We start from the raw sequence: 57,671 nt of genomic DNA on the forward strand, positions 1-57,671 counted from the left end.
ATCGCGGTTGACCGATGTCAGAGCGGTGTTGAAAGCATTGCGCAGGGCGTCGTCATCCGGCCGGAACGCGATATTGGTCGTGTCCGATCCCAGAACCCCGCCTGAGAAGCTTGGCCCGGTCATGACAAGCGCGTCTTTGGAGGCTGCCTTGATCATGGTCGCAAAGGTCGTGACATTGGCAATCGCAATGTCGATCCGCCCCGCAATCAGTTCCAGCCCCAACTGGTCCACGGACGGATATTCCATGACTTTCAGCCCCGGCAGATAGGCCTCGGCAAACCCTGCCGCCGTCGAGCCGATCTGGACCCCGATGACTTTCCCCACCAGCGCAGCCCTCAGTTCTGAAAGCGCGGCCTGCGCCTCGTGGGGGGCAGCCGTCAGGTCAAAGGGCTCGCCCGTATGCGCCAGATGGGTCAAAGACCCTCCGCCCGCCGTCAGAAAGCCGTTCGGAGCATGGGTGTAGGGATTGGAAAACGAGACGACCTGACGGCGCTCTTCCGTCACGCCCATGGAGGCAATGATGGCGTCGTACTGCCCGACGCGAAGTCCCGGAATAAGGCCGTTCCAGTCCTGCGTGACAACCTTGCATGTCGCATGCATCCGCTCGCACAGAACCTTCACGAGATCTATTTCATACCCGGCATAGAATCCATCAGGTTTCGCATACGCCCAAGGCGGATATGTCCCTTCCGTAGCAATCGTAATGCGTCGCGGATGATCCCCCGCCACAGCAGACGCCGCACATGCCACAAACAGGACCGGAAAAAGCAGACATGTCGCACGAACAGGCATTCATGAAACTCCCGCCAGGGCGTGTGAAAAGGGTCACTGACTGCTTTATGGTCTTGGGTTCGATATCGGAATATATTTCTTCTTGGCAGAAAGCGTAAGCTGAGCTTACGCTTTAGGGATGCAGACCCACCGTATTCCTTCTCTGAACTGGCTACGCGTCTTCGATGCCGCCGCACGCCACCAGAGCTTTGCCTCCGCCGGGCGCGAGCTGAACATGTCTGCCGCTGCCGTCAGCCAGCAGATTCTGGCGCTGGAAACCTATCTCAAAAAGCCCCTCTTCCTCCGCAGCGCCAACAAGGTCCGCCTGACGCTGGAAGGTAACGAGTTCCTGCCGACCATTCAGGTCTCCCTCAGGGCTATCGAGGCCAAATCCGCCTCCCTTTTCCCCAGAAGGGACGTGGAACGCGTCTCCCTCGTCGCCAGCCAGTTGATGGCCATGAGCTGGCTGCCACGGCGTCTGTCGGCTTTTGAAAAAAAGCATCCTTCGGTACGCGTAGATCTCATTACGGAAGACTCCCAGCGCAATGGCGAGCCAGATCTCGCAATCCGTTTTGATTATATCATGACAACCCGCGAGCACCCGGGGTGGCTGATGGGGATTACCCACGTGGTGGTCGGGCAGCCGCAGGATGTGGAGCGCATCACCAGCGCAGAGGCCATTATGGACTACAAGCTGTTGGATGTCCGTTCGCATGCGGTGGGCTGGAATACGCTGCTCTCCCGCTATCCCGGGATTTCCGATACGTCGTCGCTGATGGTGGAATCCGTGGACACAACGCCCCTGGCGCTCATGATGGTCAAGGAAGGGGCCGCTCTCGCCCTTGTTCCTTGGCCAGCCGCGCAGAACCTTGTCGAGGCGCTGGGACTGACAGTTTGCAACACGCTTGCCGCCGTACCGGGGCTTGGAAACTATTATATAGAACAGTTTTCAGGCCACGGGGTACGTCCCGTCATCCGGGCGTTGTTCAACGACCTGCGCAAATCCAGCCAACGATCGTAGCACTATTTCGGTAGGAATATGATTTGGAGGGTTTGGGAAACCCTTTGGTTTTGAGGCTGTCCCTGTGATTCTATTTCCCCTGCGTGGACTGGGGAGAGACGGCATGAAGCAGCTGGGTTTCTTTGATGTTGAAGAGCGCTTGGCTCGTCTGAGTGGGCCTGACGATCACCTCGAAGCCGTTTTTCCGGACTGTGGATTTCAAACGTCTTCCGCCCTGACCTAGACAAAGCTCTGGCCTCTGCGGATGGGAGCAAAGGCTGTCGTCCTCCATTTGATCCGGTTCTGATGTCCAAAATCCTCGTGATCCAGACGCTGAGAATTCGAGGACGTCGGAATCCCCTACTGGGTCGCCATCCACAAACCAACACGAGACAACGATTCTAATCTTGGGATCTATTAATTTATTTTACTGGGCGAAACGTTGTGACTCACAGGTTTAGCGATGGAGATGGGCTGTAAGTGACGTGTTTTTGTTGTCCTGAAATTCAGAGGGAACGGATTAAGTCGTTTTTCCCCACTGGCGCACGGAGTGCCGTGCGTGAATGACCGGCGTATTCAAAGCGTCTGATGATTGAAAACATGTTCGCAAAACTGAAAGACTGGCGAACATGTTGCGAGCCGCTGTGCTCATACATTCATATCTGCAATCCCCATCGCAGCAAGCTTCATCATTCTCTCTCAAAGAATGAGTCCTGAGCCTAAGCGGTTTCCAAAGACCCTCTTATCAACATTGGGCCTTTGGCGGGTTTCAGGCCAGAGCCCTGCACACTCTCACCAAGGAACCAGAGACTTCCCGAGCGCCTTCTGGGCGGCCGGCGTCATGCCCATGTCATTACGGTTCCACCAGCCTCCGCCGAGAGACTGGAACAGACCCACGCTGTCTGAGAAACGCGCGCCCTCGGCCTGAACATAGGCCAGACGCGCCTGAGCATCAGTCTGCTGCGCCTGAAGCAGCACGAGTTCGCTGACATCTCCCAGACGCAGCTGCCCGCGGGCAATTGTCATGCTCTGCGTCGTTGCCTTCAGAAGATCCTCGTCGGCCTTCAGGGCATCAGCGTCGAACGTGACGGCATGCAGACTGTCCGCCACGTCCTGAATGGCGGACAGGACGGTGGCTTTGTAGGTCTCGTTGGCCTGAAGCAGGTTGTCGCGCGCCTGACGCTCGGCATGCAGGAGCGAACCGCCCTGGAAGATCGGCTGCATGACGGTCGCGGCGATCGTCCAGTTTCCATAGCCGGGCTTGAAGAAATCACTCATCACGCCCACGGCCTGCGCCGGTGTGGCGCTGAGCTGCACGTTCGGCAGACGGTTGGCGATGGCCACACCGATCTGCGCGCTGGCAGACTGGATCTGGGCCTGAGCCGCGCGGATATCGGGGCGCTGGTTCAGCAGGTCCGCCGGCAGCGAGACCGGGAGCGTCTTTGGCAGGGTGAACTGTTCCAGACGAAACTCGGGCAGCGGCGTGTTGGGCGTCACACCCACCAGAACCGCCATCTGGTCCCGCGTCTGCGCCAGCTGCAGGCTCAAACTGGGCAATGTCGCCTCAAGCTGGGCCACGGAGGCCAGCTGCTGCGCCATGTCCTGCCGGGATGCATTGCCGATCCCCTGCTCGGCCGTCACCGTCTTCAGAACGGCGCGCTGGCTACGGATCAGCGCGTTGGTGGCGTCGATCTCGGCGCGGATCGTGGCTTCCTCGATCGTCGCATTCACCAGATCGGAAATCATGGTGAGGGCGGTGGCTTCGAGCTGGAATTTCTGCAGGTCCGCCTGCGCTCCAGCGGCCTCGATGGCGCGACGCGTTCCGCCCCACAGATCCGGCACATAGCCGATATTCAGCTGCGCGGTGTGAACGTTATAGAGCCACACATTCGAGTTCGGAACGGGAGAATAGACCTTGGACGTCTTGTTCCGCGTCGGGTTGAACGAAGCGGAGAGCGTCGGATACAGACCCGCACCCTCGATCCGCCGCTGTTCCCACGCGGATTTGAGGCCCTGCTGCATGGCGCGCAGGGACTGGTTGTTGGCCAGCGCCTGATCGACGAGCGCATTCAGGGACGGATTGCCGAACACCATCCACCACTGGCCCGGAATATCCACGCCCGGCTGGAACTGCTGGGGCACGGTCGCGCCCGCAACACCATGCCCGGCGGTCGCGGTCAGGGGCTGGCCCTCATAGGCCGCGTTTTTCGGCAGATCCGGGCGATGGAAATCCGGACCGACCGCACAGGCGGAAAGCGCCGTCAGACACAGCAGAAACGATGCATGGCGGGACATCATGGAGTGCCGCATCATGATCCGGCTCCCTCTGTGGCAGATTGCGGACGCTTCTTCGCATCCCGGCGTTCAACCCACATTTCAAGCTCGCTGAAATAGACCGGCAGGGCAAACAGTGTCAGCAGCGTGGCGATCCCCAGACCGCCTACCACGACCGTCGCCAGTCCGCGCTGCACGTCCGTGCCCACACCCGTGGCAAGAGCTGCCGGGAGCATACCAGCCGTGGCCACTGTCGCGGTCATGAGAACCGGACGGAAACGCTCGGCAGCCCCGGCGATGGTGGCATCCCGAACCCCCAGACCTTCCACGCGATGACGGTTGATACTGGCAATCATGATGATGCCGTTCTGCACGGCCACACCGAACAGCGCGATGAAGCCCACGGCGGTCGCGATATTGAGTGTCTCGCCGCGGACATGCAGCGCGATCAGGCCGCCCAGCGTCGCCAGCGGCACCACGCTGAGGATCAGGAGCGCCTGCCGGATCTTGCGGAATTCGGCAAACAGCAGAACCAGCATCACCGCGAACATCACGCCCAGCGCGATCATCAGACGCTTCTGGGCCCGCTCTTCCTGCTGGAAGGAGCCAGCCCATTCGAGCGTATATTTTTCCTTGTCGAAATGCAGCTGCTGGTCGATCCGGCCCTGCGCATCCGCCAGATACTGCGACAGCGGACGCTTGCCGTTGTCCACGCGAATGGTGACCTGACGATGGCTCATTTCGTGGGCAATGTTGCTCTCGCCCATATGCAGCCCGACATGCGCGACCTGAGACAGCGGAATATAGGCGCCTTCCGCATCCAGAAGCGGGATCTGCGACAGGGACTGCATGTCTTGCAGGTCCTTGCGGCGGATATGGAGCGTCGCGTTATAGAAGCGGTCCCCCACGTAAACGGTCGTGATGGGTGCATCGCCAATGGCGTTCGACACGACATCGGAAATATCCGAAATGCTGATGCCATAGCGCGCGGCGGCCAGACGGTCGGCCTCGACTTCGATCTGCGGGATGCGCGGTTCCTGGAAGATCGACGCTTCCGCCGTCCCCGGAACCTGATGGAGAATATCCACGATCTGCTGACCGATGCGGCGCAGTTCCTGAAAATCATTGCCATAGACGCGCAGGACGAGCGGACTGTGCGCTCCGCCGACCAGATCGCTCATATTGTCCTGGATCGGCTGGCTGATGCCAAAGTCGATCCCCGGAATCTGCGACAGACGCCGGCGCAGACGTTCGACGAACTGCGCTTTGGTCTCGCCGGACGGCCACTGGTCATACGGCTTGAGGCCAACCGGCATTTCAATATGCGACGGCGTCCAGGGATCGGTTCCGTCATCCGAGCGCCCGAGCTGCGTGATGGCATAAGACGTTTCGGGGAACTCGCGGACCGCATGGCGCAGTTCATTGGCGATGGACTCGCCTTTCTCCAGAGAGATGCCGGTCGGCATCTGCACCTGAAGCCAGAGCGAGCCTTCATCCAGATCCGGGAGGAACTCGCGCCCGATGGACGCCCCAAGGATCACGACTGCGACCATTGCCGCAACACCGGCGCCATAGGCGATCAGCGGGCGGTCGATGAAATGGCCGAGCCAGTAGGTATAGCGGGCATGCAGCCATTCCAGCGGGCGGTTGTGCCAGATGTGCTTGGGCTTGCGCAGCGCCAGATAGGTCAGGGCCGGAATGAGCGTCAGGGCGCAGAGCAGCGCGCCCAGCAGCGCGAAGCTGACGGTATAGGCCATCGGGCGGAAGAGCTTGCCCTCGCTGCCCTCGAACGCAAACAGCGGGCTGTAGGCCACGATGATGACGAGCGTGGACGAGAAGATCGCCCGCCCCGCACGCTGCGCAACCGGCAGGACCTCGACGGGATCGAGCGCCTCGGTCGGGCGTTCCTCGCGGATGCGGAGGATCGTCTCGGTGATAACGATGGCGCCGTCCACGATCACGCCGAAATCAATGGCGCCTAGCGAAAACAGGTTCGCCGACATCCCGAAACTGTGCATCAGCACGAATACCACTGACAGCGCGAGCGGGATCGTCACCGCCGTGACAATGGCGCTGCGCGGACTGCCCAGGAACAGCGTCAGGATGACACCCACGAGGACGATGCCCTCGATCATCGTTTCCGTGACCTTGTGGGTCGTGGACAGGACGAGATGGTCGCGGTCCATATACGGCACGATGCGGACATGGCTCGGGGCGAGCTGCTGCTGGAGCTTGGCCACCGTGGTGTGAAGGCCATCAAGCACGAGTGAGGGGTTTTCCCCGCTCAGCATCGTCACCACGCCTTCAATCGTATCGGGATTGCGGTCCTTGCCCAGAATACCCTGTCGGACCTGATGCCCGAACTGGACACGCCCCAGATCCTTGACGAAGACCGGCACACCGCCATGACTGGCAACGACGATGTTCCCCATGTCATCCAGATTATGGATCATGCCGATCCCGCGGATGATGTAGGACTGCTCACCACGGCTCACGCGGCCACCACCGGCATTGGCGTTGCTGTTGCGGATGGCGGTCAGTACGTCTTCGAGGCCAACATGGTAGCGCTGCAGGGAATCAGGATCGAGAACGAGCTGATACTCACGTGTCAGGCCGCCGAAATTGTCCACATTGACGACGCCTGGCACACGCTGGATCGCCGGAATGATCGTCCAGCGCTGGAGATCGGACAGCTCCAGCAGGTTCTTGTCGTCGGATTCCAGCGTATAGCGATAGATCTCGCCGCTCGGCCCTGAAATCGGCCCCAGCGACGGCATGGCGCCATTGCTGAGTGGATTGTTGGCAAGCTGCGTCTCGACGAGCTGACGCGCCGCATAGACATTCGTGCCCTCACGGAAAATCAGCGTAATCAGCGAGAGGCCGAACGTGCTGGTGGAGCGACTGTCCGTCACGCCGGGAACGCTGGCCAGCGTCCGCTCGAGCGGGATCGTGACCTGCTGCTCCATTTCCTCGGCGGCCAGACCTTCCTGCTGGGTCGTGATCGACACGCTGACCGAGCCCAGATCCGGATAGGCCTCGACCGGCAGGATCTTCCACGAAAGACCACCGAGAAGCGCCAGGATCAGGGCGGAAAAGAAAACGATATTCCGGTGATTGAAGCACCAGGAGATGAAACGCTCGATCATCAGCTCAGGGCCACCGGATCAGTCATCATTCAGGAGAATGGCACCGCTCGTCACGATGCGCTCCCCTGCGGAAATGCCCTTGAGCACACGGACGTTTTCACCTTCATCGTAGCTGATGGCGATATCGCGCCGCTGGAACGTATGCGGCGCGGTCTCGATGAAAACGGATACCTGATCGTTGTTCATCAAAAGGGCGGCCTTGGGAATGATGATCTCGCTGGGCTGCGGGATGTTGAGTGTCGCATTCACATACATGCCCGGACGCAGGGCACCATCGGTATTGGGGCAGGCGACATAGGCGTTCACCCGACGCGTATCAACATGAAGCGCGGGATCGAAACTGATGACCCGTCCGGAACAGGTCCGTCCCGGGAATTCGTCGAAAGTAACCGACAGCACGTTGCCATCCCCGATCTGCGCCAGATTTTCCTGCGGAATGGCGGCAGCAATCCAGACCTGCGACAGGTCCAGAACCGTCATCTGGATGGCGGTCGGATCGGTAATGTTTTCCCCCGGTGCCATAATTGTCGTGGAGACGACACCATCCACGGGGGACACAAGCGGGGCCTGACCCTTTGCGGAATAGCCGGGTCGCGCGCCCAGAACCTGAAGCCTGCGCTGCGTGCGCTCGGCTTCCGCCTGCGCCTGCGCCAGATCATTGCGGGCGGCTTCGATGTCCTTGACGGCATTCCCGCCGATCGCCTGAACCCCCTGCGCGCGGGCATAGGCACGACGCGCGAAATCGAGGGTGGCACGGGCACGGGTATCGTCGGCCCATGCCTGATCCAGATCTCCGGCGGCAATCGTAGCCAGCACCTGTCCGCGCTGGACCCGCTGACCCAGATGGACCAGAACATCCGTGATCCGGCCCGCTACGGGCGCATAGACATTCACCTGCCGGTCCGGTTCCGTCATGACCTGTGCCGGAAGCAGAATGCCGTGATCACGGGATACGCTTGCAACGGTCTGCATCGTCAGACGTTTCTCGAGCGGACTGCCTTCCCGGACGACCAGACCATCCTTCGACTGCGTCACCATAGGAGGTTCGGCCGCTGCAACGGGCGAATGCGGGGATCGAAATCGCAGGACGGCGACGAGAAGGATGGCCAGGCAGAGCAGGCCAATGGCCAACGCGCCGACGCGGGTAACGCGCATGCTGATAGAAAACCCCGTAACTCTGTCAGGACAGACGTCCCGTTTTGACTGAAACGTCTGGACAATGACCTGTCGGCCAGCGTTCGGACGTTTTCATATCCCATGGAAGGACGCCAGACGTCACATACGGAAACGAAAAGATTTTTGCACTGATCGAATGACCGGATTGCAAAAGTTTTATGTGATTGCCACAAAAATGCAAAAAAGCGGCCCTTCGAAGAAAGGCCGCTTTCCTGATACGCCGGTTTCTGACCTGAAAATCAGAAGCGGTATTCGATACCTGCGCCGACAACGGTCGGATCGAGGGAATCATGCGCCGTGATCTTCGTGGTCTCGGCATTGTTCTGCGCCCAGGCATGGACCCGCATGAACATCTGCTTGACGTCGAAGTTGAAGAACCAGTTGCCGACGACCTGATAGTCGAAACCGACATTGACGGACGGGCCGCCCGTCACGCCAACATTGAGCTTCTGCGTAAGCGGGCCGCCAGCGGGGGACACGTTGTGGAACCAGGCCAGCGTTGCACCGACACCCGCATACGGGTTGAAGCGCTTGTGCGGGCGGAAGTGCCAGGCGAACGTGACGGTCGGCGGCAGAACCCAGGCGCTGCCCACATCAACCTTGCCCAGACCCGGAACGCCTTCAGCAGCGATTTCATGACGCGTGCTGGCTGCGATCAGATCAACCGACACGTTGTCCGTGAAGAAGTATTCGAACGTCAGCTCCGGCATGACCTGACGCGTCGTCTTGACGCGGCCGCCGAGATGCGCGCCGTTCAGCCGCAGGCTGCTGTCACGGTCTTCCGGCATGACGCCGAGGGCGGACAGACGAACGATGAAGTCGCCCTTGCCCAGTCCGATGCGCGTGTTGGCGCAGGTCTGGAACAGGCCGCAATGACCGGAAGCAGGCGCATGGATGTTTACGGAAGGCACGGGAGCCGCCGTCATGGGCGCACTGACCATGACCTGGGGCGCAGCAGCCGGAGCAGTGACCTGTGCAAACGCGGGAGTTGCAACGGCGCCGACTGCGGCGGCCAGCGCGAAAGCGTTAAATTTCATCTGGAATTTCCATCACCATTCGTTGAGCCTCACAAAGCACTCCTCCCCGCCCATCACCTTGACCTGAATCAAGTCTGGTAAATTATGTGGTAGTGTGGCTGAAAGTCTTCAGGCTGCGGTCAGCACAACGGGAACAGGATTCATCATGTCTGCGTCACATATTCCAGAGGATGTTCATGATCGTTGCGCCCATTGCGTAGGGCGACGTCTGAGTGTGTGCAGCAGCATTGACGACTGTGATCTTGCCATTCTTGCCAACGAGTCTTCACGAATGACCGTTGCCGACGGTCGATCCTTTATAGAAGAGGGCGCACCGGCCAACGATTTCTTTGTCGTGACCGGCGGCAGGGTCAAGCTTTTCACCCTTCTTCCGGATGGGCGGCGCCAGATCACCGGCTTTGCGGAAGGCGGGGACTTTCTCGGACTCGCCGCCTCCACGAGTTACGCTTTTGGCGCCGAAGCGCTCGGCGGGGCCACGCTGTGCCGTTTTCCCCATGCCGGCATGCAGCGCCTGACCGAACGCTTTCCCAGCCTTGAACACCGCCTGCGCGAAGAAGCCTCCCGCGAGTTGGCCCTGATGCAGGCCCGCATGACCCTTCTGGGGCGCAAGACGGCCCGCGAACGCGTGGCCACATTCCTGATCGAACGCTGCCAGCATCTGGAAAAGCCCGACATCTCCCATCCCGTCGAACTCGACCTGCCGATGCCCCGGACTGATATCGCGGATTATCTCGGACTCACTATTGAAACGGTCAGCCGGATCCTCAGCGCCTTCAAAAAAGAAAAGCTCATCAGTATCCGAAGCATTACCCACATCACGTTACTGATGCCGGAACGGATATCGACGATCGCCGAAGGCATGGAATAGGACCCTTTTCAAAAAGCCACATTCCCGCCATCAGGACGCTCTATGTTTTACTGATCCGTTTACAGGAGATGTCATGATTTTCATCCGCTTCCCCCGCACAATGCTTGCTGTCGGACTGATTGCCGGGGCTGCGTCCCTTGCTCCGCAGGCTTATGCGGCGGACACAACCGCCTCCAGCGCCTGCCAGCAGACTGGGCAGAACGATGTCGTCGGACGTCTGGCGCAGCGGGAAAACTGCCTGAACAGCAAGGTCCAGAACTATCAGAAGCAGTCCCAGGATGCGCAGGCCGCGCGCGAAAAGCGCATTCAGGACCTGAAGGACAAATACACCAACGCCCCGACCAGCGAAAAAGCACGCCTTCAGAAGCAGATCACTAGCGAACAGTCCAAACTGACCAGCCTGCGCGATCAGGAAAACCAGCACCTGCAACAGCTCAAGAATGCTCCGCAGGAACAGCGCAACCGCCTCAATGCCCTGGGCAGCAAGACCCGCGGCGATGTTAGCAACTTCCTGAACGGCGGCCTCTGATCCGGCCGCTCCGGCCCCCCTCGCGGGGCCGGAATTTCAGTGCCTCAAAGCGCCCTGAAGGCCTGAAGGGCGCGATCCCGCCCGTCTTTCAGATCAACGATCGGGCGCGGGTACGTTCTGCCCAGCACAACACCTGCCTGCCGCAGCTCCGCTTCTTTCGCGGCCCAGGGCTCAAACAGCGCCTTTCCTGACAGACGACGCAGTTCAGGCACCCACTGGCGGATATAATCGCCATCCGGGTCGAACTTTTCAGCCTGTCGCGTGGGGTTGAAAATTCTGAAAAACGGCGTGGCTTCGATGCCCGTCCCCGCGACCCACTGCCAGTTCATGGCATTATTGGCAAAGTCCGCATCCACCAGCGTCTCGCGGAACCAGGCCTCCCCTTCCTTCCAGTCGATCAGCAGATGCTTCGTCAGGAAAGACCCCACAATCATGCGGGCCCTGTTGTGCATCCAGCCGGTCTGCCAGAGCTGGCGCATCCCTGCATCCACGATTGGCACCCCCGTCTGCCCGCGCTGCCACGCTTTCAGATCTGCGGCATTCTTGCGCCAGTGCATCCCGGAAAATTTCGGGCTGAGGTTTTCGAACGGCAGTTGCGGCAGGTGATACAGCGTGTAGCGGGCAAATTCCCGCCATCCGAGTTCTGACAGAAAAATCCGCGGGCCATCCGTATGCGCGCCATGCTTCTGCAGCGCTGCCCAGACCTGCCGGGGGGAGACCGCACCGGAAGCAAGATAGGGCGACAGACGCGATGTTCCCTCCTCCGCCACCCTGTCCCGCCCCCTCGGATATTCCGCAACGGCGTCTTTCAGAAAATCCTCAAGATGCTCCTGCCCTTCCGCCTCTCCGGGCTCCCATGTCGTGCGGAACCCTGACGCCCAGTCCGGCGCCTGGGGACAGAGCTCCGCTTCGTTCAGCCGCACATCCGGCAGGACGGACTCCGGAACATCCTGAAACGATGACATGTCGGGAATGCCCAACGGCTCCGGTACGGCGTGGGTCTGAAGCGCCTTCCAGAACGAACCGCAGACCTTGTAAAATCCGCCCTGCTTCGTGCGCACCAGGTCCGGATCGAGCAGGACCGTGCCCCAGTGCGTCCGAACCTCACAGCCCTGCTGTTCCAGAGCCTGCCGGATCCGGTCGTCCTGTGCCCGTTCGCGCTCATGCAGACGATGATGCCAGTACACTGACGCAGCATCCATGTTCCGCGCGAACTTCGGAATCAGGTCCTCGGCAGAGCCCGCGAGCGTCAGCAGCGTTCCGCCCCGGCTTTGCAGTTGTGCCCGCAGATCGGCCAGTGCTCCATGAAGCCACCATCGCAATGCCGCTCCAGCCGGGTGCAGGGCCGGGGTTTTGTCGTCGAGAACATAAAGACAGATCAGCGGCCGGCCAGATGCCACCGCCTCATGCAGCGCAGGATGGTCGGCCAGACGCAGATCGTCCCGAAACCACACGATGGCTGGTTGGGTTGAGGCCTGGCGGGCTGGGGTACGTGCAGTCCGGGAACTGGGCATGGATCCTCACAAAAAGGGGAGATTCCTCATAAAGCGTCCGACACTGCCGATCGTTCAGAAGGGATGAAACGCCTTTCAATCCTGACCGGAAGCAGGCTGAAAAAATTTCACCCGCAGTCATGAACCATTGTCATCAAATGTCGTTTAATGGCCGAAACGCTCTTTAAGAGGATTTTTTCTATGTCCACCAAGTCCATCGCACGCATTGCCCTGTCCCTGGCTCTTCTTTCGGGCTCGGCCGTCACGCTGTCCGCCTGCAACACCGTGCGCGGCGCTGGTCAGGACGTGAGCTCTGTTGGACACAATGTCTCCCGCGGCGCCAATGCAACGCAGGGCGCAATCGAGCGCCACACGAACGCTTCTCCGAACTGAGTTTCCCGAAAACCCGTTCCGGGCTTTTCAGAACCGCCGGTCCTCGACCGGCGGTTTTTTTGTATCGGCACATATCGGACTCCAGCTTCAGAAACGGGTCCCTGTGGATTTTTGCTTGTCATTCCGGTCCGGACGGTTCCATAGTTTGATCTGAACAAAGACGTTCTCAGGGCGGGGTGAAATTCCCCACCGGCGGTATTGGCGGATTTCTCCGCCTCAGCCCGCGAGCGCCTTCCGGATTTCGGTCAGGAAGGGACAAGCAGATCCGGTGAGACTCCGGAGCCGACGGTTAGAGTCCGGATGGAAGAGAACGCAGCACTTGTCCGGTCACGGGCAGGTCAGGGTGCATGCCATCCTGCCTGTTTTCCGTTCCGGCTGAGGGCGGCGTGCGCCTTGCGAGCGTCCCGACTGTAACGGGACCAGAAGACGCACCTTGGCTGAGCAGACCATCTTTTCCGACACAGTTTCGTTGACCGCGATCCGCGATGGCTTTCGTTCGGCCATCGCGCAGGCTGTCGAGACATTCGGCGCTACCGCTCCCAACCCGTCTGTGGGCTGTACGCTGCTGGATGCGGACGGCCGTATCCTGACGGTTGGTGTTCACCCCCGCGTTGGCCAGCCCCATGCCGAAGCCATGGCTCTGGCGCAGGCCCGGGCAGCGGGCGTGCTGGATCAGGCGCGCGTGGCGCTGGTGACGCTGGAGCCCTGCAACCACACCGGACGTACCCCGCCCTGCAGCGAAGCCCTGCGCAACAGCCCGGTCCGCGAAGTCTGGATCGGTGCGGCCGACCCGAACCCGCAGGCCGCTGGTGGTGCGTCACGGCTTCGCGAAATGCCGGGGGCAAAGCGCGTGGTCATGCTGGCGGATCGGCCGGAGATGGCCGATCTGGCACGGGACTGTTGTGCCCTTCTGGCGCCTTTCGCAAGCCGCGTTGTCCGGCACCGCCCGTGGATCAGCGTCAAGCAGGCGCTGGACGAACACGGCTCCATGGTGCCGCCGCCGGGGCAGAAAACCTTCACATCTCCGGACTCGCTCGTCCTCGCGCATCGCCTGCGCCGGGCAACGGATGCGATCATCACCGGGATTGGCACCGTTCTGGCGGACCGCCCGCGCTTCACCGTCCGACATGTTCCGGACCATGAGGACCGCAAACCCCGCCTGCTCGTCGTCTGCGACCGCCACGGCCGCCTTCCGACAGACTGGATCGCCGAAATGACGCAGGCCGGGTTCGACGTCATTTCCAGCCCCGATCTGCTCTCGGTCCCCGCCATGCTGGCGGAGCGGGGTGTGAACTGGGCGATGGTCGAAGCGGGACCTGCCCTGCTGGCCTCAGTGTCCGAAGCCGGGCTGTGGGATGACTGGCTCACTATTCATAAAACTGCGGACGCTGACCGCATCGACCTGAAATCGCGGGACGAGAGCCCGCTGCGACTGGTGAGGGAAAACGCATGTTCTCTGGAATCATAGAGCGTCTGGGCACAGTCCGCTCAGCATCCGTCCGCGACAAGGCCATGGACCTAACCGTGGAGACCGGCTTCCCCGATCTGGAACTCGGCGAAAGCGTGGCTGTGAACGGCGTGTGCCTGACGGTCGAAACTTTCGATTCAGCGGGCGTGGCAACGTTCCATCTCAGCGGCGAGACGCTCTCCCGCACACCACTGGATCAGCTCAAAGCCGGATCGCGCGTCAATCTGGAACGCGCCGTTGCCGCCAGCACGCGTCTTTCAGGCCATATCGTGCAGGGTCATGTGGATGGCGTGGCGACCCTCGCCAGTGTTGAAAAAGCGGGCGATTCCTATGCCCTCCGCGTGTTCGTCCCGCAGGTACTGCGCCAGTATGTCGTGGAAAAGGGCTCCATCACCTTCGACGGCATCAGCCTGACGGTGAACGATCTGCATGACGACATCACGCGCGGCAATCAGGTCGGTTTCGAAGTCGGCCTGACAATCATCCCGCACACCTGGGAACACACCAACCTCTCCACACTATCGGTCGGGGACCGGATGGATGTGGAGGTCGATGTGCTTTCCAAATATGTCGAGAACCTGCTGCGGTTCTCCCCCAGCCTTGGAAAGGTGGCCTCATGAAGCCGTCCCTGAAAGCAGCCATCGAGGCCATCCGCGCGGGCGGCATGGTCGTCATGGTCGATGACGAAAACCGGGAGAACGAAGGCGATCTGGTCATGGCGGCACAGTTCGCCACGCCGGAAGCCATCAACTTCATGGTCCGCGAGGCACGCGGGCTGATCTGCCTGCCGCTGGAAGCCGAACAGGCGGACCGTCTCGCCCTGCCACCCATGGTGGCGCGCAACCGCGACCCGCGCGGCACGGCCTTCACGGTTTCGATCGAAGCGGCAACAGGTGTGACGACCGGCATTTCCGCCGCCGACCGCGCCCGCACGATTGTCATCGCCGCCAATCCTGCGGCCAGGGCGGACGATCTCGTTTCGCCCGGACATATCTTCCCCCTCCGCGCCCATCCGGAAGGTGTGCTGGGCCGCAACGGTCATACGGAAGGCTCCATCGACATCGCGCGTCTGGCCGGGCTGGAGCCCGCTGGCGTGATCTGCGAAATCATGGCCGATGACGGCAGCATGATGCGCCTGCCGGAACTGCGGAAATATGCCGCCCGCCACAACATGCCCATCGTCAGCATCGCCGACCTTCAGGACTGGTGCCGCGAGCATGGACGTGGCGCCATTGCGGGCCACGATCTGATCTGCACGCCCGTTCCGGCTGCGGGCGAAATGGTGGCCGAATCCGCCCTCCCCAGCATTTTCGGCGGTCACGATCTGCGCATTCATGCCTTCCGCGCCGTCGATGGCGTGGAGCATGTCGCGCTGGTGAAGGGCGATCCGTCCAAGGGCGTGCCACTGGTGCGCCTGCATTCGGAATGTGTGACAGGCGATGCGCTCGGCTCCATGCGCTGCGACTGCGGCGCGCAACTCCGCGAGGCGCTGGAGCGGATTTCGGCATCCGAATCCGGCGTTCTGGTTTATCTGCGTGGCCATGAAGGTCGCGGGATCGGGCTGGCCAACAAAATCCGCGCCTATGAGCTTCAGGATCATGGGATGGACACTGTGGAGGCCAACGAGGCCCTCGGCCTGCCCGCTGATGCCCGCGAATGGGATGCGGCGGCCGACCTGCTGCGGCATCTGGGTGTGAGTTCGCTCCGCCTTCTGACGAACAATCCGGACAAGGAATCCAACCTCGTCCGCTTCGGCTTTGACGTGCAGTCCAGCGAACGGCTGGAAATCGAAGCCAACCCTTTCAACCGCGCCTATCTTGCGACCAAACGCACACGGATGGGCCATTTCCTTCAGGAACAGCCGGCATGAGCACACATATTCCCGTAGCCCCCGACCTGCAGCTTTCTCCGGCTCCGAAAGTGGCGATCGTTTCCAGCCGCTTCAACACGAGCATCACTGGCGGCCTGAAGAATGGCGCGCTAGAATGGCTCCAAGAGCGCGGCATCACGGACGTGGACGTCTATGATGCCCCTGGCGCTTTTGAACTGCCCCTTCTCGCACAGCGTCTGGCGAAATCCGGCCAATACGAGGGCGTGATCTGCCTGGGCTGCGTCATCAAGGGCGACACCGCGCATTTCGAGTTCATCTCGCTGGGCGCGACCATCGGCATCATGCAGGCCCAGCTTGCAACGGAAGTGCCGATCGCTTTCGGCATCCTCACGACCTACACCGAACAGCAGGCCGTGGACCGCTCCCGCGCAGATGCCGAAAACAAGGGCCGCGAAGCCGCTGCCGCCTGCGTCGAGACCCTGGCCTTCCTGCGCAACGTGCCAGCACGGTCCTGACCCTGCCGCAGAAGGGCCACCACTCGTCAGAAACGCCGGTATACAAGCTCCGGCTTTTCTGACGCTTCCGCCACGGCTTTTTCCACACGGTCGTGAAAAGGTGAGAGACTGCAGACGGGGTCAGTGTTGGCGGCATTACCCGTCAGCGCCAGCGCCTGACAGCGGCAGCCGCCCCAGTCCTGCTCCTTGCGCGCGCAGGACCGGCAGGGTTCCGGCATCCAGTCCGTCCCACGAAACATGTTGAACAGGGGCGAACAGTTCCAGATATCCGACAGGGTCCTGTCCTGAACATTCGGGAAAGCGACATCTGGAATGATTTCCGCCGCATGGCACGGCAGCACACGCCCTGAAGGCGTGACATTCACGAAACGCTGCCCCCAGCCTCCCATGCAGGGTTTTGGCCGGTCCGCGTGATAATCCGGCGTGACATAGTCGATGGAGAGGCCTCCCTTCGCGCGTTCTGTCTCAACGGCGCGCGTCGCGTCCTGGAGTTGTTCGCGACTGGGCAAAAGCGCGTCGCGGTTCTTCAGTCCCCAGCCATAATACTGGGTATGCGCGATCTCCACCCGTCCGGCCCCGAGTTCCCGTGCCAACGCAAACATCTCGGGAATGCGGGCGACATTTTCCCTGTGCACCACAAAGTTGAGCGTCATCGGAATGCCGGACGCCCGGATGAGCCGGGCCGCTGCGATCTTGCGGACCTGCGCGCCTTTGAGACCGCCAATGCGCTCGGCACCCGCTTCCGTCACGTCCTGAAAGGATAGCTGGATATGATCCAGCCCGGCCTTGTCCAGCGCTTCCAGCTTCGCTTCATCCAGCAGAACCCCGGAGGTGATCAGGTTGGAATACAGGTTGAACTTGCGTGCAAGGGCTACCAGCTCGACGAGATCGGGTCGGGCCATCGGCTCGCCACCGGAAAAATGAACCTGCAACACACCAAGTTCGGCAGCCTGCTCCAGCACGGAGCGCCAGCCGACGGTATCGAGTTCTGCGGCTTTTCGTTCAAGTTCAAGCGGATTGGAGCAATAGGGGCAGGAAAGCGGGCAACGATGCGTCAGTTCAGCCAGAAGGCTCATCGGCGGCGAAGGCAATGTCATGTGTGCAGGACGTTCTTTTCTGTCAGTTCAGAAAGAAGCGCGAGGACATCCTTCGCAATGACCTCACGCGGGGCGGAAAACTCGTTTGCAAGCTGCTGGATGATGTCGCCGACGCTGCGCTCCCCATCCAGAAGCCGCAGAATATGCGGCGCGGAGCCCTCAATCACAAACGCTTTCTCAGGCGCCTGCACGATCCACAGGTCTCTCACGCGATCGTGCTGGAGCCGATGGCCGCGCGCGAAGGAGAGGACCGTCTCCTCCGCGACACAGGACTGGTCCCTCATGGAACGAAAGCGCCCGGCGGAATGTGGCCGTCCACATAGGCATAATCGAGCGCATCCAGCATGGTCCACAGCACGGAGCATTTGAACTCCAGAGCCTCCAGAACCTCTTTCTGCTGTTCGGGCGTGCGGGCATTTTCGCGGACATAGGCCAACGCGAAATCGGAATCCCGGGGAGCCTGCGTCAAACGGGGCGTGAAATAGGCCAGCGTTTTTTCCGACACGAAATCATAATGCCGCAGCATCCCCGAGACGCGCTCGCTGATGATCGTGGGCGAAAACAGCTCCGTCAGCGACGACGCGATGGCGGCCAGAATGGAGCGGTCCCGCACGAAGTTCACATAGGCATCGACCGAAAAGCGCGTCGCCGGAAGCAGCCCGTCGAGGCTTTCCACATAGTCGCGATCCAGCCCAAGACCATCCGTCAGCATCAGCCAGCGCGCGACACCGCCCGTTCCAGGCTCCGTGCCGTCATGATCCTCGATCCGGCGGCGCCATTCCCGGCGCAGTTCGGCCGTGGGCAGACGTGCGAGAAGGGTCGCGTCCTTGGCCGGGATGCGGGCCTGATAATAATAGCGGTTCAGCGCCCAGGCCTGAACCTGCGCGCGGTCGAGCTTGCCGTCATGCAGTTTGCGGTGAAACGGATGCCGGTTGTGATACCGCTCGGCACCGATCTGGCGAAGCCTCTCTTCAAGCTGGTCAGGGGTGAGGAGCGTCATGGTGTGTCCAGTCTGAAAGTCATGCCGTCTTCCGCAACCGTCCAGCCGGCGCGTTCGACGCTTTTGCGTTCGGGGCTGTCTTCGAACAGAATCGGGTTGGAGTTGTTGATATGAATCAAGACCTTGCGAGGTTTTTCGCACATCGTGAAACATTCAACGGGGCCACCGGCGTCATTCACCGAAACATGCCCCATCCGCTGGCCACTCTTGGGACTCAGCCCGGCGCGGATCATTTCGTCGTCCCGCCACAGCGTCCCGTCGAAGAAAACGAGATCGGCCGCAGCCACCCGCTCCACGATCTCCGGCGTGATATGCGCACAGCCGGGAATGAAGAGCAGCGTTTTCAGACCGTCCGTTATGGACAGACCCAGCGTTTCGTCGGGTTTTGAGCCCGCGGCCTCCGCATAAAGCGGCGCCTTGCCCGGAACGGCAAAGGCCGTGAGCAGCAGGCCCGAGGGAATCCCGTCCTTGTTCATCAGGGACATGGGTTCGTTGAGAAGCAACGGGATGCGCGGCACAATCTCAGGGTCGAGCGCGCCGAACATCGGATTGTCCGCGAGTTGCCGAAGCGTCGAGTCGCTGCCCATCAGTCTGAAAGGTTCGCGCTCGCGCAGCGTCAGAAGCCCCGTGATGGCGTCGATTTCGCCGCAGGTCAGGACGACGCCCTGAATGGGCGTTCCGCGCAGGCTGCCCTGATGATGCAGGGCCGGGGTCTCGATGATCTGCTGGCGCAGATCGGGCGCGGCGTTGAGAATGAACCAGCGTTTTCCGTCGGCGCTGACGGCGATGGAGGCCTGGGTCCGGGCTTTCGCGCCCTGTCGCGTGCGGGCGGCCACACAGCCGGGTGCGGCGGAATTCCACTGCGGAAAACCGCCCCCTGCCGCCGCGCCAAGCACGATGACATCAATCATTTTTTCACAAACCGTCTGAATCGGGTGCCCTGCGGCACCCATGAATGAAAACGGCCGCTCCGAAGGGGAGCGGCCGTGCCATATTCCTCAAGGACGGGGCCTCGGGGAAGAGGCTTATTTCTTCTCGCCGCAGACATACGAGTTGATTTCTGCGCCCAGCGGGATTTCGGTAACTTTCGGTGTGTTCCAGGCCATGATTGGTCTCCTTGAGTCTGCGATAAACCGGTGAATGCGGCTGACGACACATTCACGGGCGCTCCTCATGATTTAGTGACCTGATGCCACTGGAGTTCAAGGGTTTTTTTGGGCAGAACACGCAACTGTGTCCTTTCGCGGATCGTCAGGGTCAACTGGTGGTCCGCGTGCCCCGTCTTTCGCTTCAGGCAGAAATCATGTCCGGCCGTCCCATCGCGTCCTCCGCCGACCCTGCCTGTAGCGACACTGCGTCTACGTCAGGAAAACCCCCTGAAAAACCTGGGAAAAAATCCGGCGAGAAACTGCTGCCGGACGGTGATTTTCCGGACCCCACGCTCGACCGCAACCTGCTGCGCGAACATCTGAACATCCGGGACATGTGCGTCCTGATCCTGACGATTCTTGCCGTGTTCTATTCGCTGTATTTCACGGCGCCCATCCTGCTTCCCTTCGTCTTCGCGCTCGTGCTGAACCTGCTCATGATCGCGCCCATGCGATTCCTGACCCAGCGTCTGCGCCTGCCCCGGCATCTGGCGGGACTGATGCTGATTGTCATGATGTTCGGAATCGTAGGCGGAATCGCCACGACGATTTCCGTCCCGGCCGCCGGCTGGATCACCCGTGCCCCACAGACGCTCCCCGCGTTACAGAGCAAGCTGGCCGTTCTCAGCGGGCCGATCGACATGATCCAGCACGATTACATGCGCCTGTCGGCCATGTTCAGCGGCCATTCGGGCAACACGCATACAGCGCATGGCGTCACCGGACCGATCAGCGGAGAGACGGCACTCTCGCGGCTCGGCTCCTCCGTTCTGGCCGGAACGCGGGAGCTTGCAGGCGGCTTCTTCTCGATGCTGCTGATGCTGTTCTTCCTCATGACGGAAGGCGACACGCTCCTGCGCCGCTGCGTCGAGATCATGCCGACCTACGCCAAGAAGCGCCGTCTCGTGGAAATGGCGACCCAGATCGAGCAGAACGTCTCGCTCTATCTCGTGACGATCACGATGATGAATCTGGGTGTCGGGCTGGTGAACATGATCCAGTGCTGGGCGACCGGCATGCCCAATCCGCTTCTATGGGGCGTTCTGGCCTTCCTGCTGAACTACATCCCCATCATCGGGCCGCTCACGGGTGTGGTCGTCTATTTCGTGGTCGGGCTGTTCAGTTTTCCGTCCCTGCTTTACGCGCTCCTGCCGCCGTCGATCTATCTGCTGATCCATGTGCTGGAAGGCGAGACCATCACGCCTATGCTGCTGGCCCGGCGCTTCACGCTCAATCCCGTATTCGTCATGGGATCACTGCTGTTCTGGGACTGGATGTGGGGCATTTCGGGCGCCTTCCTGTCCGTGCCGATGCTCGCGGTCTTCAAGATCGTCTGTGACCATATCGAAGTGCTGGCGCCGCTCGGCCATGTGCTGGGCGGCCCGACGAGGCGGACGATCAGTAGTGCCATCGTTGCGCAGCTTCAGTCCGAGCCGTGAGGATCGGGGCGTTGCCCCGCGCCCCACAAAGGGGCTCGCCCCCTTTGATCCCGTTTGTAAATTCATGGGTTCAAAGGGACTGCGTCCCTTTGCGGGTTTCAGGGCAGCGCCCTGAACAGGCTCCGAATATCTGGCCACCCCCGCCCCTTTCACGCTAGACGCTTCGGCAGAACATTCCTGTCCGGCCCATTCTTCCTAAGGAGACCCCATGACCCAACTGCCCCGCCGTGGCGTCTGTCTGGTGATCTCGGCCCCGTCTGGTGCGGGCAAGTCCACCATTGCCAACGCCCTGCGCGCTTCGGAACCCACACTGCGCCACTCCGTCTCGGTCACGACGCGCGGGCCGCGTCCGGGAGAAGTCGAAGGTGTGCATTACCATTTCCGGGATATCGCAGAATTTCGCCGCATGGCTGCGGATGGCGAGCTTCTGGAATGGGCGGAAGTGTTCGGCCGGGGCTATGGCACACCGCGCGCGCCGGTTGAGGAAGCGCTGGATGCCGGGCATGACATGGTGTTCGACATCGACTGGCAGGGACACCGCCTTCTGCGCGCCGCGCTACCGGACGATGTGGTGAGCCTCTTCGTCCTGCCGCCGTCTCTGGAAGAACTGGAACGCCGCCTGAACAAGCGCGCTTCGGACCATCCAGAAGAAATCGCCAAACGCATGCAGGCGGCACTGAACGAGATTTCCCACTGGTCCGAATTCGATCACACGATCATCAATTCCGACCTTGATACCGCCATCTCGCAGGCGCGCTCCGTCCTGACAGCCGCGCGGCTGGCCACGCGACGGCAGCGCAACCTGCTGGATATGGTCGCGAGCTTCAGCCGCTGACCTCACCGGTCGCAGCCGGGGGCCCCGCCTCCGGCTGGACGGTCTGCATCGCGGCGGCGAAGGCCGTTGCGGATGTCATGGCATCCGCCATGGTCGTCGGCATCAGGATGGTGGTGCCGCGGTTCTTGTTCATTTCAAAAATTCGGTTGATCTGAAGGATCTGGAGCGCGATCGGCGAGGCCTCGTACGTCTTGGCTGCCTGCGCCAGTTCGTGCGCCACTTCCCGCTCCGCCGAAGCCAGCGTGACGCGGGCCGCACGCTCGCGCTCGGCCTGCGCCTGACGGCTCATGGCGTCCTGAAGACTGTCGGGCAGTTGTACGTCACGAATCTCGACAGCCTGAACCGTAACGCCCCATTCGCGCGTCTTGCTTTCGATGAGGTCACGTAGTTCCCCGTCGATGCGGCGGCGGTCTTCCAGCAGCGTCGCCAGATCCGAACTGCCGACAACCTCGCGCAGCGTCGTGAGCGCAACCATCGAGACCGAACCCTCGTAGTTGTCCAGCTCCGTGATGGCCCGCAGCGGATCATGCACCATCCAGAACACGACCGCGTCCACATCCACCGGCGTCGTATCGCGCGTCAGGGTCTGACGCGTATGCACGGGCACCGTGCGGATGCGCTGGTCCACAACGGCGTCAATCTGATCGAGAAAAGGCACGATCAGGAACAGGCCCGGACCTCGCAGTCCCTGAATCTTTCCAGCCCGCAAAACCAGGACACGCTGCCAGGAATTGCACATCTTGAGCGACATATGCACGAGCAGGGCCATCACGACACCGCCGATGACCCAGCCGGGCTGCCGCGTCAGGACCGTCAACCCGGCCGAGAGCAGAATGACTGCCCCTGCGATCGAGGCGGATATCGTATTGAGCGGCAACTGACGCTTCATGGACGGCACCAGCGACATGGAAGGAAGGACGGGGAAATCCGGCATGGACATCAGCCTTTGGCAGAGCCGCTCTCGGGCTCGGAGGGGGTGAGAGGCAGACCGAGAAGATCGCGCATGGCAATGACGACCGCTTCGGGATCAAGACCCGCGGCCTGACTGCGGGCGATGGTGGAGGCCGCGAGCGCCCGGGCTTCCGCGGCTTTGAGCGCGCCGTCCGGGTGTGGCGGCGTGTCGCTGACGAAACTGCCCCGGGCCCGCAGCGTCCGGATCGCGCCCAGCCGCTCAAGCTCCGCATAGGCCCGCTGGACGGTGTTGAGATCCACCCTCAGGTGAACGGCGAGCGCGCGCATGGTCGGCAGTCGATCGTCGGGCTTCAGCAGCCCCGAACCGATAGCGGCCAGCACGCGCTCGCGGATCTGAACGCGCAGCGGCAGGGCGCTGGCATCCGAAAGCGGGGTGGGGAAGAGTAATGTTTCTATGTCAGCAGACATGCATACAAGAGTGATCTGCTTTCAAAACGTCCGTCAAGAAGATTCCGTGTCAAAGCACTCTCAGAGCTGTTTGAAACCGCGCAAGGCTTGGGAAGACTCCGGCTTCGTGATATGCGCTGCCCTTCCCAGTGACTGCGGACAGCCAAGGACCAGACGTCGCATGACAGCGCTCCAGACCGACCCCCCGATCATGACCCGGAACGGAACGGACACGACCGCGCATCATCATACGCCGCTGATCCTCGCCCTTCCGAAAGGCCGCATCCTCAAGGCGCTGGCTCCGGTCCTGACGCGCACGGGCATTGAGCCCGACCCGGACTGCCTGACCGAAAGCAGCCGCCGCCTGCGCTTTGGCACGTCAGATCCGAATCTGGATGTCGTGCGGGTCCGTTCCTTCGATGTCGCGACCTTCGTGGCCTATGGCGGCGCCGATATCGGCGTGTGCGGCGCGGATGTGCTGATGGAATTCGACTATCCGGACATCTACGCCCCGCTCGATCTGGGCATCGGGGGCTGCCGCATCGCAGTCGCGCGCCCCAAAACCATGACCGAAGATCCTGCAACCGGTCAGTCCCGTCTGCGTGTCGCCACGAAATACCCGACCATCGCCCGCCGCCATTTCGCCTCCCGTGCCATCAATGCCGAGATCGTGCATCTGAACGGTGCGATGGAACTCGCGCCGACGCTGGATCTGGCGAGCGTGATCGTCGATCTGGTTGATACCGGATCCACGCTGCGCGCCAATGGCCTGATGGAAACCGAGACCATCGCGCATGTCACGAGCCGCCTGATCGTCAACCGCGTCGCGCTCAAGACCCGGCCTGAAGAAATCAGCGCCCTGATCGAACGCTTCCGCACAGCCCTCGCCACGGAAGGTGCGGTCTGATGAAACGCCTCGATACATCCGCAGCCGGTTTTTCCGCAGACTTCGCCACGCTGCTCGCCGCCCGTGGAAGCGACGAACGCAGCGTGGCCGAACCGGTCCGTGCGATCCTCGCAGACGTCCGCAGCCGGGGCGACGACGCCCTGTGCGACTACACCGCCCGGTTCGATCGTCTGACCCTCCCCGCCGACAGGCTGCGCATCAGCGCGGAAGAAATCGCCTCCGAAGCCGCGCGCGTCCCGGCGGACCTGATGGATGCCCTGCGCACCGCCGGCCGCCGGATCGAGACATTTCATGCGGCCCAGATGCCCCAGGATCTGGACTTCACGGACGAAGACGGCATCCGCCTCGGCATGCGCTGGACGCCGCTGGATGCGGTCGGGCTTTATGTTCCGGGTGGCAAGGCAGCCTATCCGTCCTCCGTGCTGATGAACGCCCTGCCCGCCCGTGTGGCGGGCGTGAAGCGGCTGGCCATGTGCGTCCCGACCCCGGACGGCGTGCTGAACCCCGTGGTTCTCGCAGCCGCGCAGCTTTGCGGCGTGACGGAAATCTACCGCATCGGCGGCGCGCAGGCCGTGGGCGCCATGGCGTTCGGTACGGACCTCATCGCCCCGGTGGACCGCATCGTCGGGCCGGGCAATGCGTATGTCGCAGAAGCCAAGCGACAGGTCTTCGGACATGTCGGCATCGACAGCATCGCCGGGCCGTCCGAAGTCGTGATCGTCGCCGACGGGCAGAACGACCCGCGTCTTGTGGCCCTCGATCTGCTTGCCCAGGCCGAGCATGACGAACAGGCCCAGGCCATTCTTGTGACGACCGATGCCGCCTTTGCCGAACGCGCCGCCGAAGCCGTCCACATAGAGCTGGAAACGCTCCCGCGCACGGCCATCGCGTCCAAAAGCTGGGAAGACCACGGCGCGATCATCGTGGTCCGCTCGCTTGAGGAAGCCGCCGAGATCGTCAACGCACTGGCGCCCGAACATCTGGAAGTCATGCTCGACGCCCCACGCGATTTCTCGGCGATGGTCCGCCATGCAGGTGCGATCTTCATGGGCCGCAACTGCCCCGAAGCCGTGGGCGATTATGTCGGCGGTCCGAACCACGTTCTGCCGACCAGCCGCACAGCGCGGTTCGCCTCTGGCCTGTCGGTGTTCGACTTCATCAAGCGCACCACCACCATCGAAACCGATGCAGCCGGTCTGCGCCGGATCGGGCCGGCCGGTGTGGCACTGGCGACCGCCGAGGGGCTGGACGCCCACGCCCTCAGCCTGTCGGCCCGGCTGGAGAAAAACTGATGGCCCGCCTGTCGATCGGTGACCGTGTTTCGGACCTCAAGGGCACGCATGACGGCAGGCTGATCGATATCGACGGCACCACCGGCTATGTAGAGCAGGCCAATGGCGTGGAGGTCGAGTTCCCGCTGAGCCAGCTCAAACCCTATGAGGCTCCGAAAATAGCCGAAGAGCGCACGCTTTCCGGCCCCTTGCGGGACCGTCTTCTGAACCCGGCGCAGAAAGCGCTTCTGGCCTCCATCCCGGCAACGCTGCTTGCCGCGATTGCAAAAAGCTATGACGCAGGAAGTGACGGTCCGGGATCACGCACGCCGTTTGCCGCCCTCCCGGAGTCCAAACGGCTCGAGGCCATCCGGATTTATCTGCCGTCCCTGCCGCAGAGGCTTCTGGCGTCGCATATGAATCTGGTCGTCGCTATGCGCGATATTTCCAAACTGTCCTGACAGACTGGTCCTGCACGCCTTTGCGCCGCGTTGACGGCGGGAAGCATCATTCGTACAAGCCCGCCTTCTGAACCCGCGAAGCCCGATCAGGCGCAGCTTTACTCAGCGCCGGAGGCGCCGCTTCATCATGTCCCCGACTTCCGCTACGACTTCTGACGTGACCTTTGCCGATCTCGCCCTCGCGCCCGCGATCCTGCGCGCTCTGGACGACGCAGGCTACGTCAAGCCGACGCCCATTCAGGCCCACTCCATCCCGCTGCTGCTGGAAGGCCGCGATCTGCTCGGTCTGGCCCAGACCGGCACGGGCAAGACGGCCTCTTTCGCGCTCCCCCTGCTGCACCGGCTTGCCGCAACGCCCCGCCCTGCCCCCAAGGGCGGCGCACGCATTCTGGTCCTCGCTCCCACGCGCGAGCTGGTTTCCCAGATTGCGGACGGGTTCGAGAACTTCAGCCGCCACCAGCCGGTGCGCGTCACCACGATTTTCGGCGGCGTGAGCCAGTTCCATCAGGTCAAGGCGCTCGAAGAGGGCGTGGACATCATCGTCGCCGCGCCGGGCCGCCTGCTGGACCTGATCGAACAGGGCCTGTGCGACCTCTCGCAGCTTGAGGCGCTGGTGCTGGATGAAGCCGACCAGATGCTGGACATGGGCTTTGCCAAGCCGATCGAGCGCATCGTCGCAACACTCCCCACAGACCGGCACACGGTGCTGTTTTCCGCAACGATGCCGAAATCCATCGCAGCCCTCGTCGAGAGCCTCCTGCGTGACCCGGCAAAGGTCGAAATCGCCCCGCCCTCCACCACTGTGGACCGGATCGCGCAGTCGGTCATGTTCCTCGACGCATCCGACAAGAAGGCGGCCCTTCTGTCCCAGCTCCAGACGCCGGGTATCGGTCAGGCCGTCGTCTTCACGTTGCAGAAGAACATCGCCAACGAGGTCTGCACCTTTCTGACGGAGTCCGGAATCACGGCCGAGGCCCTGCACGGAAACCGGTCTCAGGGTCAGCGCGAACGGGCGCTGAATGCGTTCCGCGAAGGTGACGTTCAGGTTCTGGTAGCGACCGATATCGCAGCGCGCGGCATTGACGTCGATACGGTCACGCATGTCATCAACCATGATCTGCCGAGCCTGCCGGAGAGCTATGTGCACCGGATCGGCCGCACGGGCCGTGCGGGCCGCAGCGGGTTTGCCATTACGCTGTGCGATGCCGAACAGCGCGCCTGGCTGCACGCCGTGGAGCGTGAGATCGGCCGGACGCTGGACGTTCATGACAGCCATGAATGGCACTGCGAAAAGGCCCGGAACTCGACCATGCGCCCACCCGTCCTCGGCGGCGGTCCGGTCAAGCAGGTCAAGCCGCAGAAGACGCGCGAGCGCCGCGTCTGGACCGAAGAAGAAAAGATGGCGGCCCGGGCTGCAGCCCAGGCCGCCGGAAAAGCGTCCTGAAAACCACGCCCAACCGTCATAAAAACCGCAAGAATCCCGGGACAGGGGCCGGTCGCGCTTGACCTTTCGGCTGACAGTCCGCACATAGCGGGCTGGATTTTCTGGCTCCGCACCGGAGCCACTGCCGCGCGCAGATCATTACCCTGTCCCTGAAGCAAGGATTCACATGTCAAAAGAAGACCTGATCGAGTTTACCGGCACCGTCATGGAACTGCTCCCCAACGCCATGTTCCGCGTCACGCTCGACAACGAGCACACCATCCTCGCCCATACGAGCGGCAAGATGCGCAAGAACCGTATCCGCGTTCTGGCCGGTGACCGCGTCAACGTCGAAATGACGCCCTACGACCTCTCCAAGGGCCGGATCACGTTCCGCTTCAAGTAAGACAGTCCGCCGCATGACCGCCTCCCCGTCTTCCGCAGAAGGGTCATCCGGCCTTTTGGACCGTCCGAAGCTCGTTCTGGCCTCCGCCTCCCCGCGCCGCCTGAGCCTGCTGGAACAGATCGGCATCGTGCCCGACGCCGTTGTGAGCGCCGATATCGACGAAGAACCGCGCCCCGGCGAACTGCCGCGTCCGCTTGCGCAGCGCCTCGCCCGCCAAAAAGCGGAGCATGTGGCCGCGCAGCGCACGGATGCAGCGCTCATCCTCGGCGCGGATACCGTGGTGTCGGTCGGCCGACGCGTCCTGCCGAAAGCCGAGGACGAAAAGACAGCCCGCGCCTGTCTGAAGCTGCTCTCCGGCCGCCGCCACAAGGTCCTGACGGCCGTGGTCCTGCGCCCGAGCGCGGGCTGGCCCGAGGGTACGGCTTGTGAGCGGCTGGTGGAAACCTCCGTCATTTTCCATCGCCTGACGGACGCGCAGATCGACGCCCTGATCGCGCAGGGCGACTGGCAGGGCAAGGCGGGCGGTTATGCCATTCAGGGCGCTGCTGGCGCCCATATCCGCCAGATCGGCGGCAGCTACTCCGCCGTCGTGGGTCTACCCCTGTTCGAAACCGCGCAACTCCTGCGGGGACAACCGGTCGGTAAACCTTCAGGTGGCTGGATCGCATGACCGAAATCCGCGCAGCCTGTTCTCCGGGCGAAGTGCGGATTGCCGTCACGGATCATGACACGCTGCTGGACGTCGCCATCTGGCGCCCCGGCTGCCCGGATGGTCTGGAAGACTGGCACGTCGTCCGCGTCCAGAAAGCCGCCCCGGCTCTGGGTGGCGCATTCGTTCTGCTCGAAGATGGCCAGAGCGGTTTTCTCTCGACCCGCGAAGCCCTGATCGAAGGCGCCCTGACCGCAGCCCGCGTCAGCCGCTCGGCACAGAACGGCAAGGGTCTGCGCCTGCGCCGGGCCGACATGCCCGCCGGAGCGCCCTCCGCCCCCAAACTGCTCGAACGCGGCCCCACCCCGCTGGACGATCTGGCGGACCGCTATCCGGATGCGCCGGTCTTCGTGGACGATCCGGGCATTGCCGCAAAACTGCCTGTCCGCCTACGTCCACGCCTTCAGCGGTGCCAGCAGGCGTTCGATGCCGCGCTTGAGGCGGATTTTGACAGTCTCAGCAGCCCTGAAGCCAATCTGGGCCTGCTGACCGCCAGCTTTTTCCCGACCCCGGCCTTGGTTGCCATCGACCTCGACAGCACTGGCGCTCCGGACTTCAAGGGCAATGTCGCGGCTTTTCCGGCCCTTGCCCGGCAGATCCGCCTGCGGAACCTCTCGGGCACGATCCTCATCGACCCGGCCGGTGTAAAGACGCGCAAACGCCCTGCTCTGGTAGCGTTCCTGCGCGAAGCCCTGTCCGACGACCCGCTCAAGCCGGACGTTCTCGGCGCAACGCCGTCGGGCCTGCTGGAGCTGACGCGCCCGCGCCGCCGCCCGCCACTGTATGAACTCCTGTCCTCCCCACAGGGGCAGGGTCTGTCCATCCTGCGGACCATCCTGCGTGAAAACCGCCCCGGCCAGACGCTGACGGCCTCGATCAGCCTCATCAAGGCTCTGGAAAGTGACCCTGAGGCTCTTGCGGATTTTACGTCCCGGCGCGCCCGTGCGCTGGATCTCGTTCTTGATCCCAACGCCACTCCTGCAAGCTGGAGCCTGTCATGAGCGAGTCCACCTGTCCGATCTGCCACCGCCCCACAGATCCCCAGTTTCGCCCCTTCTGTTCCCGGCACTGCGCGGATGTCGATCTGGGCCGCTGGTTCAGCGGGACATACCGCGTTCCGTCCTTTCGTCAGGACAATGACGAAGAACAGGACGAATATCGCGACGGAGAGGGTTGATCCCACCGCAATCATAGGCTAAATCCCATCTCCGCAACGGGGTTCGCTCTGAAGCTCGGTGCCCAAGTAGCTCAGTTGGTAGAGCATGCGACTGAAAATCGCAGTGTCGGTGGTTCGATTCCGCCCTTGGGCACCATTTATTCCCAAAGAAAAAGCGTGAACCGAACACTCACAGCCTGAGTGAACTGCCTCTCGTCGATCTGGAACGCGATGCGTCAGCGCGAACGATGAATGCTTCAGAACCACCGAAAATGAATTCGGTCCTGGTCCGTCGCCTGGCGACAGATTCACTTCCGCCATATCCTCCGCCGCATAAGCGTCAGACGACCATATAAGGCAGCAGCATGTGCTGTTTTTCCAAAAATAAAACCATAATACTGCCTGGATTTCTTCAGTAAATTTTTACCAATCCACTTTTCCAAGAAATCGGTCCGCGATAAACTTTACCAGACAGTCCTCTGTATCTTTTCAAAGGCTTTTTTTCTCTATTAAAATGCAGGAACCAAATTTAGAGAGGTTTTTATGGCAAAAGTCCGCTGCATTACGATGCAAAAAAATGAAACCAAACTTTTAGAGCCATGGATAAAATACTACGGTTATTTTTTCGGATTTGAAAACCTCTATATCCTAGATAATGGATCAAATGAAAACGTAGTTTTTGAAGTATTGGAAAAATACAAAAAAGCGGGTGTCAACGTATATTACGAACACAACAAAAAAGAAGATTTTGATAAAAAAGGCGATATAATATCTGATATTATACATGGATGGGATTCAAATAATGAACCATATGATTACGTTATCCCCATAGACTGCGATGAATTTGTTGTTTTATGTGAAGAAAAAATAGAGGTAAGCAGGGAAAAGCTAAATTCATATCTTGATTCATTAAAAGGAATACAGGACGCATTTATCATAAAGAAACTATTTTTAAATATTCCTGATGACGCTGAATTTTTCACGCCATCTGTAGTTCCAAAAAGTATGTTTGCGAGAGATACCTTAGGCCATTTGGATCACGGGTTTCATCACCCAAAATCATCCAAAAGTGACGGAACCCATGTCACAAATTTGGGCTATATACACCTCCACAACAAACAGTTTTCAGAAGTTCTACAAGCTGCAAAAGAAAAGCTCATATATTATATTGACATAGAAGACAAAAATATCCTTAAAGACTATACTGGACCTGGACTGCATCTTGTTAAGTATTTCTTCATGACAGAAGATGAATATAAAAATATATTCCTTGATAAAGCCAGTGTTTTTGTTCCGGAATTTTCATATCTTTTAGATATATTAGGCGTTAATTTACAATCTGTTTTTGGAAAATATAATAATTGTAAAAAAACCTTACGAGATGAATGCAACGGCACTCTTGTTAGGTATCCCGACATAAATAAAAAATCTTATTATTTCATAGATTTTAATGAGAAAAAATATATATCTTGCCACGAGGATTTACAAAATATTGATATAGATCCGCTTATGCACTTTAGCGAATATGGTTATAAAGAATCAAGGCAGGTAGATAGGCTGTTTTCATGTTCTATAGAAAAATTTAACGAAATATATAAAGAAAAATTATTTCATAATTTATTAGAAAACCACCAAAGCACAGATGAGAAACTACATCATTCAAAAATTCATAATAATGACTAGCATCAGACCTCAGCTGCTTTGACGGGACAGATGACCGGAAAAACATTCGAACATCTGTCACGGCATGTGACGACAAAGGTTGGCCTCTCCATCTGCAGGACCGTTGCATGTTCGAGGTGGATACGGACATAGTGCGGCATGAAGCGCCTCGACCCCTTTCTCATGTCCCTGATCTGCGCGATTGCGCTGGCCTCCATCCTTCCCTGCCGCGGGCAGGTGGAGCATATCCTTCAGCATGTCGTGACGATCCTCATCACGTTCATGTTCTTCTTTCAGGGCGCGAAACTCGAGCGTCACGCCATTGTGGACAGCGTGAAGGACTGGAAACTTCAGGGCAGCGTTCTGCTCTGCACGTTTGCCTTGTTCCCTTTGCTTGGGGTCGGGCTGCATCTGCTGTTCCGGGCGGTCTTTCCCGATGCGCTGTTCGGCGAAGAACTGTGGTCGGGTGTACTGTTCCTGTGCTGCCTGCCGTCCACCGTACAGTCTTCCATTGCGCTGACGTCCATTGCGAAGGGGAATGTCACGGCGGCGATCTGTGCGGCGACGGTCTCCAACATTGCCGGCATCGCGATGACGCCGCTGCTGACCGGACTGGTGCTCGGGCATGTGGGGGCGGAGCATTCGCCACTGGGCTCCATTCTCGACGTAAGCAAGGAGCTTCTTTTACCCTTCGCGCTGGGACAGATTCTTCAGAAATGGGTCGGGCCGATTGTGCGCAAGCACAAGATCCTGATCTCGTTTACCGACCGCGGGTCTATCGTCGTCGTGGTCTATACCGCGTTCAGTTCCGCCGTTGTGGAGGGAATCTGGCATCGCGTTTCGGGCGCGCATCTTCTGGAAGTCGCATTGCTCGATACTGCCATGCTGGCGCTGGTTCTGGGTCTGTCGCATCTGATGGGCAAGGGGCTTGGGCAGACAACATCAAACAGCATCGCGCTTCAGTTCTGCGGATCGAAGAAGTCTCTGGCGTCTGGCGTGCCGATGGCGAGCGTCATTTTTCCGGCAGCGTCGGTCGGCATCATCGTACTGCCACTCATGATTTATCACCAGATCCAGCTTTTCACCTGCACGCTGCTGGCACGGCGTTATAGCACACGCTTTCTCGACACCAGCGACCAGGGCACGACAACCTCTCCGCAGCGTCGTACCGCCACACCGTAAACCTTGGAAAACAGAGCATCCGTCAGAACGTCGGACGGAGCCCCGATGCTGACAAGAGCGCCCTCCGACAGTACGGCGATCCGGGTACAGAAACGGGCGGCAAGCGCCAGATCATGCAGGATGACGGCCACGGCCTGACCCTGCGCCGCGTACCGGTTAAACAGTTCCATGACCGTCAGGGCCTGAGCAGGGTCGAGCGCTGCGACCGGTTCATCCGCCAGCAGGACGGGGGCCTCAACCGCAAGGGCCCGGGCGAGCAGAACGCGCGCACGTTCTCCCCCTGACAGATTGACGCAGGAGCGGTCCGCAAACGCACTCATCCCCACGACCTCCAGGGCCTGCTGAACGGCTGCGGCATCCTGTTCCGCCGTCGCCGTACGGCGATGGGGCAGACGGCCGAGCGCAATAACATCCCGCACGCTCATGCCGATGGCGGCCGGGGCGTCCTGCGGGAGATAGGCCAGATGCCGCCCGCGCTGTTCGGACGGCATGGAGAACAGGTCCTGCCCGTCCAGCAGGACACGGCCGGTCTCCGGGCGGAGCAGTCCGGCCATGACGCGCAGGAATGTGCTTTTGCCTGCACCATTGGGACCGATCAGGCCGAGGACTTCGCCGGGGCGGACGTCGAGCGTGATGTCATGCAGAAGCCTGTTCCCCTCAAGGGTCAGGCTGAGTGTGTCGGTCTGGAGGATCATGATCCGCACCTCATACCGGGCGTCCGCGCAGGCGCCAGACCTGCCAGAAAAAGACCGGCGTTCCGATCAGGGACGTGACTACGCCGAGTTGCAGTTCGGTGCCGCTGACTGGCAGGCGCACGAACAGGTCCGCCGCCAGCAGCAGTGCGGCCCCTCCCAGCGCAGACGGCAGGAGCAGGCGCGAGGGGCGCGCTCCGACAAGCGGGCGCAGCAGATGCGGCATGACGAGGCCGACGAACCCGATCCCGCCGGCGACGGCCACACCGCTTCCAACCGCCAGTGCCGTTCCGATCACGACGCGCCATTGCACGGCGCGCAGGGAAAAACCCATCGTATGGGCCACGTCCTCGCCAAGGGTCAGGGCATCCAGAGACCGTCCGGTCCCGAGCAGAAACGCCGACCCGACGAGCAGACCGGGCAAAGCGATCAGAACATCATGCAGGCTCGCACGGGACAGGGACCCCATGAGCCAGTGCATGATTTCATAGGACGCATAGGGGCTCGGCACGAGATTGAGCGTCAGGGCCAGAAGGGCGGCGCTCATGGAGCCCAGAGCCGCACCGGCCAGCACCAGAACGAGCGTCCCGCCGCGCGTGAGGGCCAGAAGCAGAAGCGTTGCGAGCCCGGCGCCGGACAGGGCCGCCAGGGGGAGCGCAGGCGCACACACGGCCGAGACGCCGGTATAGAAAACCAGCACGGCGCCAAGCGCCCCGCAGCCTGAAATGCCGAGCACACCCGGATCGGCGAGCGGATTGCGGACCAGCCCCTGAAGGGCCGCTCCCGACAGGCCAAGCGTGCCGCCAACCAGCAGGGCAAGAATGACACGCGGCAGGCGGATCTGGCCGATAATGGTTGCGGCAATCGTCTCGTGGCCCTGCAGCATGTCGGACAGGCCCTGAAGGACGCCGATCCCCGCTGGGCCCGCGGCCAGCGACAGGATGGCGAGGGCCAGAACCAGCATGGCGAGAATGGCGACGGTCAGGGCGTAACGGCTCATGGTAAAGGCTCCGCTGCGGTCAGGCGATCATGTGCAGCGATCAGCGCCTCCAGTACATCGAGCGTTTCAGGCGTGCCGCACATCGTCAGACGGCCGGGAAGCGCCAGACGATGCGCGCCCGTAAAGCGTCCCTGTAGTGCGGGATGGTGAACGACATTTTCGGCCAGAGACGCGCCTTCGGAAATCATACCGGTCACCAGAAGGTCTGGCGGATGGGCGATCAGGGTTTCCAGCGCGATGGTGCCGTCCGACCGTTCGGAGGGGGACAGGCGGAAGCCGGCGCGTTTGAGAAGATCGGAAATCAGACCGCCCTCTTCTCCCGCAAGGTTCGCACCAACAACCGTCGCCGTCAGGATTTTTTCCGGATTGGCGGGATGGAGGCTTTCGAGGCGGGCTTCAAACGCGCGGATCATGTCCGCGCCGCGTGCGTCTTCGCCGATGGCCTGGGCGACAGTGCGGATCTGAACGGGAATGTCCGCAAGGGAGGCAATCGACGGCAACTGGACGAACGGAACATGCAGGGCGTCCGTCACGATCGGGACGGTCGGGCGGTGCCATGTGCCGTCCAGAACGAGGTCGGGATGGGTCGCGACGAGGTTCTCGCCGTCAGGACGCTGCACGGGATAGGTCTGTGCCAGTTCGCAGCGGACGGATTCCGCGCAGTCCGTCGCCAGCGGGCTGAGGCCGAGGATATGGGACGGGTCTGCCAGTTCGAGCAGCAGTTCGTCCGTACACAGATTGAGAGAAACGATACGGGTCCGTACCGGACCGGCACAGGCCGATCCGGCGAGGGCGCCCGACAGCAGAAGGACTGCCGCCGGGGCTGAGAGGACGTGAAGGAATGCCTTAAAGGCCAAACGTCACACCGCCGTAGAAAGACCGGCCCGGCTGGAGATAGCCGACCGGGTTTTCATAATAGCGGTTCCCCAGATTGTCGCCACGCGCAAACAGCGTGACGAAGTTCGCCAGCTTGTATTCCGCAGCGATGTTCACCGTCACGTAATCATGGCCGATCGTGCTCATGGATGTGTAGCGGTCGAGATCATGCCAGCCGCTGACATAGAGCAGGCTCGGCGTGATGCTCAGGCGCTTGGTCGGCGTCCAGATGACGCTGGCCGTGGCCTTGTGGCGGGGACGGCGCACGAGGGCCGCACCGGTGCTGCGGTCTGTGGCATCCGTCCAGGTATAGGTGCCACGCAGATCAACGCTTTTGATGATGCGGTAATCGACAAACGCCTCAACACCATGCGTCTGGGCGCGCGCGACGTTGACATAGGTGTAGTTGTAGCCCGACAGCGCCGTGTTGATGAGGTTCCGGACATGGTTGCCGTAATAATCGGCCCCAAAGGTCAGCTTTCCGTTCAGGAGGCGCTCTTCAAACCCGGCATCGAAGCCCAGAAGGCGCTCGGCCCGCAGGTTCGGGTTCGCGAGGAAATAATAGGCCGGATAGCTGACGAAAAGCTGGTTCAGCGACGGGCCGTGGAAACCCGAGCCGCCGCTGGCCTTCAGCGTCAGGCCCGTTCCGGGGATTTTTACGGCCGGGGCCACGCGCCATGTCACGTAGTTGCCGTAACGCGAATTGTTGTCGTAGCGGATATTGGCCGAGCCAAAGAGGATGTCATGCCAGTGGCCTTCAAGCTGTCCCCAGGCGGCATGCGTCGTGGTCTGGGCGTCGATCGGCGTCAGGATGCGCTCGCGGATATAGTCATAGCCAACGAGGAAGGAGCCGTTATGGCCGAGATGGGTCAGGCCTTGCCAGTCCACTTTCAGGCGGTCGCCGCGGTTGGACGCGATGTCCGGATCGCCAGCCGTGATGTCGTGGCGGCGATAGGTGACGTAACCGACGCCCAGCGTCTGCTCGAACACGCCCTTGAAGGATTTCAGATGCGCCGTGCCGCGCAGAATGGCCTGTTTGAGGTCACTCTCATTCTGCTGGGCTGAGGGCAGCGCCGGATAGGAGCTGTAATCGTCGGCGACGTATTCGTAATCCGCCTGCGTCAGATGCGCCGTGAAACCGAGATCGAAATTGTCCGTCACGTCATAGCCGAGGCGCACATTGGCCGTGCGGTTGTCGTTGCGGTTGGACGCGACGTCATGGCCGTGAACCTGCGCACGGATGGCTTTCGGCACAGACTGATAATCGCCAACATGGTTGTGCGAGACTTCGATCATATAGTGGAAGCGATGAAGCGAGCCCGAGAACCCGGCCGTCTGGTTCTTGGTGGAATAGCTGCCGCCTTCAAGCCGCACGAAGCCGTGCAGCGGCCCCTGCCCCTGCTTGGTCGTCATGTCGATGACGCCGCCCATCGCATCCGCACCGTACAGGCCGCTCTGCGGTCCGCGCAGGATTTCCACGCGGGCCAGACCGTCGGTGAGGAACTGCGCCGTATCGAACGCCCCGGCCGGAGTGGACGGATCGTTGATGTCCATTCCGTCCAGCCGCACCTTCACTTCATTGGCGTTGGTGCCGCGCATGAAGATCGACCCCGTACCCCCAGGACCACCCGTGCGCACCATGTTCAGGCCCGGCTCGCGAGCCAGAAGGTCTGCAAGGTCACGTCGCTGGAGAAGTTCAATGTCACGCTGGGTCACAACCGTAACCTGCGAGCCGACCTTGCTCAGATCCTGTGGGATGCGGTTTGCCGTCACCGTAACAGTCTCAGGGACGGACGAAGAAACGGCTTTCGGAGCTGGAAATGCCTTGGGCTTCTGGGGCTGAACCGGCTCCTTTGCCGGAACGGACGCCAGTGCCGGAACAGCGACAAGCATACTCGTCGCAAGAAGAAGGCGGGAAATACGGGGCATGGTGATAGTGATGTCTCGTCGTTCTGCGTCGCCCTCAAGAAGGAGGCAGACCCGCCATTGCGCGGTCTGACCCGGCGTTCCGATGCACCCCGCCCGGACCGTCCTTCGGACAACTCATGCTGACGGCAGGTCTCCTGGCTCATGCTCCGTCTTCAGGCCCCTTCCCGGCCTGCGCCAGTGGGTTCATGTCCTGAAACCGCGCTACCGGCCTTGTGAGGCAGCAGCCAGCATTTACAGTTGCGGGGGCAGCCGCAGTTTCACACTGCATTCCCTTTTCACCCGCACAAACGGGCACCGTCAGCTGTCATGAAGCGCCCCCCGCAGGGCAAGTCAAATACAAAAGACCCTTCGTGACGGATTTGACACAGTAAAGCCTGCAACATGGATTTCATTCCGTTACAATCTACCCTTTGCCTCGGTTTCCTGCCGCCGCCAGTGTCCCTCTCACAGACAACAGACACAGGATCAGGACACGTCATGACGCCCCCTTCTGCCGTCCGGATGACTGACGAGACCCATGCCCTTCTCGCAGGCCCCGCCGATCGCGGACCAGAGGGCTCGGGGCTTCCGCAGCGGATGTTGTGTCAACTGTTCCGGGTCCGACAGTATCCCGACGTCCATGCCCGTGCCGCTGATCTCCGGCTGCGGCTGCCGCTCGGTCGAAAACGCCTTCAGCGACTTGAGCGTATCCGGGAAGCCGGGGCCCTGTTCATTCATGTTCCCAAAAATGGCGGAACGTCGGTTTGTGATCTGCTGTATGGCGGAATCATGCTCCACGAGACATGGCGCTATTATCACCATGTGGCGCCAGAGCTCTGCCGGACGCTGCCCAGTTTTGCGATCTGGCGCGATCCGGTGAAGCGTTTCGTATCCGCATGGTCTTTTGCGCGGCGCGGTGGAACGGCGCGCGTCCGGATCCATCCCTCTGTCAGCCGCTTGTATCGCTCATTCCACACGCTGGATGATGCCATTGACCACGTGGAATCCTGTTCCTCCGTCTATGAACTGGATCATGTGTTCCGGCCCCAGAGCCTGTATGTCTGTGATCGGGAAGGCCGGCTTGCAGTCGATCAACTCTTCCCTATGGACCGGATCTCATCCCTGCCCGATCTGGTACCTGCCCTGCATGGCCGGGTCGTGCCGCATCTGAACGGCAACAGCCATGATGCGATCGCCACGCCCACGCAGGCCAGGAGGATTCGAGAGATCTACAGCGCGGATGAGGCCCTGCGTCCCGCAGGATAGGATTCCGAAACGACTTTCTCCAGAAAAACGGAATATGTCTTATAAATGTCACAATCGGCGGGGAGTTTCCTGCCGTTTATCGCCGTTCCGATGGTGAAATGTGACTAAATTGCCATACCCCCCTCATGTCATATTGTATCATGCCACATCTGATTGAAATGAGGCCTGCACTCATGCTTCTTCTCGGCTGAAAGTTCACCTGACCGAGAAAGACCGAAAACACAATGCGCCTTGCTCGCCTGCTTTCGACTTCGGCCCTGTTTGCGTTTGGTACGGTGTCGGCATTTGCCGCACCCGCAGACAGCACGGCTCCTTCTACAAAGAAGAGCCCTACGAAAGTCGCTGCTGCCGCTCCGTCCATGATGGGCAACACGGCTCCAACAGACGACCATGAAGAACATGTCTCTGTCAGCGGTCATCATTCCTATTTCGATGGCGTAACGCGCCGCGATGTGGGTGGTGGTCTGATGCAGAAACAGGACGCTGCGAAGTCCGTTTCGGCCATTTCCCGCGACTATATCGAAAAGCAGGCACCGGGTCAGGATCCGATGCAGCTGATCGCACTGCTTCCGGGTGCGAACGTGACGTCCTCCGATCCGGCAGGCCTGACGGGAAGCCACATGAGCGCCCGTGGTCTCGACCAGTCGCAGATGGGCTTTACGCTTGAAGGTTTCCCGATCAACGACATCGGCTCCTTCTCGGTCTATTCCCAGGAAATCGTGGACTCCGAGAACCTGCGCAAGATCAGCCTCGCACAGGGTTCCGCGGATCTCGACAGCCCGCATCTGAGCGCCACCGGCGGCGTGGTCGACATGTACATGATCGACCCGAAGATGAAGAAGGGCGGCGCATTCGACGTCACTTACGGTTCGTACGATTACACACGCGGCTTCCTGCGCCTCGACACAGGCAAAATCGGCCAGACCAATCTGCGTGCGTATTTCTCCGGATCCTACGCAACCGAAGATGCCATCCACTCCGAAGCGACGAACCGCAAGCTGCACGCCGAAGCAAAGTTTGTGAACGACTGGGGTGACGGAAACCGCGTCTCCCTCGCGATCGTTGGCAACCGCCTTTACAACTACCTGACGCCGAGCGTGAACCAGGCGTCCTGGGATGCGTATGGTTTCGGTGTGAAGGACCAGTACGTCGCGTCCTGTTACTCGGGCAGCACCTGTACCCGTCCGAACGGATCGACGTTCAAGAACAACAGCGGCGCCACGATTTCAAACACTGTCTATAACGGCGCGTACAAGTCTGGTGATGCCAATTATTACAAGCTCCACCAGAACCCGTTCACCAACATCTATGCCAGTGCTCCGTCGACCTTCAAGCTGACGGATCACCTCGTCCTGACCGAGACCCCGTATTTCTGGTATGGAGATGGAAGCGGCGGTGCCGCTTACGGCGTTCCCGGTAACTGGGGCAAGACCTCCATGAGCGGTACCCTCGACGGCAAGACACCCGCAAAGGGAAGCCTGCTGTACGAACCGTCAATCACAACGACTTATCGCCCCGGCGCCGTCACGAAGTTGACGCTCACCACCGGCGTCAACCGTCTGATGGTCGGTTACTGGTTCGAATATGCCAAGCAGTCCCAGACTGCACCGGCAACCGGTATCGCTGCGAACGGAACGCCATGGAACATCTGGGGAAGCGGCCCAAACTATGTGTTCAGTGACGGCACTACCTATCAGTATCGCCAAAGCCTGACGCAGACCCGCACGCACACCATGTTCATCGGCGACAGCCTTTCGCTGTTCCACAACAAGCTGACCATCGACGCAGGCCTGAAATATGCGATCGTCACACGCGACGCTCACAACTTCCTGCCGAACACGTCCACGGGTCCATATATCGACAAGACGTATTACCAGCCGCTGCCAACGGCCTCGATCCGGTATCAGATCAACCCTGAAATGCAGGTTTTCGTCTCGGGCTCCACAAACTTCCGTATCCCGACGAACTACTCCCTGTATGACGCTGGCACGTATTATCTGCCGTCCAAGACTGCATCCGGAAATTATTACGGGACGCAGGCCTCGACAAACCAGCAGCCGGAAATCTCCATTTCCGAAGAAGCCGGCTGGCGTTACACGGGTCCGACGGTCATGGCCTCGGTCACGTACTTCCACTACAACTTCACGAACCGCATGTTCCAGTCCACCCAGTGTCTGGATGCAACCTGTAGCAATTATGCGTCCACCAACATCAACGCTGGTGGCCAGAGCACGAACGGTGTGGATGCCGAAATCGGAACACGTCCGATTTTCTACCATATCCGTCCCTATGCCTCGTTCGAATATGTCGATGCCCGTACGACCAGCAACCTGCTGTCAAGCTCCGGCAACAAAATCGACTACATGCCGACAAACGGCAAGTTCGCGCCCGAAACGCCAAAATATCAGGTCGGCTTCAATCTCGACTATGACGACGGCAACATCTTCGGTGCCTACAAGCTGAAATATGTCGCCAAGCAGTATGCTTCGTTCATGAACGACGAAAGCATCCCCGGTTACGTCAAGATGGACATCACGGTTGGCTATCGCTTCAAGAATCTGGGCTTCCTTCAGGCTCCGAACGTAAAGCTCAACCTGACCAACATCACGAACAATCACTATCTCGGCTTCCCGACGAGCCCCAAGGTGAATGCCCAGACACAGACAGGCATCTTCGGCAATTCCATCAAGGGAACAGCCCCGACCTACATGATCGCGGCTCCGTTCGCTGCAATGGGTTCCGTCAGCGCTGGTTTCTGATCCTTCAGATCCTGTTGAACCTGAATACCCCATGCCGGTCTCAGGCATGGGGTTTTTCATGACCGGAAACGCCCGGTCGGGAAGGCTCTGCGCACTTGCACTCCACCCGCCGATATGGCCATTTAAGAGCGCGCCAAAGACGAGAAGGATCCACGGTGGGCAGAACGAAAACGACGGACAAGTCAGCTCTGGATATCTATCTGGGCGCTCTTCGGGATCATCTGTCCATTGAATCCAAGGCCATCGAGACCGCGCTTTCGGAGCTTCCGGTGTGTGAGCGGTATCCGGGGCTGTCCCAGCGGATGGAGCAGGATCTGGCAATGGGCCGGAGCCATGCGCGGGAGATCACGATCCTTCTGTCCCGACACGGGCACCCTGCCCCGGTTCCGCATGAGACGGTTTCGTCCATTCTCAGCACTGTCTCGGGGCTGTTGCATGGCGGCGAAGCGCGGGATGTTCTGAAGAACGTGCTGGCGACGAGTGGATACCGGGCGCATCAGATCACGTCTCTTCAGATGCTGATCGTACTGGCGCGGCAGCTTGGTTTTGCGCAGGATGCGTCGGCGCTGGAATGTCTGAAGGACGAAGAGACCGCTGCGGCCGAGGCGCTTGCGGGCCTGATGCCGGACATCGTGTCGCAGTATCTGGCCGCCGCCTGATCCCGGCGGGGCTGCTTGCAAGACATCGTGGAGGGCGTAAACTTCGCGGATGTCCTCTTTCCGCTTTCTCCATGCTGCTGACATTCACCTCGACAGCCCCCTGAGGGGGCTGAGCCGTTACGAGGGGCTTCCCGAAGCGGAAATCCGTGGGTCCACGCGGCGCGCGCTGGACCGGCTGGTCGAGACGGCGCTGAGTGAAAAAGTCGATTTCGTTATTCTGGCGGGGGACCTGTATGACGGGACCTGGCAGGATGTGGGGACCGGGCTTTACATGCTCAAAGCCCTGAGCCGACTGGTTCAGGCGGGCATCCGGGTTGTAACGCTTTCAGGCAATCATGATGCGCAGTCGGTCATTGCACGCGAACTGCCGCTGCCGGACGGGATCGACCATTTTTCCTATGAGGCCCCGCAGACATTTCACTGGCCGGAACTCGGAGTGGCGTTGCACGGGCAGAGTTTCCGCGACCGTCATGTCCCGCATGACATGACGCGGGCCTATCCCTCGCCCATTGCGGGGTGTTTCAATATTGGTGTGCTGCATACATCTCTGTCGGGGTATGGGGAGCACGAGACCTATGCGCCCTGTTCCGTCGAAACGCTGGCGGCGAAGGGATATGATTACTGGGCGCTGGGGCATGTGCATGCGCGCGAAATCGTCTGTGAACATCCATGGATCGTGTTTCCGGGTGTGCTTCAGGGGCGTCATGCGCGCGAGATCGGAGCCTGTGGCTGTGCGCTGGTGAGCGTTGAGGACGGGATCGTTCGATCGGTCGGTTTCGTGGACTGTGATGTCGTGCGGTGGTGTCGGCTGGAGTTGGATATCAGCGACATGCAGAGCATGGACGCGGTTCGGGGGGCCGCGCGGCGGGAGATGGAACGCGCCCTTTCCGAAGCGGAAGGACGGACGGTGATTGCGCGGGTCGTCCTGACGGGACGCAGCGTTCTGCATGACCGGTTATGGGCGTCGCAGGGCTGGGAGGACGATCTGCGGGGCATTGCGGTGTCGATGGCGCAGGAATCCGCCAACGGAAGGGCGCAGATTGCGCTGGAAAAAATCCGTAACGAGACGTCTGCGCCCCTGCTTCGGAGCGGCGTGGCGGAAACGCGGGAGCTTGATCTGGCGCTGGACGGGCTGATGCGGGACGAGGCGTTTCTGGCGTCCCTGCCCGACGCTTTTGAAGGATTTTTCTCTGCCCTGCCCGCCTGTGTGGAGCGCGACAGTCTGATGCCGGAGGGGCAGTTTCCCCTTGAACAGGCGCGTGCGGCGTTAAGGGCGCGCCTGTTGGGGGAGACGGAATAATGCGGTTCGAACGCCTTGATCTTCTGCGCTATGGCGGATTTCAGGAGACCACGCTGAATTTTCCGAAAGGGGCGCGGGACCTGCACGTCATTTATGGCGCGAATGAAGCCGGAAAATCGACGACGCTCTGTGCGATCCGGGATTTCCTGTTCGGGTTTCCGCATCATATCGCCGGGGACTGGATGACGGCGGCGTCGCTGCTGCGGGTCGGGGCCAGTCTGGAGGAGGACGGGACGGTTTTTGAGGGCGTGCGGCGCCGGGGGCGGGCGCAGACGCTGTTTGCCGCGGATGACAGGACCGCGCTGGAGGATCTGCAATTGCGGACCTGGCTGGGCGGGCTGGATTCGAAGGGATTTGAGGCAGCCTGGGCGCTGGATCATACGCGCCTGCGTGAAGGGGGCGAGGAGATGCGCCGCCTGAAAGACGATGCCGGACTTCAGATCCTGGCGGCCGGGCTGGGACTTGAAGGTGTTGGAAAACTGAGCACGACGCTTCAGGAAGATGTCGGTTCGGAATGGAAATCCGGACGCGCACGCTCGGCGCTGCAACAGGCCAGACTGAAGCTGACGGCGTTGCAGACGGCCCTGCGGAGCGACACGACAACGGTCAGAAAACTGTCTGTTGCGAATAAGGAACTTTCTGAGTCAGAAATAGAAAAACAGACCTGCGACGAAGCGATGCAGGAACTGGGCGCGCGCCGTAGAACCAATTCCCGCCTGAAAATGACATCCGTTCCTTTTCAGAAACTAAATCAGATCGAAACGGAAATCAGGTCCTTTCCGAGCCGGGATCTGACAATTGAAGATTGCATCCGCTTTGAGAACATTCTTGAATCGTTACGGAATGAAGAATATAATGTTTCGGTTTCGCGACAGAAATTCGAGACGCTATGCGCGCAAATTCGGGATTTTGGTGATCCGCGCCCTGTCCTTGCGGAACAGGACTCCATCAGGACTCTTCTGGGACGGGGCGCGCTGATTGCGCGTCTTGAAACGGCGGTGGAAGAACGGAAAGCGCGCCTGACGCGGGATGCGATTTCGCTGGAACAGTTCTGGGCCCGGCATGGCTGTGAGGCCGGTGTGCTGCCAGATCTGGAAGAACTGGACGATCTGGACCAGCGGCTTCAGGCACGCACTCTGTTGCACACGCAGGAACAGGATCTGCGGGCGCGGCTTCAGGAGACGGAGCAGACCCTGAATATCCTGCATCCCGATTCCGTTTCGGAGACGGATGAAAAATCCTCTCCCGAAACGCTGCGTCTGTTCCGGCTGGAACTGGATGAGGCCCGCAGTCTGGGCGCGCTGGATGACCGGATCGACAGTCTGGTCGCCGAAGTTTTGCGGCAGGAGGACGCCACGGCTGCGGCTTATGGGACGCTGGTGCCCTGGCGTGCGTGTGGTGCCGATCGCAAGGCGGATCTGACGGCGATCGCGTTGCCGGACGGGGCGGTTCTGGAAGACGAAGCGCGACTCTGGGCGGCGCTGGCCGAGCAGCAGCGCGTTGCGCGGGACGAGGAACAGGCGGCGGAAACGGAAAAGGCGCGTCTGGCGCAGCAGTGCCGGCGGCTGGAAGAAGACGGGCAGGCTGTGTCGTGGGAGCAGCTTTCCGCGGCGCGGCTGGAACGCGACCGGCTCTGGCAGAGCATGGAGCAGAATTTTCACTCTGGCGGCTGTCCTGCACAGGTGACGCGGGAGGCGTTCGGGGTTCTGATCCAGAATGCGGACAGTCTGGCGGACCGGCGTCATGCGCATGCCGAGCAGTCGGCGCAGCTTGCGGCTCTGTTGCGGCAGGGGGAGGATCTTGCGCTTCGGGCGGAGGAAGCCCGTCGGCGGGGGATGCGGGCGCAGGACGAACTGGACCGGGGCCAGACCGCGTGGGGCGCTTTGCTGGAAACATTCGGAGCGCCGGTGCTGCCTCCCGCGTCTTTGCAGGTCTGGGTGGTTCGGCGGCAGGAGGCTCTGGCAGCCGAAGAGGTTTTGCAGAGCGCAAGGAGGCAGCTTCAGGCCGCGACGGACAGCCGGGCCGATATGAGCCGAAGGTTGCGGGTTTTTGACGCGGAATGTGCGTCCGAGCGGCTGGCGGTTCAGATCCGGCAGGCCGCGTCTTTGCTGGAACGAGACGAGGAAGCGGCGCGGCAGGCGGAGGCGCGGAAAAAGGATCGTCTTCAGCGGCAGGAGGCCCTGATCAGGGGACGGGAAGCTCTGGCCGGCGTGGAGAAAAAGCTGGCGCTCTGGGAAGAAGACTGGGCACGCGCCTGCCGGGACTGCGGCTATCCAGGGCGGGCGGAGCGGGCTGATCTGCGGGATGTGACAGAGGCGCGTACGATCCGGCTGCGGCTGGACAGCGAGCAGAAGGAGCAGGATTCCGAGACACGCGATATCGCGGCGTTCCATACCGAACTGGCGGCGTTTCTTCAGCGCTACGGGCAGGGATCCGCGGCGGAGCTTGAACAGTTTCTGCGTCTGGAGCAGGAGCGCGAGCGGGAACGGAAATCCGTTCTGCAGCAGCATGGGGCTCTGGCGGACGAGATTGCGCAGGCCGATCTGCGGATCGTGGAACTGGAGCAGGGGCTGGACCCCGTGCGTCGTCTTCTGGGGCTTGGGGCGGATGAGGACCTGCGCCATGCGCTGTCCCGCGCGCGGGAGCGGGCGGCGTTGTGCGACAGGCGCGACGAGTTGCGGGAGCAGATTCTTCAGGCCGGGAATGGCCGATCGCTTGAGGTGCTTGTGGAGGAGGCGCGGGCGACGGACCCGGAGCAGCTTGAGCAGGATTTCGAAGACATCGAAGCTGAAACGATGGCGCTCGATGCCCGCAGGTCGGAAGTCACGGAACGGCTGTTGCGGGCGCGGGGCGTGCTGGCGGAACTGGAAAATGCCCGGGGCGTGCATGAGGTCGCGGAAGAAATTCAGGAGACGGAAGCGGAAATTGCCGAGCGGGCCAGCCGGTATGTGTCGCTCCGGCTTCAGCAACTGATGCTGTCACGACTGGTGGAGCAGGGACGACAGCAGGCGCATGGGCCCTTGCTGTCGCGGGCGGGCACCCTGTTTTCGCGGCTGACGCTTGGGCGTTATGAAGGGCTTGTGACCGAAGAAAGCGGGTCGGATGGGCTGGTTCTGGCGGGGCAGCGCCTGGCAAGCACGACGCCCGTTCCGGTTCAGGCCATGAGCGAGGGCACGCGCGACCAGCTTTATCTGGCGCTGCGTCTGGCGTCGGTCGAGCAGGCTCTGGCGCGGGGCATTCGTCTGCCTTTTCTTGCGGATGATCTGTTCGTGACGTTTGACGAAGAGCGCACAGCCGCAGGACTGAAGATACTGGCAGAGCTTTCAGAGAAAACGCAGGTTCTGTTTTTTACCCACCACGGGTATATAATCAATAATTCAAAAGAAATTCCATATTCTATAGAAATATAATTTTTTTATAAAAAAATATTTACTTGTTCCGAAAACAAAATTTAAGTCGCCTTGAGATTCCTCTTTGACGACACAGTATGAAATACGGGCCAACTATTTCCATTCGGGCTGATTCTTCCTATATCCAGCCCGTCATGGTTGTTTCAATTGGCTTTACTATCAAAAATGGTGTTTAACGGAATCTCAACACTCTTCTCCAGAGCGCGGTCGTGACTGACATCCCGCACGGCAGTATGAATGCACAGCGCATTATTCCGCTGGCTACTCTTGCGGCATCTCCCCGCGGGATGGACCCGACTGTCGTTCGTCTGCGCACGGCGCTCTCACCCGCAATCGCGTCTCTTCTGGATCAGGGTCGCGCGGTTCTGGTGCTGTCACGGCAGTCCACGGGAAGACTGTATCTGGATCCGCACCAGTTCTCCACGCTGACCCGGCCACCTGGCATTGAACCTACGGCCGATGTCTTTCTGCTCACCGTCATGCGTCAGGCACTGCTGCGGCATCTTCCGATGCTCGCAGGTCTGCCGCCACTTTCTTTCGACATGGCGCGGGGGCCCGGCGCTTTTCTGCTGTCAGCGGCATCCATGCTTGAATCCGGAGTTCTGGACGGGACCATTCTGCAGACGCGCCAGCGCCTTTTGCAGCATGTTACGGATCTGCTGATCACGACGATCCTAGACTGTCTGGATCTGGAAGTCAGTGTTGCGGGGCGTCGGCGGCACCGGCAGAAACAGATCCGCCGTTACATTGAATCACGCCTGCACGAGCATGACCTGACCCCGCAGAGCATTGCGGAGGCTTCCGGGATTTCGACGCGGGCGCTTTACCAGCTTTTCGACGGGGAATCCGGCGCGGTCGCGGGGTGGATCCTCAACCGCCGGCTGGAGCGCATTCATTCGGATCTGACGAATCCGTCCCATGATGCGCTTCCGATTGCGCAGATTGCGCTGAACCACGGCTTTCGCAATGCCGCGCATTTCTCCCGCCGCTTCAGGCAGAAATTCGGTGCGTCGCCACGCGAAATCCGGCAGCGTGCGTCTATGCGGCCAGGAACACTGGCCTCAGGCCGAGGCTGACTGCATCCCTTTGACGAGACGTGTGGTGGATTGACCGTCCACGAGGTCCACCAGCACCACTTTGCCGCCGTACCCCTTCACCACATCGGCGCCGACCACCTGGTCTTCCGTGTAATCCGCGCCTTTGACGAGAATATCGGGCTTCAGGGTGCGGATGACGTCGAGGGGGGTGTCATCGTCGAACAGCACGACAAGATCGACCGAACGCAGGGCGCCGATCACTCTGGCGCGGGCATCTTCCTTCTGGACTGGGCGGGTTGGTCCCTTGAGGCGGCTGACGGAGTTGTCGGTATTGAGCGCCACGATGAGGCGGTCTCCTTCGCGGGCGGCAGCCTGAAGCAGACTGACATGTCCCGGATGGACCAGATCGAAGCACCCGTTGGTGAACACGACTTTCGCGCCATGCCGATGCCAGCTTTCCACGATACGCGCGGCCTGTTCGACCGGAACGAGCGCGCCTGTTTCGGGCATTTCCTGAAGCAGTTCGCGGGACAGTTCTTCGCGGGATACCGTTGCGGTACCGAACTTGCTGACGGACAGGGCAGCGGCGGCCGTCGCGATGACGACGGCGGTTTCCAGCGTCTGACCGGCGGACAGCACTGCGGCGACGGTGGCGACGACGGTATCTCCGGCGCCGGAAACATCGAAAACTTCGGACTTGCGGCTGGCGACATGCAGCGGTTTCGCATCCTGCTGCCAGAGCGTCATGCCGTCTTCCGAGCGCGTGACAAGAACGTCGCCGCCGAACTGACGGGAGAGGGTTTCCGCCACCTTCAGGACATCGCCGTCGGTTCGGGCAGGAAGCCCGCTGGCCTGTTCCGCCTCGATCCGGTTGGGCGTCACGAGTGTGGCGCCGGCATAGGCTTCCAGCGTGCGTCTTTTGGGATCGACGATGACCGGGATGCCTTTGGCACGGCCGGCTGCGATGATAACCCGCAGGACCTCATCCGTCAGAACGCCCTTGGCATAGTCCGAGCAGACGAGCACATCCGAGACGTCTATCGCGCGGAGGGCTTCCTCCATAAGGCGCTTTTGGATCGTTTCGGAAAGGGGGGTCAGTTTTTCGACGTCGATGCGCACGATCTGCTGACGACCGCTGACGACGCGCGTCTTGGTAATGGTGGTCCAGTCCGGGGAGGAGACAATGCCGTCCGTCTGGATGGTTGGCCAGAGGTTCAGGCTTTCTTTCAGCCGCTCCGCCGAGTCATCTTCGCCGACAAGGCCGACAAGATGCACCTGTGCGCCCAGAGCGGCGGCATTGACCGCAACATTTGCCGCTCCTCCAGGCACGCAGCGCAGGCCATCATGCAGGACGACCGGAACGGGGGCTTCAGGGGAAATGCGGCTGACGCCGCCCGAAATATACTGATCCAGCAGCAGGTCGCCGATGACCGTCATGCGGCCAAAGCGGAAATCGTCGATCACGGCCTGCGTCTCCTTCAGTCATGCGCATTGCTCCCTATCTCACAGGAGCTTAGCAAAAAGAAAAGGCGAGGGATGAACTCCCTCGCCTTTGATGGACCGGAACGAAGCGAATGCTGCGTTCAGACCCCGTTCACCCGACGGCCGGACCAGCCAGCAGCGTGGCGAGCGAGCGGCCGAAACCGGTCGGGTCGGGCAGGGGTTCGCCTTCCTGCACACGCGCCAGATCCAGCAGGACGCTGGCATAGGCGGTGATGCTCTCGTCCTTTGCAACACGCTCGGCCAGAGCCTTGATGAGCGGATGCTTCGGGTTGATTTCGAGAATTGGCGGCATGGCGGGCATGGCCTGACCTGAGCGGCGCATCAGGCGCTGCATCGTCAGGTCCGGGCCGCCATCGGATGTGATGACGACAGCGCTTCCCGTCAGACGCACCGTGCTGCGAACGTCTTTGACCTGTTCGCCAAGGGCATCCTTGAGGGCCGGAACCAGCTTTTCGACATCCGCGGCTTCGGTTGTGTCGGCATCCGTGGATTCAAACTTTTCCAGATCGCCATGGGAATGGGCGACGGAACGCAGCGGCTTGTCCTGGTAGGAAGACAGGCGCTCCGGCCAGAAGCCGTCAACCGGATCGGACAGCAGCAGGACTTCGAGGCCACGCGCACGGAAGCCTTCAAGCTGGGCGGAGGATTTCAGTGCGTCCAGATTGTCGCCGGTCAGGTAATAGATGGCGTCCTGACCATCCTTCATGCGCGCAATATAGTCGTCCAGCGTGACGAGGTCGTCGCCCTGGGTGGAATGGAAACGGGCGAAACCGGCGATTTCCGTCCGGTGTTCGGCGTCTTCCCACAGACCTTCCTTGATGACCGCGCCGAAGTTTTCCCAGAACGTGTTGAAACCACCCTCGGCGTCCTTCGCACGGTTACGGATCTCGGTCAGGACGCGCTTGGTGACGGCTTTGCGGATGCGGGCCAGAACCGGGGTGGCCTGAAGCATTTCGCGCGAGACGTTGAGCGGCAGGTCTTCCGTATCGACCACGCCCTGCACGAAGCGCATCCAGTTCGGAACCAGTTCCGCTTCGTCGGTAATGAACATCCGGCGGACATGGAGATGGATCCGGCTCTCGCGGGACTGTTCCATGAAGTCGAACGGGCGGGCGCTGGGCAGGAACAGGAGGGCCGTGAATTCGGTCACGCCTTCCGCGCGCCAGTGCAGCGTCGCATAGGGTTCGTCAAAAGCGTGGGAGATGTGCCGGTAGAACTCGGCATACTGTTCCGGCGTGATTTCGGATTTCGGCTTGCTCCACAGGGCCGTGCCCTCATTGGCGGCCTGATCTTCCGTGGTGCCGTCTTCCTTGGTTTCACGCAGGGTGATGGGCCAGGAGATATGGTCCGCCCATTTGCGGATGATGGATTTCAGGCGCCAGCTGTCGAGGAACTCGTCGGCGTCGTCTTTCATGTGCAGGACGATGTCGGTGCCCGGCGTGGAGCGGGACGCGGGGCTCAGCGTGAAGGCGCCCTTGCCGTCCGAAGACCAGGTCCAGGCCTGATCGGAACCGGCCTTGCGGGAGGTGACCTCCACACGGTCCGCGACCATGAAAGCTGCGTAGAAGCCGACGCCGAACTGACCGATCAGGTTCGGGCGGTCTTCGGGCTTTGCCGAATTCAGCTTTTCTCCGAAAGCGCGCGTGCCGGAGCGGGCGATCGTGCCAAGGTTCTGGGCCAGTTCGTCATGGGTCATGCCTACGCCGTCATCAGAGATTGTCAGCTCTTTCTGGCTCTTGTCCGGATTGATGCGGATGGACGCATTCTCGGGAAGCGCCGCAGCACTGTCGGTCAGGGCTTCGAAACGGCGCTTGTCCGTCGCGTCCGCCGCATTGGCGACGAGTTCGCGCAGAAAGATTTCACGATCCGAGTAAAGGGCATGGACCACAAGGTCCAGCAGCCGTCCAACCTCTGCACTGAATTCATGCTTTTCGGCGGCCTGCTGGTTGTTCGTTTCACTCATCTCATCAATCTCCGTTCAGGAAAGTGATCTGGATATGCGATGTCACAAACGGTTTTTCAACCGGGATCAGTGGCCCGATCAGAGGTAAGAGGCCAGCGTCATGCCTTTCATGTCCGCAATAAGGGAATAGGACGCCTGAAGCTGGTTGTTGGTATCCGTCACCTGTGTGGAAACCTGTGCAAGATCAGCGTCTTTCACCTGACCGAGCTGGGTCGTCAACGCCGAGGACATCTGGGTCAGCATGGCGGTCTGGTTGGTCAGGCTGTTCTGCTGGACACCCAGCAAGCCGCTCATGGTGCCGAGACCGCTCGTGACCGTATTCATGGAGCTTTGAAGGCCGGAAATCAGGCTCGCATAGTCCGTGGTGCTGGTTGAAGACGAGCCGAGGGAGGCGACCACCATCAGATTGCGCATGAGATCGCGGATCGGGGAGGTAGTGGACGTGGATGTCGCGCCCTGTGTGGCGACCATCCCGACGGACACTGTTTCAGACTGTCCGACGACGACGCGCGTGTTCTGCTGCTGCGCCTGATCGGGGGATGTGGAAAGCGTTGCGGAGAAAGGCTGTCCGGCAGCCGTATTGCTGGCCAGGTTTTCCGTTGTGTCGAGCACGCTCTGCGCTCCGTCCGAACCGAGCTGGCTGACGGCCTGTGCGATCTGGGTTGCGAGGTCCGACGTGCCCAGATCCGTGCTGACAGGGGCCGTCGTATTCTGCTGCCCGGCGAAGACGTAGCTGTCGCCCTGTCGGGTGTTGAGCAGGTTGCCCAGGGAGGTCAGGGCCGACTGGGCGGCAGAGGCAGCCGTCGTGACGGTTGAGTAGGACAGCGTGCTGCCCAGAGTTGAGAGCGAACTCGTCAGGTCCTGGGCGATGGTGGAAATCTGGGACAGGGAACTCTGTGTTGTGGTCAGTGTCGTCTGGGCATTCGTGACGTTGCTGTTCCAGGCGGCAACCTGCGTGATGGCGGGCTGAAGCGCGAGGGCCTGTGTCCGCGAAGACCCGAGATCGGCATAGCTGCTGGCCATAACGCCGGTTGTGGCCTGAAGCTGGAGGGAGTCTTTCGCCTGCGACAGATTCTGGACGCCGAGGAGAAGCTGGCTGGAGATTCCCCCGAAGCCGAAGCTGGAGATGGTTCCGGTCATGATCAGGTTCCGATTGCGCTCAGCAGGGCGCTGAACATTGTCTGGACGGTCGAAACGACCTTGGCGTTGGCAGCGTAGGCGTTCTGGAGCGTGACGATATTCGCCATTTCCGTGTCGATGGAGACGGTGGACGTTCCGGAAAGATTGGACGTCAGGCTGCTCTGCGTTGTCTGCGACAGAGCGAGACCACTGCTTGCATCGCTGGCCGTGGCCGCCTGATTGGCGGTCAGGGATGTCGCAAGGGAAATGATTTTCTGGTTGCCCGTGTATCCCGTGGACAGGGTTCCGGTCATTCCAAGGTTGCTGCTGGGCGCGGCCGTCTGGGCGGTTCCGGAAGCATCGGAGGTTGTTCCGAATGTGTAGCTCAGGACGTTCTGGATGGTCTGGGTGCCAGAGGTCGTACTGTCGAGCAGTTGGGACGGGTCGCTGGAATAGGCGCTGGAGACGCTGATGTCCTGCGAGAAACCGACGCTGCCGGCAGGAACAAGGTCTGTCTGCGAGGTTCCCGGAACGACGCCCTTTGTGCCCGATGTCGTGAACAGGGACATGCCCTGGGCCTGAAAGCGGGTGGCGACCGTCGAAGACAGGGAGTCCAGCTGCGCCTGCATGGTGGGGAGCGTTGTATCGCGCAGGGTGATGTTTGCGCCCAGCGTCCCGCCCGTCAGGTGGGTAGTAACATCGCGGCCATTCATGGTGATGGCGGGGATGGTGTTGCTGGACGATGTGCCGGGATAGGTCGTGCTGACCGAAATCTGGGCAGAAGACGTGGTGAGCGGCCATGTGGACGAGACGGTTGCGCCACTGGAACTGCTGGAGTCGCGCGTAGGCAGGGTGATGCCGTCGGCCGTGGCGATGGTCATGTCGCCGTTTGCGGACTCGGACCATGAGACGGAAAGCTCGGAGGACAGGGAGGAGAGGGCCGTATAGCGCTGGTTTTCCAGCGCAGCCGTGTCCTGACCGGTGCTTTTGAGGTTCATGATCTTGGTGGACAGGGTGCCGATCGTGGTGAGGTCGGTATTGATGTCCGAGACCGAGGAAACGACAGCATTCTGGGCCGTTTGACGCTGGGTCTGATAGGCCGAAGCCAGCGTATTGACGGACTGGGCGAAGGTGGACGCGGCGGAGACGACCGTGCTCTGGGCCGAGGCGCTGTCGGGAGTGGAGGTCAGGGATGTCAGGGCGGACTGAAGATTGCCCAGTTCATCCGAAAGCGTTCCGCTGCTGCCGGATGTGGCGCTGGTAGAGCCCTGAAGTGCTGTGATGTTGGACAGGGAATTGCTGGTGGCCGTGTAGGCCGCCACGTCCGCGTTCTGGGCGTAAAGCGCCTTCTGGACCTGCTGGTTGGTCGCGAGTGTGGTGGCGGCGGTGCGGACACCGTTGCCTGTGTTGCCAGCCACGCTCGACTGGACGTTGGCGCTTTCCTTGATGTAGCCGCTTGTCCCCGCATTGGAGACGTTGTTGGAGGCAACGGCCATGGCATTCTGAACGACATTCAGGCCGGAAGTTGCAATCGAGAGTGCGCTGTTCAGTCCCATGGAGCCGGTGTCCCTTCAGTCGTGCTTACTGGATCATCGCCAGGGTTGTCTGAAGAAGCTGGTCGGCCGTGGAGACGACTTTCGTGTTCGCGCCATAGGCCTGCTGCGCCACGATCAACTTGCTGAGATCGCCTGTCAGATCGGTGGTGGATTCTTCGACCGAGGCCGTGCTCAGGGTGCCGGCGCCATTGGTATTGACGGCGTTGATCTGCGGGGTGCCGGACTGTGAGGTGGCGGTATAGGCCTGTCCGTTCTGGGGGGAGAGGCTGTTGGGGTCGGCGAAGGTCGTCAGGGGGATCTTGGCGACGAGCTGGGAGTAGCCGTTGTCGAAGGTTGCCATGACCGAGCCGTCCGTCTGCATGGAAATGCCGGAGAACGTGCCGGTGGTCACGCTGTCGGAAACCCCCGTGACGCCCGTCGGGGTGGAGCCGTCCGTTGCGAGGCTGACGCCGCTCGTGCCGCCGATGGTTCCGAGGCTGACGGTCATGTCCTGGGGCGCACCGTCATATTCGAAGCTGGCCGTGGAGCCGGAGGCCTGGGTCTGTCCGTTGACGGAGGCGATGGCGCCGGTGGAGGAATCGAACTTCACGGTCGCGCTGTTGGTCGCGTCATTGGGGTTGCTGACGGTCCAGGTGGTGGCGTCGACCTGCGTCCAGTTCAGGGAGACGGTCTGGGCGTTGCCTTTGCTGTCATAGGCTGTGGCCGAAGTAGGTTTTCCGTCGATCTGGCCAGTCAGGGTCAGCTTTGTGCTCTCGGTCGGCTGGAACTTGATGGTGGAGGGCACCTGAATGGGGTTCAGCGTAGTGCTCAGGGTGCCTGTGGAGGCGTTGACGTTATAGCCTTCGAGGTAATAGCCGGACGTGTTGACCAGATAGCCGTTCTTGTCCTGCGAGAAGTCACCATTGCGGGTGTAATACTGCTGTGTGCCGAGGACGGGGGTGCTGTCGTTGCTCTGACCGGTGGCCTGCACGACGTTGAAGAACCCGTTACCGGAAATGGCGAGGGCCGTGCTGTTGGTCGAGGTCGTCACCATGCCCTGGTTGTCGTTGTGCTGGCGGGTGGTGGCGACGACGCTGTCGCTCAGGGATTCGCCGTCACTGGCGAGGCTGTTGTTGGTAACATAGTCCTCGAAGCTGGTGGTGCTGGCCTTGTAACCGTTGGTCTGGCTGTTGGCGATGTTGTTGGACAGGTCGCTGAAGGCGTGTGACTGCGAGTTCAGGCCGCTGACGGCGGTGTGAACCGCGTTGATGATCGAGGACATGGCATACTCCCGGACATGGAACAGGCTGCGGGTCGTATGCCCGAGCATCACTGCCGAGGATTCCACAGGGGATATTAAAGAAGTCCTTACAAGCGCAAAAAGGGCAGATTCGCCTGTTGTTACGAACGGAGACAAGGCTGGGACGGGGGCGAAAAAACGCTGGCGGCCTCTGGTTCTCCGGCCCTGAAACAGGCATGATACAGTGACATGCCAGAGCCAGATGACGACCCCAAAAAGCCCTGTATTCCTGACGATTCCCCGGTAAGACCGGCCAGATTCGTTCATGGCAGCATCATGCGTCATGTCGTGACCATGGCCGGAACCGGGGCGATCGGGCTGATGGCCGTGTTTGCCGTGGATCTGCTCAATTACGGTTATATTTCGCATCTGCATGACAAGACACTGACGGCGGCGATCGCGTTTGCGACGGCGGTCAGTTACGTGCAGGTGTCGGTTTCCATTGGCATGACGATCGGGCTCGGGGCCTGCACGGGGCGGCTGATCGGGGCGTGTCAGCATGCCGAGGCGCGTCGGATGGCCTCGGCATTTCTGGTGGTCATGGTAGCGATTGCGGCCGTTCTGGGCCTGTTGACGGCGACCTTTGCCATGCCTCTGCTCGGGCTTCTGGGCGCGCATGGGGAGGCGCAGAAACATGCGGCCACCTTCCTGCATATCGTGTCGCCGGCGCTGCCGCTTGTGTGTCTGGGGATGGCGCTTTCATCGCTTTTGCGGGCAGTCGGGGATGCGAAACGCTCGATGCGGGTGACACTGACCGGGGCGGCTGTGTCCGCGTGTCTGGACCCGATCATGATTTTCGGGCTGCATCTGGGGCTTGAGGGTGCTGCGATCAGCACGGTTCTGGCGCGGCTGGCCATTACGGCGAGCGGATTTCTGAACCTTCGGGGCCATGCCATGCTGGAATGGCCGCAGCGTTCCGCTTTCGGGCCGTCCACGCGACTGATTGGCGGGATTGCGGTTCCGGCGATTGCGACCAATCTGGCGACGCCGACGGGCGCGCTGTTCGTGACGCATGCGATGGCGCGGTTCGGGCTCAATGCCGTCTCGGGACAGGCGACCATTGACCGGATCGTGCCGGTGGCATTTTCACTGGTTTTCGCACTGACGGGGTCTGTCGGGCCGATCATGGCGCAGAACCTTGGGGCACGACAGATCCATCGTGTGCAGGAGGCGCTTCTGGCGGCGCTGAAGCTGACGGCGCTGTGTGTAGGCGTGACATGGCTGGTTCTGGCGGGGGCGCACACTTACATCATCCAGCTTTTCGAGCTTCAGGGTGTGGGCGTGGACATCGTGCGGCTGTTCTGCTGCTGGCTGGTGCTGAGTTACATGTTTGTGGGGCTGCTGTTTGTGGCCAATACGGCGTTCAACAATCTGGGGCACCCGTTCTATTCCACGGGTTTCAACTGGGGCCGGGCGACGCTGGGGACCATTCCGTTCGTCTGGATCGGGTCTGCTTATGGGCCGATCGGGATTCTGGTCGGGCAGTCGCTGGGCGTGGTGCTGTTTGGCAGTCTGGCCGTAGTGACGGCGTTTCGGGTCATCCGGAAGCTGGAGCCGGATATCGTAAGGCCCTGAGTTCGTCGTTCAGCGTGTCAGCACGGCCCCGGAGACTGGTGTTCTGGTCCGGGGCGGCGGAACGGGGGTCAGCGTGTGGAGAGCGCGCTCTGCTTGGCGGCTTTGAGGTTTCCCTTGGCGACTTTGCGCGCCTTGAGACGTTCGAGACGCTCTTTCATCGCCATTTTTTCGTAGCGGATGCGCTGACGGATCCAGTTCAGCATGCCTGATGCTGTCAGGACCGCGATGCCGACGAAAGTCCAGCGATCGAGCGGCTGTTTGAACAGGAAGTAGCTCAGCGCGACCCCCCAGGCCATCTGGCTGTATTGCGGCAGGGCCACGCGGTTTGCCGGTGCTCTGGCGGTTGCGAGCATCATGCAGAGCTGTCCGAGGGCGGTCAGGAAGCCGTAGCCAAACAGGTAGAACCAGATCTTTGTGTTGGAGGGCCATGTGGCGTGGGCGAGCATGAGGAGACCGTTGCCGACCAGCGCACCCATCAGGCTGGACCCGAAGAGCGACAGGCGGACGGTTTCCTTGCTGGCGATCCGGTAAGCGATCACGCTGCCCGCATTGGCGCAGGCTGCCAGAAGCGCGCAGAGATGGCCCAGATTGAGCGGGCGCATTCCCGGACGCAGGACGATCAGAACGCCCGCAAAGCCGAGGCCGACCGCAAGCCATGCCCAGAACGTCACTTTCTCCTTGAGCAGCACGACGGAGAGGATCGTGACGAACAGTGGCATCAGGAAGGTGATCGACAGGGCCTCGGGCATCGAGAGCAGCATGAAGGCTTTGACGCTGGCGGCCGTGGCGACGAAGACGCAGATCGCGCGCAGCAGCCACATGCCGCGAAGCTTCGGGCGCACGATATCGAGGTAGGATTCGTTTGATTTGCGGATGAAGGGAAGAATGAGGAACCCGAACACCCCGCCAAAAAAAGCAACCTCGAAGGGATCGAGACTCCCGTCCAGCAGTTTGGAAAAGGCGTCGCTGATGGCGAACGCGGAGTATGCTCCGAAGGCCAGGGCCATTCCGGAGAAGAGGGTTTTGGTGTCCATAAGGCTCGGGGACTCTGACGGGAGAGAGAAGGAATCGTGCCGAAAAAATAACCCTGTGCCCTCTGAACGCATGACAGAGCGTTCGGGCCTGAATAGGGCATCGGTAATTGCGGTCAGGCTTCTTAGAAGAAGTATTATGGAAATTCAAACCCGTTTCCGGGACTTCGAATATTTTCTTT

Annotated in this window: 49 protein-coding genes, 1 tRNA gene, 2 pseudogenes and 2 riboswitches (1 of these 54 cut by a window edge); of the genes and pseudogenes, 29 read left to right on the forward strand and 23 right to left on the reverse strand. The window is 61.0% G+C overall.

The genetic code is table 11. The features are described 5' to 3' along the window. Positions 1–792: the 5' portion of a transporter substrate-binding domain-containing protein gene (locus tag A0U94_RS12600; RefSeq protein ID WP_077803564.1), read on the reverse strand. Its footprint begins 60 nt before the window's first position; only the first 792 of its 852 coding nucleotides appear in the window; it begins with the start codon at positions 790–792; its stop codon lies beyond the left edge, outside the window. 118 nt (positions 793–910) lie between these two features. On the opposite strand from A0U94_RS12600, the gene A0U94_RS12605 reads away from it, so the two are divergent. Then, a complete protein-coding gene (locus tag A0U94_RS12605; protein WP_077803565.1) occupies positions 911–1,792 on the forward strand; it encodes a LysR family transcriptional regulator in 882 nt (293 codons plus the stop codon). 103 nt (positions 1,793–1,895) lie between these two features. After that, a pseudogene (locus A0U94_RS12610) lies at positions 1,896–2,107 on the forward strand (IS5/IS1182 family transposase); the annotation flags it as partial. 456 nt (positions 2,108–2,563) lie between these two features. Here A0U94_RS12610 and A0U94_RS12615 read toward each other — a convergent pair. From A0U94_RS12615 to A0U94_RS12630, 4 genes are all read right to left on the reverse strand, one after another. After that, complete coding sequence (locus tag A0U94_RS12615) at positions 2,564–4,084, reverse strand: efflux transporter outer membrane subunit (protein ID WP_077803566.1); 1,521 nt, start codon at positions 4,082–4,084, stop codon at positions 2,564–2,566. Next, a complete protein-coding gene (locus A0U94_RS12620) occupies positions 4,081–7,191 on the reverse strand; it encodes an efflux RND transporter permease subunit (RefSeq protein WP_077803567.1) in 3,111 nt (1,036 codons plus the stop codon). The genes A0U94_RS12615 and A0U94_RS12620 overlap by 4 nt, the downstream gene beginning before the upstream one ends. 18 nt (positions 7,192–7,209) lie before the next feature. Next, positions 7,210–8,346: an efflux RND transporter periplasmic adaptor subunit gene (locus A0U94_RS12625; RefSeq protein ID WP_077803568.1), complete on the reverse strand. Its 1,137-nt coding sequence runs from the start codon at positions 8,344–8,346 to the stop codon at positions 7,210–7,212. A 260-nt stretch (positions 8,347–8,606) separates the two neighbouring features. Next, the gene (locus A0U94_RS12630; protein ID WP_062106522.1) at positions 8,607–9,404 is read right to left on the reverse strand and encodes an OmpW/AlkL family protein; all 798 of its coding nucleotides are present in this window, start codon (positions 9,402–9,404) and stop codon (positions 8,607–8,609) included. A 271-nt stretch (positions 9,405–9,675) separates the two neighbouring features. Between A0U94_RS12630 and A0U94_RS12635 the strand changes: the two genes are divergently transcribed. Both A0U94_RS12635 and A0U94_RS12640 read left to right on the forward strand, forming a co-directional pair. Beyond that, positions 9,676–10,272, forward strand: a complete 597-nt coding sequence (locus A0U94_RS12635) for a Crp/Fnr family transcriptional regulator (protein ID WP_062106540.1) — start codon at positions 9,676–9,678, stop codon at positions 10,270–10,272. A 73-nt stretch (positions 10,273–10,345) separates the two neighbouring features. Beyond that, positions 10,346–10,801 (forward strand): hypothetical protein, encoded by a 456-nt coding sequence (locus A0U94_RS12640; protein WP_077803569.1) that lies wholly within the window; start codon positions 10,346–10,348, stop codon positions 10,799–10,801. A gap of 44 nt (positions 10,802–10,845) precedes the next feature. Here the strand turns inward: A0U94_RS12640 and A0U94_RS12645 are convergent, their stop codons facing one another. Next, complete coding sequence (locus A0U94_RS12645) at positions 10,846–12,315, reverse strand: cryptochrome/photolyase family protein (RefSeq protein WP_077803570.1); 1,470 nt, start codon at positions 12,313–12,315, stop codon at positions 10,846–10,848. 180 nt (positions 12,316–12,495) lie between these two features. Here A0U94_RS12645 and A0U94_RS12650 point away from each other — a divergent pair, with 180 nt between their 5' ends. The 5 genes from A0U94_RS12650 to ribH all read left to right on the forward strand — a co-directional run bounded on the left by A0U94_RS12650 (position 12,496) and on the right by ribH (position 16,501). Beyond that, positions 12,496–12,687: an entericidin A/B family lipoprotein gene (locus A0U94_RS12650; protein ID WP_062027319.1), complete on the forward strand. Its 192-nt coding sequence runs from the start codon at positions 12,496–12,498 to the stop codon at positions 12,685–12,687. 158 nt (positions 12,688–12,845) lie between these two features. Then, positions 12,846–13,003: riboswitch (FMN riboswitch) on the forward strand. Between the two features lie 117 nt (positions 13,004–13,120). Further along, positions 13,121–14,155 carry a bifunctional diaminohydroxyphosphoribosylaminopyrimidine deaminase/5-amino-6-(5-phosphoribosylamino)uracil reductase RibD gene (ribD, locus tag A0U94_RS12655; RefSeq protein WP_077803571.1) on the forward strand — a complete coding sequence of 345 codons (1,035 nt, stop codon included), beginning with the start codon at positions 13,121–13,123 and terminating at the stop codon, positions 14,153–14,155. Beyond that, the gene (locus A0U94_RS12660) at positions 14,137–14,775 is read left to right on the forward strand and encodes a riboflavin synthase (protein ID WP_062106515.1); all 639 of its coding nucleotides are present in this window, start codon (positions 14,137–14,139) and stop codon (positions 14,773–14,775) included. Before ribD ends, A0U94_RS12660 begins: the two co-directional genes overlap by 19 nt. After that, positions 14,772–16,025 (forward strand): 3,4-dihydroxy-2-butanone-4-phosphate synthase, encoded by a 1,254-nt coding sequence (ribB, locus tag A0U94_RS12665; RefSeq protein WP_077803572.1) that lies wholly within the window; start codon positions 14,772–14,774, stop codon positions 16,023–16,025. The genes A0U94_RS12660 and ribB overlap by 4 nt, the downstream gene beginning before the upstream one ends. Next, positions 16,022–16,501 carry a 6,7-dimethyl-8-ribityllumazine synthase gene (gene ribH, locus A0U94_RS12670; RefSeq protein ID WP_077803573.1) on the forward strand — a complete coding sequence of 160 codons (480 nt, stop codon included), beginning with the start codon at positions 16,022–16,024 and terminating at the stop codon, positions 16,499–16,501. Before ribB ends, ribH begins: the two co-directional genes overlap by 4 nt. A gap of 26 nt (positions 16,502–16,527) precedes the next feature. Here the strand turns inward: ribH and pqqE are convergent, their stop codons facing one another. The 5 genes from pqqE to pqqA form a co-directional block, all read right to left on the reverse strand. Continuing rightward, positions 16,528–17,598, reverse strand: a complete 1,071-nt coding sequence (pqqE, locus tag A0U94_RS12675; protein WP_077803574.1) for a pyrroloquinoline quinone biosynthesis protein PqqE — start codon at positions 17,596–17,598, stop codon at positions 16,528–16,530. Beyond that, positions 17,595–17,882, reverse strand: a complete 288-nt coding sequence (gene pqqD, locus A0U94_RS12680) for a pyrroloquinoline quinone biosynthesis peptide chaperone PqqD (RefSeq protein WP_077803575.1) — start codon at positions 17,880–17,882, stop codon at positions 17,595–17,597. Before pqqD ends, pqqE begins: the two co-directional genes overlap by 4 nt. Next, positions 17,879–18,598: a pyrroloquinoline-quinone synthase PqqC gene (gene pqqC / locus A0U94_RS12685; protein ID WP_062027332.1), complete on the reverse strand. Its 720-nt coding sequence runs from the start codon at positions 18,596–18,598 to the stop codon at positions 17,879–17,881. Before pqqC ends, pqqD begins: the two co-directional genes overlap by 4 nt. Beyond that, complete coding sequence (pqqB, locus tag A0U94_RS12690) at positions 18,595–19,509, reverse strand: pyrroloquinoline quinone biosynthesis protein PqqB (RefSeq protein ID WP_077803979.1); 915 nt, start codon at positions 19,507–19,509, stop codon at positions 18,595–18,597. The genes pqqC and pqqB overlap by 4 nt, the downstream gene beginning before the upstream one ends. A gap of 114 nt (positions 19,510–19,623) precedes the next feature. Beyond that, positions 19,624–19,704: a pyrroloquinoline quinone precursor peptide PqqA gene (pqqA, locus tag A0U94_RS12695; RefSeq protein WP_010502998.1), complete on the reverse strand. Its 81-nt coding sequence runs from the start codon at positions 19,702–19,704 to the stop codon at positions 19,624–19,626. Positions 19,705–20,081: 377 nt separating this feature from the next. On the opposite strand from pqqA, the gene A0U94_RS12700 reads away from it, so the two are divergent. Both A0U94_RS12700 and gmk read left to right on the forward strand, forming a co-directional pair. Further along, positions 20,082–21,185 (forward strand): AI-2E family transporter, encoded by a 1,104-nt coding sequence (locus A0U94_RS12700; protein ID WP_244178127.1) that lies wholly within the window; start codon positions 20,082–20,084, stop codon positions 21,183–21,185. Between the two features lie 208 nt (positions 21,186–21,393). After that, positions 21,394–22,020 carry a guanylate kinase gene (gene gmk, locus A0U94_RS12705; RefSeq protein WP_077803576.1) on the forward strand — a complete coding sequence of 209 codons (627 nt, stop codon included), beginning with the start codon at positions 21,394–21,396 and terminating at the stop codon, positions 22,018–22,020. Here gmk and A0U94_RS12710 read toward each other — a convergent pair. Next, entirely contained in the window at positions 22,010–22,954 is a 945-nt protein-coding gene (locus tag A0U94_RS12710; RefSeq protein ID WP_077803981.1) for a slipin family protein, read from the reverse strand. The two genes, gmk and A0U94_RS12710, sit on opposite strands and share 11 nt — an antisense overlap. 5 nt (positions 22,955–22,959) lie before the next feature. Beyond that, on the reverse strand, positions 22,960–23,400 hold the full coding sequence (locus A0U94_RS12715; protein WP_062032861.1) for a GntR family transcriptional regulator: 441 nt from the start codon (positions 23,398–23,400) through the stop codon (positions 22,960–22,962). A 190-nt stretch (positions 23,401–23,590) separates the two neighbouring features. Here A0U94_RS12715 and hisG point away from each other — a divergent pair, with 190 nt between their 5' ends. From hisG to A0U94_RS12770, 11 genes are all read left to right on the forward strand, one after another. Further along, a complete protein-coding gene (gene hisG, locus A0U94_RS12720; RefSeq protein WP_062032927.1) occupies positions 23,591–24,286 on the forward strand; it encodes an ATP phosphoribosyltransferase in 696 nt (231 codons plus the stop codon). Continuing rightward, on the forward strand, positions 24,286–25,578 hold the full coding sequence (hisD, locus tag A0U94_RS12725) for a histidinol dehydrogenase (RefSeq protein WP_077803578.1): 1,293 nt from the start codon (positions 24,286–24,288) through the stop codon (positions 25,576–25,578). Before hisG ends, hisD begins: the two co-directional genes overlap by 1 nt. Continuing rightward, positions 25,578–26,018, forward strand: a complete 441-nt coding sequence (locus tag A0U94_RS12730; RefSeq protein WP_077803579.1) for a hypothetical protein — start codon at positions 25,578–25,580, stop codon at positions 26,016–26,018. The genes hisD and A0U94_RS12730 overlap by 1 nt, the downstream gene beginning before the upstream one ends. Before the next feature lie 127 nt (positions 26,019–26,145). Further along, a complete protein-coding gene (locus A0U94_RS12735; protein WP_077803580.1) occupies positions 26,146–27,462 on the forward strand; it encodes a DEAD/DEAH box helicase in 1,317 nt (438 codons plus the stop codon). Positions 27,463–27,628: 166 nt separating this feature from the next. Continuing rightward, on the forward strand, positions 27,629–27,847 hold the full coding sequence (gene infA / locus A0U94_RS12740; RefSeq protein WP_007282896.1) for a translation initiation factor IF-1: 219 nt from the start codon (positions 27,629–27,631) through the stop codon (positions 27,845–27,847). Positions 27,848–27,860: 13 nt separating this feature from the next. Next, positions 27,861–28,517 (forward strand): Maf family protein, encoded by a 657-nt coding sequence (locus A0U94_RS12745; protein WP_077803581.1) that lies wholly within the window; start codon positions 27,861–27,863, stop codon positions 28,515–28,517. Next, positions 28,514–29,557 carry a ribonuclease E/G gene (locus tag A0U94_RS12750; RefSeq protein ID WP_077803582.1) on the forward strand — a complete coding sequence of 348 codons (1,044 nt, stop codon included), beginning with the start codon at positions 28,514–28,516 and terminating at the stop codon, positions 29,555–29,557. The genes A0U94_RS12745 and A0U94_RS12750 overlap by 4 nt, the downstream gene beginning before the upstream one ends. Continuing rightward, positions 29,554–29,733: a DNA gyrase inhibitor YacG gene (locus tag A0U94_RS12755; protein ID WP_062032836.1), complete on the forward strand. Its 180-nt coding sequence runs from the start codon at positions 29,554–29,556 to the stop codon at positions 29,731–29,733. Before A0U94_RS12750 ends, A0U94_RS12755 begins: the two co-directional genes overlap by 4 nt. A gap of 60 nt (positions 29,734–29,793) precedes the next feature. Beyond that, a tRNA-Phe gene (locus A0U94_RS12760) sits at positions 29,794–29,869 on the forward strand. 386 nt (positions 29,870–30,255) lie between these two features. Next, entirely contained in the window at positions 30,256–31,395 is a 1,140-nt protein-coding gene (locus A0U94_RS12765) for a glycosyltransferase family 2 protein (RefSeq protein WP_077803583.1), read from the forward strand. 138 nt (positions 31,396–31,533) lie between these two features. Continuing rightward, a complete protein-coding gene (locus A0U94_RS12770; RefSeq protein WP_077803584.1) occupies positions 31,534–32,556 on the forward strand; it encodes a bile acid:sodium symporter family protein in 1,023 nt (340 codons plus the stop codon). Here A0U94_RS12770 and A0U94_RS12775 read toward each other — a convergent pair. From A0U94_RS12775 to A0U94_RS12790, 4 genes and pseudogenes are all read right to left on the reverse strand, one after another. Beyond that, positions 32,481–33,188: pseudogene (locus A0U94_RS12775) on the reverse strand (ABC transporter ATP-binding protein); the annotation flags it as partial. The gene A0U94_RS12770 and the pseudogene A0U94_RS12775 overlap by 76 nt on opposite strands. Before the next feature lie 73 nt (positions 33,189–33,261). Beyond that, positions 33,262–34,248: a FecCD family ABC transporter permease gene (locus A0U94_RS12780; RefSeq protein WP_077803585.1), complete on the reverse strand. Its 987-nt coding sequence runs from the start codon at positions 34,246–34,248 to the stop codon at positions 33,262–33,264. Then, on the reverse strand, positions 34,245–35,105 hold the full coding sequence (locus A0U94_RS12785; RefSeq protein ID WP_077803586.1) for an ABC transporter substrate-binding protein: 861 nt from the start codon (positions 35,103–35,105) through the stop codon (positions 34,245–34,247). The genes A0U94_RS12780 and A0U94_RS12785 overlap by 4 nt, the downstream gene beginning before the upstream one ends. Further along, the gene (locus A0U94_RS12790) at positions 35,095–37,053 is read right to left on the reverse strand and encodes a TonB-dependent receptor plug domain-containing protein (protein WP_077803587.1); all 1,959 of its coding nucleotides are present in this window, start codon (positions 37,051–37,053) and stop codon (positions 35,095–35,097) included. The genes A0U94_RS12785 and A0U94_RS12790 overlap by 11 nt, the downstream gene beginning before the upstream one ends. Positions 37,054–37,160: 107 nt before the next feature. Beyond that, positions 37,161–37,367, reverse strand: a riboswitch (cobalamin riboswitch). A gap of 163 nt (positions 37,368–37,530) precedes the next feature. On the opposite strand from A0U94_RS12790, the gene A0U94_RS12795 reads away from it, so the two are divergent. The 6 genes from A0U94_RS12795 to A0U94_RS12820 all read left to right on the forward strand — a co-directional run bounded on the left by A0U94_RS12795 (position 37,531) and on the right by A0U94_RS12820 (position 47,502). Continuing rightward, positions 37,531–38,298 carry a sulfotransferase family protein gene (locus A0U94_RS12795; RefSeq protein ID WP_244178013.1) on the forward strand — a complete coding sequence of 256 codons (768 nt, stop codon included), beginning with the start codon at positions 37,531–37,533 and terminating at the stop codon, positions 38,296–38,298. Positions 38,299–38,522: 224 nt separating this feature from the next. After that, on the forward strand, positions 38,523–41,057 hold the full coding sequence (locus A0U94_RS12800) for a TonB-dependent receptor (protein ID WP_077803588.1): 2,535 nt from the start codon (positions 38,523–38,525) through the stop codon (positions 41,055–41,057). 155 nt (positions 41,058–41,212) lie between these two features. Beyond that, positions 41,213–41,716, forward strand: coding sequence for a DUF892 family protein (locus A0U94_RS12805; RefSeq protein ID WP_077803589.1), 504 nt, complete (start codon positions 41,213–41,215; stop codon positions 41,714–41,716). A 49-nt stretch (positions 41,717–41,765) separates the two neighbouring features. Then, positions 41,766–43,016, forward strand: a complete 1,251-nt coding sequence (locus A0U94_RS12810) for a metallophosphoesterase family protein (protein ID WP_077803590.1) — start codon at positions 41,766–41,768, stop codon at positions 43,014–43,016. After that, on the forward strand, positions 43,016–46,426 hold the full coding sequence (locus tag A0U94_RS12815; protein WP_077803591.1) for an AAA family ATPase: 3,411 nt from the start codon (positions 43,016–43,018) through the stop codon (positions 46,424–46,426). The genes A0U94_RS12810 and A0U94_RS12815 overlap by 1 nt, the downstream gene beginning before the upstream one ends. 209 nt (positions 46,427–46,635) lie before the next feature. Continuing rightward, a complete protein-coding gene (locus A0U94_RS12820) occupies positions 46,636–47,502 on the forward strand; it encodes a helix-turn-helix domain-containing protein (protein WP_208611647.1) in 867 nt (288 codons plus the stop codon). On the opposite strand, the gene rfaE1 is transcribed toward A0U94_RS12820, so the two are convergent. The 5 genes from rfaE1 to flgE all read right to left on the reverse strand — a co-directional run bounded on the left by rfaE1 (position 47,488) and on the right by flgE (position 54,913). Next, on the reverse strand, positions 47,488–48,927 hold the full coding sequence (gene rfaE1, locus A0U94_RS12825; protein ID WP_077803593.1) for a D-glycero-beta-D-manno-heptose-7-phosphate kinase: 1,440 nt from the start codon (positions 48,925–48,927) through the stop codon (positions 47,488–47,490). The genes A0U94_RS12820 and rfaE1 overlap by 15 nt on opposite strands. Before the next feature lie 130 nt (positions 48,928–49,057). After that, positions 49,058–50,929: a molecular chaperone HtpG gene (gene htpG, locus A0U94_RS12830; protein WP_062032772.1), complete on the reverse strand. Its 1,872-nt coding sequence runs from the start codon at positions 50,927–50,929 to the stop codon at positions 49,058–49,060. Between the two features lie 78 nt (positions 50,930–51,007). Next, on the reverse strand, positions 51,008–52,069 hold the full coding sequence (locus A0U94_RS12835) for a flagellin (RefSeq protein ID WP_062032768.1): 1,062 nt from the start codon (positions 52,067–52,069) through the stop codon (positions 51,008–51,010). Positions 52,070–52,071: 2 nt separating this feature from the next. After that, on the reverse strand, positions 52,072–53,604 hold the full coding sequence (gene flgK / locus A0U94_RS12840; RefSeq protein ID WP_077803594.1) for a flagellar hook-associated protein FlgK: 1,533 nt from the start codon (positions 53,602–53,604) through the stop codon (positions 52,072–52,074). A 25-nt stretch (positions 53,605–53,629) separates the two neighbouring features. After that, positions 53,630–54,913, reverse strand: a complete 1,284-nt coding sequence (flgE, locus tag A0U94_RS12845; RefSeq protein WP_244178128.1) for a flagellar hook protein FlgE — start codon at positions 54,911–54,913, stop codon at positions 53,630–53,632. 246 nt (positions 54,914–55,159) lie between these two features. On the opposite strand from flgE, the gene A0U94_RS12850 reads away from it, so the two are divergent. Further along, positions 55,160–56,458 (forward strand): MATE family efflux transporter, encoded by a 1,299-nt coding sequence (locus A0U94_RS12850; protein ID WP_062107200.1) that lies wholly within the window; start codon positions 55,160–55,162, stop codon positions 56,456–56,458. Between the two features lie 68 nt (positions 56,459–56,526). Here the strand turns inward: A0U94_RS12850 and A0U94_RS12855 are convergent, their stop codons facing one another. Further along, on the reverse strand, positions 56,527–57,492 hold the full coding sequence (locus A0U94_RS12855; protein ID WP_231865422.1) for a DMT family transporter: 966 nt from the start codon (positions 57,490–57,492) through the stop codon (positions 56,527–56,529). Between the last annotated feature and the right edge of the window lie 179 nt (positions 57,493–57,671).

It is taken from the genome of Gluconobacter albidus, assembly GCF_002005485.1.
GTDB lineage: Bacteria > Pseudomonadota > Alphaproteobacteria > Acetobacterales > Acetobacteraceae > Gluconobacter > Gluconobacter albidus.

Excerpts from the sequence above, each read along its gene's own strand:
- flgE (WP_244178128.1), bottom strand. The coding sequence starts at position 54,913 with ATGCTCGGGCATACGACCCGCAGCCTGTTCCATGTCCGGGAGTATGCC.
- A0U94_RS12735 (WP_077803580.1), top strand. The coding sequence starts at position 26,146 with ATGTCCCCGACTTCCGCTACGACTTCTGACGTGACCTTTGCCGATCTC.
- pqqB (WP_077803979.1), bottom strand. The coding sequence starts at position 19,509 with ATGATTGATGTCATCGTGCTTGGCGCGGCGGCAGGGGGCGGTTTTCCG.
- A0U94_RS12795 (WP_244178013.1), top strand. The coding sequence starts at position 37,531 with ATGACGCCCCCTTCTGCCGTCCGGATGACTGACGAGACCCATGCCCTT.
- A0U94_RS12745 (WP_077803581.1), top strand. The coding sequence starts at position 27,861 with ATGACCGCCTCCCCGTCTTCCGCAGAAGGGTCATCCGGCCTTTTGGAC.
- A0U94_RS12770 (WP_077803584.1), top strand. The coding sequence starts at position 31,534 with ATGAAGCGCCTCGACCCCTTTCTCATGTCCCTGATCTGCGCGATTGCG.
- A0U94_RS12715 (WP_062032861.1), bottom strand. The coding sequence starts at position 23,400 with ATGTCTGCTGACATAGAAACATTACTCTTCCCCACCCCGCTTTCGGAT.
- A0U94_RS12730 (WP_077803579.1), top strand. The coding sequence starts at position 25,578 with ATGGCCCGCCTGTCGATCGGTGACCGTGTTTCGGACCTCAAGGGCACG.
- A0U94_RS12810 (WP_077803590.1), top strand. The coding sequence starts at position 41,766 with ATGTCCTCTTTCCGCTTTCTCCATGCTGCTGACATTCACCTCGACAGC.
- A0U94_RS12710 (WP_077803981.1), bottom strand. The coding sequence starts at position 22,954 with ATGCCGGATTTCCCCGTCCTTCCTTCCATGTCGCTGGTGCCGTCCATG.
- htpG (WP_062032772.1), bottom strand. The coding sequence starts at position 50,929 with ATGAGTGAAACGAACAACCAGCAGGCCGCCGAAAAGCATGAATTCAGT.
- pqqC (WP_062027332.1), bottom strand. The coding sequence starts at position 18,598 with ATGACGCTCCTCACCCCTGACCAGCTTGAAGAGAGGCTTCGCCAGATC.
- A0U94_RS12835 (WP_062032768.1), bottom strand. The coding sequence starts at position 52,069 with ATGACCGGAACCATCTCCAGCTTCGGCTTCGGGGGAATCTCCAGCCAG.
- A0U94_RS12630 (WP_062106522.1), bottom strand. The coding sequence starts at position 9,404 with ATGAAATTTAACGCTTTCGCGCTGGCCGCCGCAGTCGGCGCCGTTGCA.
- A0U94_RS12635 (WP_062106540.1), top strand. The coding sequence starts at position 9,676 with ATGACCGTTGCCGACGGTCGATCCTTTATAGAAGAGGGCGCACCGGCC.
- pqqA (WP_010502998.1), bottom strand. The coding sequence starts at position 19,704 with ATGGCCTGGAACACACCGAAAGTTACCGAAATCCCGCTGGGCGCAGAA.
- A0U94_RS12660 (WP_062106515.1), top strand. The coding sequence starts at position 14,137 with ATGTTCTCTGGAATCATAGAGCGTCTGGGCACAGTCCGCTCAGCATCC.
- A0U94_RS12645 (WP_077803570.1), bottom strand. The coding sequence starts at position 12,315 with ATGCCCAGTTCCCGGACTGCACGTACCCCAGCCCGCCAGGCCTCAACC.
- pqqE (WP_077803574.1), bottom strand. The coding sequence starts at position 17,598 with ATGACATTGCCTTCGCCGCCGATGAGCCTTCTGGCTGAACTGACGCAT.
- A0U94_RS12855 (WP_231865422.1), bottom strand. The coding sequence starts at position 57,492 with ATGGACACCAAAACCCTCTTCTCCGGAATGGCCCTGGCCTTCGGAGCA.
- A0U94_RS12755 (WP_062032836.1), top strand. The coding sequence starts at position 29,554 with ATGAGCGAGTCCACCTGTCCGATCTGCCACCGCCCCACAGATCCCCAG.
- flgK (WP_077803594.1), bottom strand. The coding sequence starts at position 53,604 with ATGGGACTGAACAGCGCACTCTCGATTGCAACTTCCGGCCTGAATGTC.
- ribH (WP_077803573.1), top strand. The coding sequence starts at position 16,022 with ATGAGCACACATATTCCCGTAGCCCCCGACCTGCAGCTTTCTCCGGCT.
- A0U94_RS12800 (WP_077803588.1), top strand. The coding sequence starts at position 38,523 with ATGCGCCTTGCTCGCCTGCTTTCGACTTCGGCCCTGTTTGCGTTTGGT.
- A0U94_RS12615 (WP_077803566.1), bottom strand. The coding sequence starts at position 4,084 with ATGATGCGGCACTCCATGATGTCCCGCCATGCATCGTTTCTGCTGTGT.
- A0U94_RS12780 (WP_077803585.1), bottom strand. The coding sequence starts at position 34,248 with ATGAGCCGTTACGCCCTGACCGTCGCCATTCTCGCCATGCTGGTTCTG.
- A0U94_RS12700 (WP_244178127.1), top strand. The coding sequence starts at position 20,082 with ATGTGCGTCCTGATCCTGACGATTCTTGCCGTGTTCTATTCGCTGTAT.
- hisD (WP_077803578.1), top strand. The coding sequence starts at position 24,286 with ATGAAACGCCTCGATACATCCGCAGCCGGTTTTTCCGCAGACTTCGCC.
- A0U94_RS12640 (WP_077803569.1), top strand. The coding sequence starts at position 10,346 with ATGATTTTCATCCGCTTCCCCCGCACAATGCTTGCTGTCGGACTGATT.
- infA (WP_007282896.1), top strand. The coding sequence starts at position 27,629 with ATGTCAAAAGAAGACCTGATCGAGTTTACCGGCACCGTCATGGAACTG.
- gmk (WP_077803576.1), top strand. The coding sequence starts at position 21,394 with ATGACCCAACTGCCCCGCCGTGGCGTCTGTCTGGTGATCTCGGCCCCG.
- A0U94_RS12765 (WP_077803583.1), top strand. The coding sequence starts at position 30,256 with ATGGCAAAAGTCCGCTGCATTACGATGCAAAAAAATGAAACCAAACTT.
- A0U94_RS12790 (WP_077803587.1), bottom strand. The coding sequence starts at position 37,053 with ATGCCCCGTATTTCCCGCCTTCTTCTTGCGACGAGTATGCTTGTCGCT.
- A0U94_RS12850 (WP_062107200.1), top strand. The coding sequence starts at position 55,160 with ATGCGTCATGTCGTGACCATGGCCGGAACCGGGGCGATCGGGCTGATG.
- A0U94_RS12650 (WP_062027319.1), top strand. The coding sequence starts at position 12,496 with ATGTCCACCAAGTCCATCGCACGCATTGCCCTGTCCCTGGCTCTTCTT.
- A0U94_RS12605 (WP_077803565.1), top strand. The coding sequence starts at position 911 with ATGCAGACCCACCGTATTCCTTCTCTGAACTGGCTACGCGTCTTCGAT.
- A0U94_RS12620 (WP_077803567.1), bottom strand. The coding sequence starts at position 7,191 with ATGATCGAGCGTTTCATCTCCTGGTGCTTCAATCACCGGAATATCGTT.
- A0U94_RS12815 (WP_077803591.1), top strand. The coding sequence starts at position 43,016 with ATGCGGTTCGAACGCCTTGATCTTCTGCGCTATGGCGGATTTCAGGAG.
- ribB (WP_077803572.1), top strand. The coding sequence starts at position 14,772 with ATGAAGCCGTCCCTGAAAGCAGCCATCGAGGCCATCCGCGCGGGCGGC.
- A0U94_RS12750 (WP_077803582.1), top strand. The coding sequence starts at position 28,514 with ATGACCGAAATCCGCGCAGCCTGTTCTCCGGGCGAAGTGCGGATTGCC.
- A0U94_RS12625 (WP_077803568.1), bottom strand. The coding sequence starts at position 8,346 with ATGCGCGTTACCCGCGTCGGCGCGTTGGCCATTGGCCTGCTCTGCCTG.
- hisG (WP_062032927.1), top strand. The coding sequence starts at position 23,591 with ATGACCCGGAACGGAACGGACACGACCGCGCATCATCATACGCCGCTG.
- pqqD (WP_077803575.1), bottom strand. The coding sequence starts at position 17,882 with ATGAGGGACCAGTCCTGTGTCGCGGAGGAGACGGTCCTCTCCTTCGCG.